The sequence below is a fragment of the uncultured Marivita sp. genome, from assembly GCF_947488135.1.
In the GTDB taxonomy this organism is placed as follows: Bacteria; Pseudomonadota; Alphaproteobacteria; order Rhodobacterales; family Rhodobacteraceae; genus Marivita.
Genome location: NZ_CANKYW010000008.1, coordinates 113,811 through 171,481 on the forward strand (window position 1 = coordinate 113,811; position 57,671 = coordinate 171,481).

At 57.0% G+C, this 57,671-nt stretch carries 50 protein-coding genes (2 of these 50 cut by a window edge); 26 read left to right on the plus strand and 24 right to left on the minus strand.

Annotation, left to right across the window (positions count from 1 at the left end; all coding sequences use genetic code 11):
- Positions 1–94, minus strand: the 5' portion of a protein-coding gene (locus tag Q1B16_RS18920; protein ID WP_299792696.1) for a heavy-metal-associated domain-containing protein. 107 nt of this gene lie to the left of the window's left edge; only the first 94 of its 201 coding nucleotides appear in the window; it begins with the start codon at positions 92–94; the stop codon falls past the left edge of the window.
- Positions 95–244: 150 nt separating this feature from the next.
- Here Q1B16_RS18920 and Q1B16_RS18925 point away from each other — a divergent pair, with 150 nt between their 5' ends.
- Both Q1B16_RS18925 and cueR read left to right on the plus strand, forming a co-directional pair.
- Positions 245–2,755: a heavy metal translocating P-type ATPase gene (locus Q1B16_RS18925; RefSeq protein WP_299792699.1), complete on the plus strand. Its 2,511-nt coding sequence runs from the start codon at positions 245–247 to the stop codon at positions 2,753–2,755.
- A 12-nt stretch (positions 2,756–2,767) separates the two neighbouring features.
- The gene (gene cueR / locus Q1B16_RS18930; protein WP_299792702.1) at positions 2,768–3,166 is read left to right on the plus strand and encodes a Cu(I)-responsive transcriptional regulator; all 399 of its coding nucleotides are present in this window, start codon (positions 2,768–2,770) and stop codon (positions 3,164–3,166) included.
- A gap of 20 nt (positions 3,167–3,186) precedes the next feature.
- On the opposite strand, the gene Q1B16_RS18935 is transcribed toward cueR, so the two are convergent.
- Positions 3,187–3,951 (minus strand): glutaredoxin, encoded by a 765-nt coding sequence (locus Q1B16_RS18935; RefSeq protein WP_299792705.1) that lies wholly within the window; start codon positions 3,949–3,951, stop codon positions 3,187–3,189.
- Positions 3,952–3,963: 12 nt separating this feature from the next.
- Positions 3,964–4,800, minus strand: a complete 837-nt coding sequence (locus tag Q1B16_RS18940) for a DUF6692 family protein (protein WP_299792708.1) — start codon at positions 4,798–4,800, stop codon at positions 3,964–3,966.
- Positions 4,801–4,866: 66 nt separating this feature from the next.
- Here Q1B16_RS18940 and Q1B16_RS18945 point away from each other — a divergent pair, with 66 nt between their 5' ends.
- The 10 genes from Q1B16_RS18945 to Q1B16_RS18985 all read left to right on the plus strand — a co-directional run bounded on the left by Q1B16_RS18945 (position 4,867) and on the right by Q1B16_RS18985 (position 13,329).
- Positions 4,867–5,556, plus strand: a complete 690-nt coding sequence (locus Q1B16_RS18945; RefSeq protein ID WP_299792711.1) for a L,D-transpeptidase — start codon at positions 4,867–4,869, stop codon at positions 5,554–5,556.
- A gap of 193 nt (positions 5,557–5,749) precedes the next feature.
- Entirely contained in the window at positions 5,750–6,331 is a 582-nt protein-coding gene (locus tag Q1B16_RS18950; protein ID WP_299792714.1) for an EF-hand domain-containing protein, read from the plus strand.
- Positions 6,332–6,472: 141 nt separating this feature from the next.
- Positions 6,473–6,859 carry a DUF302 domain-containing protein gene (locus tag Q1B16_RS18955; RefSeq protein ID WP_299792717.1) on the plus strand — a complete coding sequence of 129 codons (387 nt, stop codon included), beginning with the start codon at positions 6,473–6,475 and terminating at the stop codon, positions 6,857–6,859.
- Positions 6,860–7,101: 242 nt separating this feature from the next.
- On the plus strand, positions 7,102–7,329 hold the full coding sequence (locus tag Q1B16_RS22380; protein ID WP_366140173.1) for a helix-turn-helix domain-containing protein: 228 nt from the start codon (positions 7,102–7,104) through the stop codon (positions 7,327–7,329).
- 87 nt (positions 7,330–7,416) lie between these two features.
- A complete protein-coding gene (locus Q1B16_RS18960) occupies positions 7,417–10,278 on the plus strand; it encodes a monovalent cation/H+ antiporter subunit A (RefSeq protein ID WP_299792720.1) in 2,862 nt (953 codons plus the stop codon).
- Positions 10,278–10,631, plus strand: a complete 354-nt coding sequence (locus Q1B16_RS18965; protein ID WP_299792722.1) for a Na+/H+ antiporter subunit C — start codon at positions 10,278–10,280, stop codon at positions 10,629–10,631. The genes Q1B16_RS18960 and Q1B16_RS18965 overlap by 1 nt, the downstream gene beginning before the upstream one ends.
- Positions 10,628–12,184 carry a monovalent cation/H+ antiporter subunit D gene (locus Q1B16_RS18970; protein ID WP_299792725.1) on the plus strand — a complete coding sequence of 519 codons (1,557 nt, stop codon included), beginning with the start codon at positions 10,628–10,630 and terminating at the stop codon, positions 12,182–12,184. Before Q1B16_RS18965 ends, Q1B16_RS18970 begins: the two co-directional genes overlap by 4 nt.
- Positions 12,185–12,187: 3 nt before the next feature.
- The gene (locus tag Q1B16_RS18975; RefSeq protein WP_299792728.1) at positions 12,188–12,679 is read left to right on the plus strand and encodes a Na+/H+ antiporter subunit E; all 492 of its coding nucleotides are present in this window, start codon (positions 12,188–12,190) and stop codon (positions 12,677–12,679) included.
- On the plus strand, positions 12,676–12,945 hold the full coding sequence (locus tag Q1B16_RS18980) for a K+/H+ antiporter subunit F (RefSeq protein ID WP_299792732.1): 270 nt from the start codon (positions 12,676–12,678) through the stop codon (positions 12,943–12,945). The genes Q1B16_RS18975 and Q1B16_RS18980 overlap by 4 nt, the downstream gene beginning before the upstream one ends.
- Positions 12,946–12,954: 9 nt before the next feature.
- The gene (locus Q1B16_RS18985; RefSeq protein WP_299792734.1) at positions 12,955–13,329 is read left to right on the plus strand and encodes a Na+/H+ antiporter subunit G; all 375 of its coding nucleotides are present in this window, start codon (positions 12,955–12,957) and stop codon (positions 13,327–13,329) included.
- A 10-nt stretch (positions 13,330–13,339) separates the two neighbouring features.
- Here the strand turns inward: Q1B16_RS18985 and Q1B16_RS18990 are convergent, their stop codons facing one another.
- On the minus strand, positions 13,340–13,843 hold the full coding sequence (locus Q1B16_RS18990) for a MarR family transcriptional regulator (protein WP_299792737.1): 504 nt from the start codon (positions 13,841–13,843) through the stop codon (positions 13,340–13,342).
- Between the two features lie 232 nt (positions 13,844–14,075).
- On the opposite strand from Q1B16_RS18990, the gene ectA reads away from it, so the two are divergent.
- Genes ectA through Q1B16_RS19010 form a run of 4 tightly spaced genes read left to right on the plus strand, consistent with a single transcriptional unit; the run spans position 14,076 to position 17,794 of the window.
- Positions 14,076–14,609, plus strand: a complete 534-nt coding sequence (ectA, locus tag Q1B16_RS18995; protein ID WP_299792740.1) for a diaminobutyrate acetyltransferase — start codon at positions 14,076–14,078, stop codon at positions 14,607–14,609.
- A 56-nt stretch (positions 14,610–14,665) separates the two neighbouring features.
- Positions 14,666–15,961 carry a diaminobutyrate--2-oxoglutarate transaminase gene (gene ectB / locus Q1B16_RS19000; protein ID WP_299792743.1) on the plus strand — a complete coding sequence of 432 codons (1,296 nt, stop codon included), beginning with the start codon at positions 14,666–14,668 and terminating at the stop codon, positions 15,959–15,961.
- A 5-nt stretch (positions 15,962–15,966) separates the two neighbouring features.
- Complete coding sequence (locus Q1B16_RS19005) at positions 15,967–16,368, plus strand: ectoine synthase (RefSeq protein WP_299792746.1); 402 nt, start codon at positions 15,967–15,969, stop codon at positions 16,366–16,368.
- A 1-nt stretch (position 16,369) separates the two neighbouring features.
- Complete coding sequence (locus Q1B16_RS19010) at positions 16,370–17,794, plus strand: aspartate kinase (RefSeq protein WP_299792749.1); 1,425 nt, start codon at positions 16,370–16,372, stop codon at positions 17,792–17,794.
- Between the two features lie 21 nt (positions 17,795–17,815).
- Here the strand turns inward: Q1B16_RS19010 and Q1B16_RS19015 are convergent, their stop codons facing one another.
- Positions 17,816–18,442 (minus strand): glutathione S-transferase N-terminal domain-containing protein, encoded by a 627-nt coding sequence (locus Q1B16_RS19015; RefSeq protein WP_299792753.1) that lies wholly within the window; start codon positions 18,440–18,442, stop codon positions 17,816–17,818.
- A 434-nt stretch (positions 18,443–18,876) separates the two neighbouring features.
- On the opposite strand from Q1B16_RS19015, the gene Q1B16_RS19020 reads away from it, so the two are divergent.
- The 3 genes from Q1B16_RS19020 to Q1B16_RS19030 all read left to right on the plus strand — a co-directional run bounded on the left by Q1B16_RS19020 (position 18,877) and on the right by Q1B16_RS19030 (position 21,762).
- The gene (locus Q1B16_RS19020; RefSeq protein ID WP_299792756.1) at positions 18,877–20,649 is read left to right on the plus strand and encodes a PIG-L family deacetylase; all 1,773 of its coding nucleotides are present in this window, start codon (positions 18,877–18,879) and stop codon (positions 20,647–20,649) included.
- The gene (locus tag Q1B16_RS19025; RefSeq protein ID WP_299792762.1) at positions 20,646–21,215 is read left to right on the plus strand and encodes a hypothetical protein; all 570 of its coding nucleotides are present in this window, start codon (positions 20,646–20,648) and stop codon (positions 21,213–21,215) included. Before Q1B16_RS19020 ends, Q1B16_RS19025 begins: the two co-directional genes overlap by 4 nt.
- Positions 21,216–21,309: 94 nt before the next feature.
- On the plus strand, positions 21,310–21,762 hold the full coding sequence (locus Q1B16_RS19030) for a MarR family winged helix-turn-helix transcriptional regulator (protein WP_299792765.1): 453 nt from the start codon (positions 21,310–21,312) through the stop codon (positions 21,760–21,762).
- Between the two features lie 24 nt (positions 21,763–21,786).
- Here Q1B16_RS19030 and Q1B16_RS19035 read toward each other — a convergent pair whose 3' ends face one another.
- Positions 21,787–23,133, minus strand: coding sequence for a ferric reductase-like transmembrane domain-containing protein (locus Q1B16_RS19035; protein WP_299792768.1), 1,347 nt, complete (start codon positions 23,131–23,133; stop codon positions 21,787–21,789).
- Between the two features lie 890 nt (positions 23,134–24,023).
- Between Q1B16_RS19035 and Q1B16_RS19040 the strand changes: the two genes are divergently transcribed.
- The 3 genes from Q1B16_RS19040 to Q1B16_RS19050 all read left to right on the plus strand — a co-directional run bounded on the left by Q1B16_RS19040 (position 24,024) and on the right by Q1B16_RS19050 (position 27,848).
- Complete coding sequence (locus Q1B16_RS19040; protein WP_299792771.1) at positions 24,024–25,265, plus strand: hypothetical protein; 1,242 nt, start codon at positions 24,024–24,026, stop codon at positions 25,263–25,265.
- Positions 25,266–25,683: 418 nt separating this feature from the next.
- Positions 25,684–26,688 carry a glycosyltransferase family 2 protein gene (locus Q1B16_RS19045; protein ID WP_299792774.1) on the plus strand — a complete coding sequence of 335 codons (1,005 nt, stop codon included), beginning with the start codon at positions 25,684–25,686 and terminating at the stop codon, positions 26,686–26,688.
- An 80-nt stretch (positions 26,689–26,768) separates the two neighbouring features.
- Positions 26,769–27,848, plus strand: coding sequence for a sugar-transfer associated ATP-grasp domain-containing protein (locus Q1B16_RS19050; protein ID WP_299792777.1), 1,080 nt, complete (start codon positions 26,769–26,771; stop codon positions 27,846–27,848).
- A gap of 116 nt (positions 27,849–27,964) precedes the next feature.
- Here the strand turns inward: Q1B16_RS19050 and Q1B16_RS19055 are convergent, their stop codons facing one another.
- The 3 genes from Q1B16_RS19055 to Q1B16_RS19065 all read right to left on the minus strand — a co-directional run bounded on the left by Q1B16_RS19055 (position 27,965) and on the right by Q1B16_RS19065 (position 30,854).
- Positions 27,965–29,002 (minus strand): hypothetical protein, encoded by a 1,038-nt coding sequence (locus tag Q1B16_RS19055; protein ID WP_299792780.1) that lies wholly within the window; start codon positions 29,000–29,002, stop codon positions 27,965–27,967.
- Positions 29,003–29,418: 416 nt separating this feature from the next.
- The gene (locus Q1B16_RS19060; RefSeq protein ID WP_299792783.1) at positions 29,419–30,057 is read right to left on the minus strand and encodes a YdcF family protein; all 639 of its coding nucleotides are present in this window, start codon (positions 30,055–30,057) and stop codon (positions 29,419–29,421) included.
- Positions 30,058–30,227: 170 nt separating this feature from the next.
- The gene (locus tag Q1B16_RS19065) at positions 30,228–30,854 is read right to left on the minus strand and encodes a rhomboid family intramembrane serine protease (protein ID WP_299792786.1); all 627 of its coding nucleotides are present in this window, start codon (positions 30,852–30,854) and stop codon (positions 30,228–30,230) included.
- 277 nt (positions 30,855–31,131) lie between these two features.
- Here Q1B16_RS19065 and Q1B16_RS19070 point away from each other — a divergent pair, with 277 nt between their 5' ends.
- Both Q1B16_RS19070 and Q1B16_RS19075 read left to right on the plus strand, forming a co-directional pair.
- A complete protein-coding gene (locus Q1B16_RS19070; RefSeq protein WP_299792788.1) occupies positions 31,132–31,938 on the plus strand; it encodes a VPLPA-CTERM sorting domain-containing protein in 807 nt (268 codons plus the stop codon).
- A gap of 627 nt (positions 31,939–32,565) precedes the next feature.
- Complete coding sequence (locus tag Q1B16_RS19075) at positions 32,566–35,217, plus strand: aminotransferase class III-fold pyridoxal phosphate-dependent enzyme (protein ID WP_299792790.1); 2,652 nt, start codon at positions 32,566–32,568, stop codon at positions 35,215–35,217.
- 182 nt (positions 35,218–35,399) lie between these two features.
- Here the strand turns inward: Q1B16_RS19075 and Q1B16_RS19080 are convergent, their stop codons facing one another.
- Positions 35,400–36,506, minus strand: a complete 1,107-nt coding sequence (locus Q1B16_RS19080) for an EpsG family protein (RefSeq protein WP_299792792.1) — start codon at positions 36,504–36,506, stop codon at positions 35,400–35,402.
- Positions 36,507–37,213: 707 nt separating this feature from the next.
- Here Q1B16_RS19080 and Q1B16_RS19085 point away from each other — a divergent pair.
- A complete protein-coding gene (locus tag Q1B16_RS19085) occupies positions 37,214–39,634 on the plus strand; it encodes a tetratricopeptide repeat protein (protein WP_299792875.1) in 2,421 nt (806 codons plus the stop codon).
- Between the two features lie 308 nt (positions 39,635–39,942).
- Complete coding sequence (locus Q1B16_RS19090; RefSeq protein ID WP_299792794.1) at positions 39,943–41,085, plus strand: polysaccharide biosynthesis/export family protein; 1,143 nt, start codon at positions 39,943–39,945, stop codon at positions 41,083–41,085.
- A gap of 463 nt (positions 41,086–41,548) precedes the next feature.
- Here Q1B16_RS19090 and xrtD read toward each other — a convergent pair whose 3' ends face one another.
- The 14 genes from xrtD to Q1B16_RS19160 form a co-directional block, all read right to left on the minus strand.
- Complete coding sequence (gene xrtD / locus Q1B16_RS19095) at positions 41,549–43,156, minus strand: VPLPA-CTERM-specific exosortase XrtD (protein WP_299792797.1); 1,608 nt, start codon at positions 43,154–43,156, stop codon at positions 41,549–41,551.
- Between the two features lie 171 nt (positions 43,157–43,327).
- Positions 43,328–45,325 (minus strand): asparagine synthase (glutamine-hydrolyzing), encoded by a 1,998-nt coding sequence (gene asnB / locus Q1B16_RS19100; protein ID WP_299792800.1) that lies wholly within the window; start codon positions 45,323–45,325, stop codon positions 43,328–43,330.
- A complete protein-coding gene (locus Q1B16_RS19105; protein ID WP_299792803.1) occupies positions 45,313–46,290 on the minus strand; it encodes a glycosyltransferase family 4 protein in 978 nt (325 codons plus the stop codon). The genes asnB and Q1B16_RS19105 overlap by 13 nt, the downstream gene beginning before the upstream one ends.
- 122 nt (positions 46,291–46,412) lie before the next feature.
- Entirely contained in the window at positions 46,413–47,549 is a 1,137-nt protein-coding gene (locus Q1B16_RS19110; protein ID WP_299792807.1) for a glycosyltransferase family 4 protein, read from the minus strand.
- Positions 47,550–47,606: 57 nt separating this feature from the next.
- Positions 47,607–48,332, minus strand: a complete 726-nt coding sequence (locus Q1B16_RS19115; RefSeq protein ID WP_299792810.1) for a DUF2334 domain-containing protein — start codon at positions 48,330–48,332, stop codon at positions 47,607–47,609.
- A 13-nt stretch (positions 48,333–48,345) separates the two neighbouring features.
- Complete coding sequence (locus Q1B16_RS19120) at positions 48,346–50,037, minus strand: ATP-grasp domain-containing protein (protein ID WP_299792813.1); 1,692 nt, start codon at positions 50,035–50,037, stop codon at positions 48,346–48,348.
- A gap of 23 nt (positions 50,038–50,060) precedes the next feature.
- Positions 50,061–50,612, minus strand: a complete 552-nt coding sequence (locus tag Q1B16_RS19125) for a hypothetical protein (RefSeq protein ID WP_299792816.1) — start codon at positions 50,610–50,612, stop codon at positions 50,061–50,063.
- On the minus strand, positions 50,612–51,379 hold the full coding sequence (locus tag Q1B16_RS19130; protein ID WP_299792819.1) for a formyl transferase: 768 nt from the start codon (positions 51,377–51,379) through the stop codon (positions 50,612–50,614). The genes Q1B16_RS19125 and Q1B16_RS19130 overlap by 1 nt, the downstream gene beginning before the upstream one ends.
- Positions 51,376–52,332 carry a hypothetical protein gene (locus Q1B16_RS19135; protein ID WP_299792822.1) on the minus strand — a complete coding sequence of 319 codons (957 nt, stop codon included), beginning with the start codon at positions 52,330–52,332 and terminating at the stop codon, positions 51,376–51,378. The genes Q1B16_RS19130 and Q1B16_RS19135 overlap by 4 nt, the downstream gene beginning before the upstream one ends.
- Positions 52,329–53,489 carry a glycosyltransferase family 4 protein gene (locus tag Q1B16_RS19140; protein WP_299792825.1) on the minus strand — a complete coding sequence of 387 codons (1,161 nt, stop codon included), beginning with the start codon at positions 53,487–53,489 and terminating at the stop codon, positions 52,329–52,331. Before Q1B16_RS19140 ends, Q1B16_RS19135 begins: the two co-directional genes overlap by 4 nt.
- Positions 53,486–54,268: a putative nucleotide-diphospho-sugar transferase gene (locus Q1B16_RS19145; protein WP_299792828.1), complete on the minus strand. Its 783-nt coding sequence runs from the start codon at positions 54,266–54,268 to the stop codon at positions 53,486–53,488. The genes Q1B16_RS19140 and Q1B16_RS19145 overlap by 4 nt, the downstream gene beginning before the upstream one ends.
- On the minus strand, positions 54,268–55,002 hold the full coding sequence (locus Q1B16_RS19150) for a hypothetical protein (protein ID WP_299792831.1): 735 nt from the start codon (positions 55,000–55,002) through the stop codon (positions 54,268–54,270). The genes Q1B16_RS19145 and Q1B16_RS19150 overlap by 1 nt, the downstream gene beginning before the upstream one ends.
- Before the next feature lie 211 nt (positions 55,003–55,213).
- Entirely contained in the window at positions 55,214–57,025 is a 1,812-nt protein-coding gene (locus tag Q1B16_RS19155; protein WP_299792834.1) for an ABC transporter ATP-binding protein, read from the minus strand.
- 15 nt (positions 57,026–57,040) lie between these two features.
- Positions 57,041–57,671 carry the 3' portion of a YdcF family protein gene (locus Q1B16_RS19160; RefSeq protein WP_299792837.1) on the minus strand. 158 nt of this gene lie beyond the right edge of the window, so only the last 631 of its 789 coding nucleotides appear in the window; its start codon lies off the right edge, out of view; it ends in the stop codon at positions 57,041–57,043.

Genomic DNA, 57,671 nt, shown 5'->3' on the forward strand with positions numbered 1-57,671 from the left:
ATTCTACGGCTGCTTGCGGATCTGCGTTTTTCACCGCGCTTTCGATGGTAGCGGTGCAGTGCCCACAGCTCATGTTCGGAACGCTGAATTTCACCTGAATCACTCCTTGGTCTTGGTGTCTGTCACCGACTTGGGGATTCCCCCTACTGGAAGGTCAAGTCGGAAAAACTTGAATTGACCCGTTGACCTTCCAGTTGCTGGAAGGACCATATTCCGCTTAGAACGGAATTACAGGTGGTAAAACATGTCCTACCCGAAAGAGATCACCTTGCCGATCGACGGCATGACCTGTGCGTCATGTGTCGGTAGGGTCGACCGCGCATTGGCCGCTCTTGAAGGCGTGTCGGATTTATCGGTCAACCTCGCCACGGAAAACGCGCGGTTGCGCGTGGACGGACCCGAACGCATCTCCAAGATCATCGAGACAGTTTCAGCACTCGGATACCCGCCACGCACGGCAAAGGCCGATTTTACGGTCGAGGCGATGTCCTGCGCCTCCTGTGTCGGTCGCGTCGACAAGGCGCTGGCAGCGGTGCCGGGCGTTATCGACGTAAACGTCAACCTCGCCTCCGAAACGGCGACGGTGGTTTATGTCGAAGGTCTTGTCACGACATCTGATCTGATCGAAGCCAGTGGCGCGGCGGGGTATCCGGCGAAAATTGCAACGGCGCACTCGGGCGACGACAGGGTCGCGCGAAAGGAACAGGAAGCGCATGCCCTTTCCAGGCGTGTCATCCTTGCGGCCATCCTCGCCCTGCCGGTCTTTCTGATCGAGATGGGCGGTCACATGATCCCGGCCGTTCACATGCTGATCGAAACCACGATTGGCCAGCAGACAAGTTGGCTGCTTCAATTCGTGCTGACGACCGTCGTTCTGATCGGCCCGGGCCGGACGTTTTACACCAAGGGGTTCCCGGCTCTTTTCCGCGGCGCCCCCGACATGAACAGCCTTGTCGCGGTCGGCACCGGGGCTGCCTATCTCTATTCCGTTGTCGCCACGTTCCTGCCCTCTGTTCTGCCGGACACATTGCGCGCCGTCTATTTCGAGGCGGCAGCGGTCATCGTCGTTCTGATTTTGCTGGGCCGGTTTCTTGAAGCCCGCGCAAAAGGGCGAACGGGTGCTGCAATCCAGAAGTTGCTGGGGCTTCAGGCCCGCACGGCCCGCGTGATGCGGGATGGTGAAAGCATTGAGATCGACATCGACGCCTTGGTTCAGGGGGACATCGTGATCGTGCGTCCCGGTGAACGCATCGCTGTCGATGGTGTCGTGACCGAAGGCAGCAGCCATGTCGATGAAAGCATGCTGACGGGCGAACCGATCCCGGCTGAAAAGGCCGTTGGTGATCCGGTGACGGGCGGAACCGTCAATGGTGCCGGAAGCCTGCACTTCCGCGCCACCCGCGTGGGCGCCGACACGACCCTTGCCCAGATCATCCGGATGGTCGAAGAGGCTCAAGGCGCCAAGCTGCCGATCCAGGGTCTGGTCGACCGGATAACTCTGTGGTTCGTCCCGGCGGTCATGGCGATTGCGACTGCGACGGTCCTGGTCTGGCTCGTCGTCGGGCCCGATCCGGCGCTGACGATGGCGCTCATTGCCGGAGTTTCGGTGCTGATCATCGCGTGTCCCTGCGCGATGGGGCTTGCGACGCCGACCTCGATCATGGTGGGCACCGGGCGGGCGGCGGAGATGGGCGTCCTGTTCCGCAAGGGCGATGCGTTGCAGCAACTTGGCACTGTCGATGTCGTCGCGCTGGACAAGACCGGAACGGTGACCGAAGGACGACCCGCCCTGACCGACCTTGTGCTTGCCGAAGGCTGCGATCGCGAAACGACGCTTGCAAAGATCGCCGCAGTGGAAGCTCTTTCAGAGCATCCCGTCGCCGATGCCATCGTCCGTGCCGCCCGCGCCGAAGGCGCGCCGTCGCTCGACGCCGAGGGATTTCAATCGGTGACAGGCTACGGCGTCCGTGCCGTGGTGAACGGTGCGACGGTTCTGGTCGGTGCCGATCGTTACATGACGCGCGAAGATGTCGACATCTCGGCATTGGCGCATGAGGAGACGCAGATCGCCAGCAAGGGCAGGACCGCGCTTTACGCGGCCATCGACGGGCGACTTGCCGCCGTCATCGGTGTCGCCGACCCGGTCAAACCCGCAAGCCGCGCGGCCATTGCAGCGCTGCATGAAAAGGGCTTTTCGGTTGCGATGATCACCGGAGACAAACGCGAAACCGCCGAAGCCATCGCCCGCGAAACCGGGATCGATCACGTGGTCGCTGGCGTGTTGCCTGACGGAAAAGTCGCGGCACTGGACGCGTTGCGCGAGGGTGGCAAGCGCATTGCGTTTGTCGGGGACGGGATCAACGACGCCCCTGCGCTTGCCCATGCGGATGTCGGCATTGCCATCGGAACCGGTACCGACGTGGCCATCGAATCCGCAGATGTTGTCCTGATGTCGGGCGATCTGCGCGGCGTGGTCAATGCCTTCGAGGTATCGCGCCGGACCATGCGCAATATTCGGCAAAACCTGTTCTGGGCCTTTGCCTACAACGTGGCGCTTATCCCGGTGGCGGCCGGGGTGCTTTACCCTGCGTTCGGGCTGCTTCTGTCACCCATCCTCGCGGCAGGTGCGATGGCACTGTCTTCGGTGTTCGTGCTGACCAACGCCCTGCGCCTGCGAAGCATCGCCCCGGCAATGGACGAACAACGCGCGGTTCCCAAAGCTCGCGCTGCCGCAACGCCCGCCCCAGCCGAATAAAGGAGGTTCGACATGAATATCGGAGACGTCGCGCGCAATTCGGGCGTGCCCGCCAAGACAATCCGCTACTACGAGGAAATCGGGCTGATCCACCCCAACCGGAGCGAAAACGGCTATCGTGACTTCACCGAGACCCACATGCACAAGTTGGCTTTTCTGGGCCGTGCGCGCGCCCTGGGCTTCTCGATCGAGGATTGCAGGACGCTGTTGGCGCTCTACGAAAATGAGAACCGGGAAAGCATGCAGGTCAAGGCGGTCGCGGAGGAGCATCTCCGCCAGATCGACGAGAAGATCGCAAAGCTTCAATCCATGCGCGCGACGCTTTCCGAACTTGTGGACAAATGTGCCGGAGATCACCGACCTGATTGCCCAATACTCGCGGATCTCTCGCCGGTGGGGATGTCCGAATAAACGGGCCGGTTCGGTGCGCCTCAGAACCAGATCGCCCGGATCGGCATCCACAGCCCCATGAAGATCATCATCAGGTTCTCTGTGAGGGAGATGAAGCCAAGCGGAACCGAGCTATCCCCGCCAACGCAGGCGCATTTCAGTTCTCTTTTGTCGATATACACCGCCTTGAACACGCTGATCGCGCCGACCGTTCCGATGAACAGGGCGACGGGTGCGGAAATCCAGAGCAGCGCGCCAGCGGTCATGAGCACGCCAGCCACGGCTTCGCCGAACGGATAGATCTTGCCATACCGCACCCATCTGCGCGCCAGCAGGTCATAATTCAGGAACATCGTCGAAAACCCTTCGACATCCTGCAACTTCTGGATCGCGAGTATGGCCATCGACAACGAGATGAACCATTCAAATGCGCGCAGTGTGAGGAGCGAGCCGTACTGGTGCCAGGACAGGCCCAGAGCCAAAAACGCCGCAACGGCAAAAATCGCGATGACGGGTTGATAGGTCGTGTCGCTTTGTTCGTCCTTGGGCGGATCGAGTTCGAAAAACACCCTGAGGTCTTCATACCCGCCGATCCGTTCGCCGCCGATAAAGGTCTGCGGTGTTGTGTCGACACCGTGCTTTTTCATGAAAGCATCGGTTTCTTCGCGAGTTTCAAGCGGGTGATCTTCCACCTCAAAGCCCTGCCGCTCCAACAGGTCCTTCGATTTCAAACCAAACGGGCAAAGATGGCCGGGCATGACCATCCGGTAGAGTTTTGCCGTCTTACTGTCAGTGTCACGGGGCATGAGTGTTCTCCTTTATCCGGCGCATGTGTAACTGCCGCGGAATCCCGCCTCGTAGCTGGGTCCGGCGCTGACGATGAGGTCGGTGAGGTCTTCGTCCGTTTGTGCGATTTCTGCGGAGAGCGGACCTTGAGCGAACGCGTTTTCGCCCTGCGCTGTGAGGCGCACCAAGTCACCGCTGATCTTCATCGCGGCCACCGCCCCTTCATCGGTTTCACCCGTTACAAAGACGGCCGGGCTGTCCGACGTATAGGCAAAGCGACAGTTTCCTCCATTCGGGAAAACCGCTGCAATTTCGTCTTCGGTCATGAACTCTGGATCGACCTTCGACACAACCTCGGATTCGAGCGCCTGTTGTGCGTCCACGATCTGGGCTTGCGTCTCACTCGGCGCGCGTGTCGCTTCACCGTTCGCGCTGATGTCAGCGATGAGGTAGCGCATTTCGGCGATTTCCTTGTCCTGCGCGTAGATGATGTCATCCGCCAGGCCGCGCACGCGCGGGTCGGTGATTTCGGCGCGCGTTGACGTCATGATGGCGATCGAATGGTGCGGGATCATGGCGCGCATATACGACCGGTCCTGAACGGTGAACTGGCCGCGCACCAACCAGAGGCTTGCCGCGAAAACCAGGATCGCGCCGACAAAGATGGCGATGTTGGCCTTGGTGTTCGTGTACATGGACAACATGAAGGACAGCATGACCACCGCCATCGTCGCGCCCATCAGGAGAGCCATGTAAAGACGGGTCTCCGAAAAGAAGATATGGCCCCAAAGGTAGGTGTTCAGGTACATCAGACCGAACATGATCACGGTCGACGTTCCGATCATCATGAAAAATCTTGAGTAGTGCATTGTTCATTCCTCCAGCTACCAATCTGGAAATTAACGAGATTCCAGCGCTGGAGGGTTCCATCGGCAATGCTTTTCGTAGCGATCGAGCAACATTTCAGCGCAATTGCCGCTCCTCACCACTTCGTTTCTTTGCCCCACGCGCGGGCTGATTTCCCATGGGACCGAGGAGACCGAGCAATGCAAAATCTCACAAGACGAGAGCTGATGTTCGCCACGACCATGGGGCTTTTGCTGCCCACGGCAGCATCAGCCCACCAAAGGTTGCCGGACCGGTTTGAACCGCAATTGGTCAACACCCGTCGCAGACACTGGATGACCGGAGACATCCATGTCGTTCCCGACAGTTTCTTCCTTTATTTCATGCTCGAGAACGGCATGGCGATCCGGTACGGGGTCGGGGTAGGGCGCAAAGGCTTGTACGAACCCGGTGAGTTCACGGTGGCCCGCAAGGCCGAATGGCCCTGGTGGCGACCAACAAACGCGATGATCCGCCGCGAGCCCGAAAAATACGCGAAGTACAAGGACGGGATGAAAGGCGGCCCGGATAACCCACTCGGTGCCCGGGCGCTGTATCTCTATGACGATGAGGGGCGAGATACCTATCTGCGTATTCATGGAACCAACGCTCCGGAAACCATCGGATCGGCCGTGTCGAATGGATGCGCGCGGTTGACGAATGAGCACGTAAAAGATCTGTACGATCGCGTGGAAATCGGCGCCCGCGTTTTCCTGTATCCAAAAGTGACAACGGCGTGAGCACCGTCCTGTCGGCTTGAAGTCACCCGTCGGTCAATCGAATAAGGGCGGCCGGCCCGGATAGATTTGTCGCAAATTGTAACAGGCACCCCCTGTGCGACCTGGCGATACAAAACATGCGTGCTCCCGCGTTTCGCGCCACCGAACACTCCCCATATGATGTGTATCGCAACACCGACACGAGGAGATCGAGATGAAACGCAACACACTGCTCGCTGCAATGGCCATCGCCGCAACCGCACTTGGCACTGCCGCTTCGGCGCAATCCCATCACGGGCATGGGGGTCAACCGGGTGCCCAGGGCGGACCGGGCATGATGCAGAACGGGGGTCCGGGCATGATGGGGAACATGGGAGGCATGATGGACATGATGGCGCGCATGCACGGAAACATGATGGGTGGCGGCATGATGGGTGCAGGCATGGGTGGCGGCATGATGCAAATGTTCGACGCCGATGGAGACGGCACAACCACGCCAGAAGAGATGCGCACGCAGCTTCAGACCAAGCTTACAGAATATGACAGCGACGGGGATGGAAGCCTTTCGATTGCTGAATTCGAAGCCCTCCACAGCGCGATGATCCGCGAGATGATGGTGGATCGCTTCCAACATCTCGATGCTGACGGAGATGGCGCGGTGACGCCGGAAGAAATGGCGGCTCCGGCGGATAGGATGGAACGGATGCAGAATATGCGCTCGAACATGACGGAGGCTCCCGCTCGGCCTGGCAATGGTCAGGGTATGGGCGACGGTTCCATGATGCAGGACAATTGATCCATTGGGTGCCGGGGTCTTGCTCCGGCACCTGACGTCGAAACGCCAGAACCAAGCGCGGCTGACACATTGAACCGAACCGTGGGCTGAATCGTTTGGCCTCGGTACGGCAACAGATTGAGACGAGGAAAGGAAAGTCCCATGGCGTATACCTATGATCGTATCCTGAAAGACGCCAACATTGATGAAGCTGAGACGCGTGTTCGAGAAGCGCTGGCAGACACAGGTTTCGGCGTTTTGACTGAGATTGATGTCAAAGCGACGATGAAAAAGAAGCTCGATGCAGATATTTCTCCGTACCGCATCTTGGGCGCCTGCAATCCGGGCATGGCACACAAGGCGATTGAGATCGAACCGCGCATCGGCGCGATGCTTCCCTGCAACGTCATCCTGCGCGAGGTGGACGGCGGTACCGAAGTCAGCGCAGTTGATCCGGTCGCTTCGATGCAAGCGGTGCAGAACGAAGACCTGCACGCTGTCGCAGGCGAAGTCCGCGATCTCCTGAAAAATGCTCTCGATGCCGCGTGACCGCGGTGTGTTATTGTCGAGATGCCCTGTAGCATGTCGAGCGCCTCAACTGGTGCTCGACATATGTTCACGTGATCAAAAAGAGCTTTTGGATATGAGCAGGTTGGCATGTCGGGAGGTGACAGTCGACTATCTCTTACGTTATCCTTTGGTTACATAATTATCATTACGCGCGCATCTGGTCCGAACGGGTCCGCGCTACCCTGACGTGCGACTTCTATTAGAAAACAAAAAGTTATCTAATGGGAGTTTATGGCATTGGCGCTGTTTACACGCAACTTTCGCTGCAAGAACGCCGTAAGATTGAGAACTGGTGGCATGCAAAGGTGCCTGTCAGTGAGGTGGCACGCGTCCTCAAGCGCCACAAATCGATGATCTTCCGGGAGATCAAGCGCAAGTTCTGGACCTATGATGGAAAAACAACCCAACGATATCTGCACTTCACCGTGAGTTCACCCCTATCCCCGTGACCCCCGAATAACGAACCGAGGCTTTTACATCGCCCGCGTTTAACGATATTGCGCTCCGAGGCAATTCGGGTTGGACTAGCGGGTAACATGAGCACATCGGGCAACCTTCTTTTTCTTATCGCTTTGCTGCCGTTCATCGGCGCGCTTGTTCCCGGGCTCATGATTCGAGCCGGGCGGAATGCCACGGCGACCTTCACGGCGGTTCCGACGGCACTGGCTCTGATCCTGCTTCTGACGATGGCGCCCGCGGTTCTGAACGGCGAAACGATCCAGGCCGAGATCGAATGGTTGCCGCAGCTTGGGCTGTCGGTGTCGTTCTTCCTTGATGGGCTGGGTCTTCTGTTTGCCTGCATGATCCTTGGTGTCGGGCTTCTGATCACGCTCTACGCGCGGTTCTACCTGTCGGGCGAGGATCCGGTCGGGCAGTTCTACACCTACCTGTTGCTGTTCCAGGGCGCGATGCTGGGCATCGTCATTTCCGACAACATCCTGCTTTTGCTTGTGTTTTGGGAGCTGACATCGCTGTCGTCCTTCCTGTTGATCGGCTATTGGAAACACCTGCCCGAAGGCCGTCAGGGCGCGCGGATGGCGCTGGCTGTGACCGGCGCGGGCGGGTTGGCGATGATCGGCGGGATGCTGATCCTCGGCAATATCGCGGGCAGCTTCAACCTGACCGACATTCTGCAAGCGGGCGACGCGATCCGTGCGTCCGAGTGGTATCTGCCCGCGCTCATCCTGATCCTTTTGGGCGCGTTCACCAAATCGGCGCAGTTCCCGTTCCACTTCTGGCTGCCGCACGCGATGGCCGCCCCTACCCCGGTGTCGGCTTATCTGCACTCGGCCACGATGGTGAAGGCGGGCGTGTTCCTGATGGCGCGCATGTGGCCGGTCCTTTCGGGCACGGATGCGTGGTTCTACATCGTGGCGACCACCGGTCTGGTCACGATGGTTCTGGGCGCGCTGATTGCGCTCTTCAAGGACGACCTCAAGGCGCTCCTGGCGTTCTCGACCGTCAGCCATCTGGGCTTGCTGACCATGCTGCTGGGCTTCGGGACCGAGGCGGCGGCGATTGCGGCGGTGTTTCACATCATCAACCACCTGACCTTCAAGGCGGCGCTCTTCATGACCGCCGGGATCATCGACCACGAAACCCACACGCGCGACATCAAGCGATTGGGCGGGTTGCGGCACGTCATGCCGCTGACCTTCCTGATCGGGACGGTCGCGGCGCTGTCGATGGCGGGGATACCGCTGTTCAACGGGTTCTTGTCGAAAGAGATGATGCTGGAGGAAGCGTCACATACCTATTGGGCGGGCAGCGCCTATGCGGTGCCGGTGCTCGCGACCATCGGTGCGCTTCTGTCGGTCGCGTATTCCTTCCGCTTCATCGGACACGTCTTCCTTGGCCCGGTGCGCGACGATTACCCGGCGAAACCGCATGATCCGCCCTTTGGGCTTTGGGCCGCGCCTGCGCTGCTGGTGATCCTTGTGGTGCTGATCGGTGTGATGCCGTTCTTGGCGGACGGGATCGTGGCCGCCGCCGCAAGTGCCGTGACAGGGGCCGAGCTCGATCCGCATCTCAAAATCTGGCACGGCGTCACGCCCGCGCTCTTCATGTCGATCATCGCGGTGGTCGGAGGTGCGGCGCTGCTGGCCCTGCATGCACCGTTGGACCGCGCCTGGATCAAGGCACGCCGACCCGAGGCCAAGGCGATCTTCGACGGGCTTGTCGCGTCCATCGTCGGGCTGGCGCAACGTTTCACCGCCGGTTCCCATAATGGCGCGATCAGCCGGTATCTTGCGATCTTCACCGTAACGTCCGTGGTGCTTGGGGCCATTGCCTTCATGGGCGGCGGCCTGTCCGCGCCGACGCGCGACATGCTTCCCATTCCGGCGGTGATCGCGGTGGGGTGGATCATGCTGATCGTCGCCACGATTTCGGTCGTGACGATGCACCATCACCGCTTTCGTGCGCTGGTGCTGATCGGGATCATCGGCCTGACCATCTCGGCGGGCTTTGTCTATATGTCCGCGCCGGACCTCGCGCTCACCCAGATCTCGGTCGAGACGGTGACGATCATGTTGCTGCTGCTGGCGCTGCACTTCCTGCCCAAGGAAACCCCGAGGGAGAGCCCCATGGGCCTCAAGATCCGCGACGGTCTGATTGCTGTTGCGGCAGGCGCCGGTGTCGGCGGTCTGTCTTTCGCCTTCATGCAGCGCGACATCCCGACGATTTCGGATTTCCACATCGCCAACAGCTATGAGGGCGGCGGCGGCACCAATGTGGTGAACGTGATCCTCGTGGATTTCCGAGGCTACGACACCTATGGCGAGATCATCGTTCTGGGGATCGCGGGGCTTTTGATCTACGCGCTGATGCACGCGCTGCTCGAAGGGCCTGCGGCGCGGCGTCTGCGCAACCGGGATTACGCGCAAGACAGGTCGCGCGACCGTCACCCGCTGATGATGGTGGTCGTCACCCGCGTTCTGATGCCGATTGCGCTCCTGGTGGGGATCTACATCTTCCTGCGCGGTCACAACCAACCCGGCGGCGGGTTCGTGGCGGGGCTTGTGGTGGCGATCGCGCTGCTCATGCAATACATGGCGTCGGGTTTTGCCTGGACGCAGGACAGACAGCGGATCGAGTATCACACTCTGATCGGGTTCGGCGTGATCATCGCCGGGCTGACAGGTGTCGGCGCCTGGGTGTTCGGCGCGCCGTTCCTCACCAGTTCATACACTTATGTCAACCTGCCCCCGATCGAGGAATTCGAGCTGGCAACCGCCATGCTGTTCGATCTGGGCGTGTTCCTGACGGTGTTGGGCGCGGTGATGCTGATGCTCTATAGCCTGTCGCGGATTGCGCGCTATGCGGGCAGCACGGTGAACGTCACACCAATGGATTACGATCCGGGCAGTCGGGTCGATGATGGTTCGGAGTCGACCTGATGGAGTTTCTCGTAGCAAGCGCAGTCGGAACGATGACGGCAGGCGGGGTGTACCTGCTACTGCGGCTCCGAACGTTTCCGGTCATCCTCGGGTTGGCACTCCTGTCCTACGCGGTCAACGTCTTCCTGTTTTCGAGCGGTCGTCTGGCCATTGATATGTCACCGATCCTGTCGAAATACGGAGAGGCCAGCTACACCGATCCCCTGCCCCAGGCGCTGGTTCTGACGGCCATCGTGATTTCGTTCGGCATGACGGCGGTTCTGGTGATGATCTCGCTCGGCGCATTCCTCGAAGCGGATAGCGACAAGATCGACATCGACGAGACCGACGCGAATGAGGACGTCGCGAAATGAGCCATTGGATCATTCTTCCCGTTGTCCTGCCGGCGATGCTTGCGCCGATCATCGGCTTCGTCATGCGCTACGACATCGTTCTGGCGCGGGTCACATCGACTGTGGGCACCGTGCTCTTGCTCGCCATTTCGCTGGGCCTTGTCATGATGGCGGCCGATGGTACCACGCATATCTACCGGCTGGGCGATTGGCCCGCGCCCTTCGGTATCGTTCTGGTGCTCGACCGTTTGTCCGCGCTCATGGTTCTGCTGACATCGGCGCTGGCGCTGATGGTGCTGCTGCACGCGATGGCGAGCGGATGGGACAACCGCGGGCGGCACTTCCACGCGCTGTTCCAGTTCCAGCTCATGGGGATTTGCGGCGCGTTCCTGACGGGCGACGTGTTCAACCTGTTCGTGTTCTTCGAAATCCTGCTCATCGCGTCCTACGGCCTGATGATCCATTCCGGCGGGCGCGACCGGATGCGCGCCGGTTTGCAATATGTGGTGATGAACCTCGCCGGATCGACGCTGTTCCTCTTCGCGCTTGGCACGCTTTACGCCAGCACCGGGACACTCAACATCGCCGATTTGGCCGCCAAGATACCGCTGATCCCGGCCGAGGAAGCCGGTCTCGTGCGGGTGGCGGCGATGCTTTTGATGATTGTCTTCGCCGTGAAGGCGGCACTTTTCCCGGTGCAGTTCTGGCTGCCTGCCACCTATTCCAACGCCCCTGCCCCGGTTGCGGCGCTGTTTGCGATCATGACCAAGGTCGGCGCCTATGCCATCCTGCGCGTGCATACGGTGGTCTTTGGCCCCGGTGTTGCGGGCACGGACGGGATGATCGATGCGTGGCTTTTCCCCGCTGCCATCGTGACCATCGCGCTTGGAGCGTTCGGTGTGCTGGGGGCGAAACGCCTGATGCCGCTGATCAGCTTTTCGGTGGTTGGCTCCATGGGCACGCTTCTGGTGGCTGTGGCCGTGTTTTCGCCGGTCGCGACAACGGCGGCGCTCTATTACATGGTGCATTCCACCTTTGCCGCCGCCTGCCTGTTCCTGATCGCCGATCTGGTCGTGTCGCGCCGGGACGGGGATGCGCTGACGGCGGCCCATCCCACCGTTCAGAATGGGCTCTTCGCCGCGATCTTCTTTGCCGCGGCGATCGCGATGGCCGGGATGCCGCCGCTCAGCGGGTTCCTGGGCAAGTTGCTGGTGTTGGACGCGTTGCGCGAACCGGGGCTGATGGGCTGGGCCTGGACCGCGATCCTTGCGGGGTCTTTGCTCACCATCGTCGGGTTCGCGCGGGCGGGCAGCACGCTGTTCTGGAAATCCACCGCCATCCCCGTGCTCGCACCCGAGGAAACCGCCGACGACGCGGACGGCTCTGACGATACCCCTCCCCCGAACCGCGCCACACCGGCGGAAGTCGCACCGGTGATGCTGACGCTTGCGGCCTTGGTAGGGTTGGCGGTGTTCGCGGGGCCGGTCGCGTCCTATCTTGAACAGACATCGACGCAGTTGTTCGACCGCGCGGGATATATCTCTGCCGTTCTGGCCCCCGGTGAGGAAACCTGAGACATGCTGACACGTCTTATCCCACACCCGCTTCTGAGCCTCACGCTGGTCTTCGTCTGGCTGGGGCTGGTCAATACCTTTACGCTTGGCAATCTGCTCTTGGGTGGGTTTCTTGCCATCGTCATCCCGATGCTGACCGCGCCCTATTGGCCGAACCGTCCGAAGATCGGCAAGCCGCTCAAAGGGCTGGAATATGTGCTGATCGTGCTGTGGGACATTGTTGTCGCCAATGTGCAGGTGGCGGCGATCATTCTGTTCAAGCGGCAAAAGAACATCCGCTCGCAATGGGTTGTGATGCCGCTCGAACTGCACTCGGCCGAGGCGATCACGGTTCTTGCGGGGACGATCACCATGACCCCCGGCACGGTTTCTGCGACGCTTGCCGCCGATGGGGGGAGCATCCTTGTCCACTGCCTGCACACCGACGACACCGACGCCGTGCGCGACGAGATCAAGACGCGGTACGAGCGGCGCCTGAAGGAGATTTTCGAATGATCGAAGCAGCAATCCTGTTCGCAGCCGGGTGTTACGGTCTCGCGCTCCTGCTCGACCTGTGGCGCATCGCGCTTGGACCGAACGCGGCGGACCGTATCCTCGCGCTTGATACGATGGTCATCAACGTGATCGCGCTCTTGGTGCTCTACGGCGTCTGGCGCGGCACCGCGATCTATTTCGAGGCCGCGATGCTGGTCGCGATGGTCGGGTTCGTGTCAACCGTCGCCTACTGCCGCTTCCTGCTGCGCGGCGACATCATCGAGTGAGGTCGGACCATGAGTTTCATCGCTGAACTTCTTATCGCCATCTCGCTTGTCGTCAGCGGCATTTTCGGGTTCGTGGGATCATACGGGCTGGTCAAGCTGACGGACTCGTTGCAACGGCTCCACGCGCCGACCAAGGCAACGACGCTTGGGGTCGGGGGCGTTCTGATCGCCTCCATGATCTTCTTTTACGCGGAGACTGGCTATCTCTCGATCCACGAGCTTCTGATCTCGGTCTTCCTGTTGCTGACCGCGCCGATCACGGCGAACTTCATCGCCAAGACCTATATCGCGCGCAACCTGAAGAAGACCGATCTGCCCGACAGCCAGAGCACCTGCGGATGGTCGATCTACGACGACCCGCCCGAAAGCCGCCCCGGCAACTGAGCCGCGCGTCTCAGGTGGGTTTCTTGCCCGTCTTGGTGATTTCGCCCGTGGTCAGAACCGGCGACGCATCGAGCCCGCGTGCGTCCAGCATGTCCGCCACCCGTTCGAGCACTGCAACGATCTGGGCTTGTTCCCAATCAGCCATGTCGAGGAACGCGCGCACGTAGCGCTGTTGCAGGGCGTCGGGGGCGTTTTCCATCCGGTTGTGCCCGTCGGCGGTGATCGTCACATTGGTCTGGCGGCGGTCCTGCTCGGAGGGCACACGTTCGACCAATCCCTGCGCCACGAGCTTGTCGACCAGGGCGGACACCGTGGCCTGGCTGACGCCCATCTGCGTCGCAAGAGTTTTAGGCGTGGCGCTGTCGCGTTCGTCCACGATCTGCAAGACACGCAACTGAGCGGGTGTCAGGCCAACCGAGTGGGCCAGATCGCGGGCATACAGTTCGGTCGCCCGAAGAATGCGCCGAAGCGCGATCAGGCTGTCATCCATCCGGGCATTTGCATCACTTGTCATGGCGGGACTCATGCCATGAAACGCGAGATAGCTTCAATCTGTGATCGCTGAGACACATGCTTCGCAAGGCTAATTATCTTAAAAATTTAAGGGGGTCTTAACCCTCGTCCCGTCAAGATCACACCACAATATATGCGATCTTTTGCCCTTTTATGCATTATTTTTCATAAGTGTTGAAACCAAACCGTCCCTATACTAGTTAGATAGGCGAACTAAAGAAAGGTCAGGACCTATGCCCAAAAACAGTGACATCTCTCGAACGCGATCGCCCCGTCTGCGCAAACCGGACGCCACCGACGGGGCCGCTATCTGGGAGCTTGTGAAAAGCTGCAAGCCGCTCGACGAGAATTCGATGTACTGTAACCTGGTGCAAGCCGACCACTTCCGCGACACATGCGTCGTCGCCGAACTTGATGGGGACATCGTTGGCTGGATTTCCGGCCATATGATTCCCGATCAAAACGCCATCTTCGTGTGGCAGGTTGCGGTCAGTGACAAGGCACGCGGCATGGGTCTTGGCAAGAAGATGCTGCTTGAACTGATCGAACGCGACGCGTGCGATGACGCGACGCAACTGAAAACGACTATCACCCGTGACAACGCCGCATCCTGGGGTCTCTTCCGCAGCTTTGCGCGCGCCATCGGTGGCGATCTGAGCGATACACCGCACTTCACGCGCGATACCCATTTCGAGGGCCGCCACGACACCGAACACATGGTGTCGATCACGCTTCCGGCGACGGGCGATCTCAAGCGCGCAGCCTGACCGGCGGTCACGCCTCTACCTCACATTCTGATTCCAATGCCTTGAAAGGACATCCAATGCCCAAGGACATGAACGATATTGTCTCGATCTTTGAACGCCGCGAAAGCGAAGCGCGGTCTTATTGCCGGGGAATGCCGGCCACCTTTACGTCCGCCAGCGGTTCCGAGATCACCGACGACACCGGCAAGACCTATATCGACTTTCTCGCCGGGTGTTCGTCGCTCAACTACGGTCACAACGATCCCGACATGAAATCAGCGTTGATTGACCACATCGCGAATGATGGCATCACGCATGGGTTGGATATGTATACCGACACTAAGGCCGCATTCTTGGAGACATTTGAGGAAAAGATCCTCGAACCGCGCGGGCTTGACTACAAGGTCATGATGACCGGCCCCACCGGCACCAACGCAGTCGAAGCCGCGATGAAGCTTGCTCGCAAAGTCACGAGACGGCGCAACATCGTTGCTTTTACCAACGGCTTCCACGGAATGACGATGGGCGCGCTGTCCTGCACCGGCAATGCCGGCAAGCGTGCGGGCGCAGGTGCTGGACCGCTATGTGGCGTGTCACGGATGCCGTTCGAGGGTGCATTTGGCGAAGACGTCGACACGCTCGCACAGATCGAAATGATGCTCGACAACCCCTCCAGTGGCATCGACGCGCCCGCCGCATTTATCCTTGAGCCTGTTCAGGGCGAAGGCGGGCTTAATGCTGCGTCAACCGAATGGATGCAGGGCATTGCGCGGCTGGCCAAAAAGCACGGCGCGCTTCTTATCGTCGATGACATCCAAGCGGGCTGCGGTCGCACCGGGCCATTCTTTTCGTTCGAAAAGATGGGGATCGAACCGGATCTCGTGCCCTTGGCGAAAAGCCTGTCGGGAATGGGACTTCCCTTTGCCGCGCTGCTGGTCAAGCCGGAACACGACATCTGGAAACCAGCTGAACACAACGGCACCTTCCGAGGCAACACCCATGCTTTCGTGACCGCACGCGTCGCGATCGAAAAGTTCTGGTCCGATGATCGGTTCGAGAAGGAGATCGGCGAAAAGGCCGAGATGCTGACCGGGGCGCTAAACGACATTGCCGCACTGGTCCCCGGTGCCAAGCTCAAAGGGCGCGGCATGATGCAGGGAGTCGATGTCGGATCGGGCGATCTTGCGGGCGATATCTGCGCTCGGGCCTTCGAAAAGGGGCTCATCATCGAAACCTCGGGTGCCCATGACGAGGTGGTCAAAGTGCTCGCGCCGTTGACCACGCCAAAAGACACGCTGCGCAAGGGCTTCAACATCCTGTTGGATGCCGCAAACGATGTTCTGAGCGCCCATAACAAAATCGCTGCGGAGTAATTGATATGATTGTCAGAGACTTCAACAAGATCATCGAAAACGAAAAGGACCGCGTCGTGTCGGACGCCAACTGGACAAGCGTCCGGATGCTTCTGGCCGACGACAACATGGGTTTTTCCTTCCACATCACGTTTCTCGAGGAAGGGTCCGAACACACGTTCGAATACAAGAACCACTTTGAGAGCGTGTATTGCATGAAGGGCAAAGGGTCGATCACCGACCTTGCCACCGGTGAGACGCACGAGATCACACCCGGCGTCATGTATGCGCTCGACAAGCACGACCGCCACGTCTTGCGGGCCGAGGAAGAGCTGGTCATGGCCTGCTGCTTCAACCCGCCCGTGACCGGCACCGAAGTGCACCGCGAAGACGGCTCCTACGCAGCGCCAGAGTCAGAAGATGCCTGATATGGCACATACGGTAGAGAAAATCGGCGGGACGTCCATGTCCCGCCTCTGCGAATTGCGCGACACGCTGTTTATCGGCGACCGCAAGGACAGAGACATCTACAACCGCGTTTTCGTGGTCTCGGCCTTTGGTGGGATCACGAACCTGCTGTTGGAGCACAAGAAATCCGGTGAACCGGGTGTCTATGCGCTCTTTGCCCATGACGACAGCAATCACAAATGGCAGGACGCGCTTGACCGCTTGGCCGATGCGATGAAAGCGGCCCACAAGGAAATCCTGTCGCACAAGGGCGATGTCCAACAGGCAAATATGTTCGTTGACGAGCGCATCCTTGGCGCGCGCAATTGCCTGATCGACCTGCAACGCCTGTGTTCCTACGGTCACTTCCGCTTGCCGGAACACATGGGCCATATTCGCGAGTTGCTTTCAGGGCTGGGTGAGGCGCATTCCGCTTTCGTCACCACGTTGATGCTCCAGCGCAGCAATATCGCGGCCCGGTTTGTCGATCTGTCGGGCTGGCGCGATGAGGGGGATGTCTGTCTCGAACAGCGCATCACCGACGCCTTTCAGGACCTTGATCCGGCGACGGAAATGCCCATTGTCACAGGGTATGCGCAATGCGTCGAAGGTCTGATGAACGAATTTGACCGTGGTTATTCCGAGGTCACGTTCTCGCATCTGGCCGCGCTGACCGGCGCGCGCGAGGCGATCATCCACAAGGAATTCCACCTGTCCTCGGCCGATCCAAAGCTGGTGGGCGAAGAAGCCGTGCGCAAGCTGGGCCGCACCAATTATGACGTGGCGGATCAGCTGTCCAACATGGGGATGGAGGCGATCCACCCCAAGGCGGCCAAGACGCTGCGCCAAGCAGGTGTGCCGTTGCGCGTGACCAATGCCTTCGATCCCGGCGATCCGGGGACGTTGATCGACGATCAGCCCGCCGACACGGCGGCGGCCGAGATCGTGACGGGCCTCGACATCGTCACGCTGGAAGTGTTCGAACAGGACATGGTGGGCGTCAAAGGCTACGATTCCGGCATTTTGGACGTGCTCAAGCGGCACAATGTGCGGATCGTGTCGAAAGTGTCGAACGCCAACACGATCACGCACTATCTTGATGCCTCGCTCAAGACGATGCGTCGGGTGGAGCGTGACATCGCCAAGATGTTTCCGGCGGCGGAAATCACCAGTCGCCGTCTTGCGATGGTGTCGGTGATCGGGCGTGACCTGAACGGTCTTTCGGTTCTGACCCGTGGCCTTCAGGCCATCGCCAACATCGGCCGCGAGGCCATCGGCGCAAGCCAGGGCCCGCGCAATGTGGATGTGCAGTTCGTGATGGATCGCGACTCGATGGAGCCTGTCATCAAGGCCCTGCACGAAGAGCTGATCGAAACCGCACCGACGCAGTTGTCCCGCGCGGCGTAAAACTAAATCCCGGTGCCCGCTTCAGGGCATCGGAATATCCGTGACGAATTTCGGCACCTGATAGCCCTTCTGCACCGCCGGACGGTCGGCAATGCGCAGATACCAGTCTCTGACATTGGGAAAGTCGTTCAGGTCAATCTCCTGCCATTCGAACCGCGCTGCCCAGGGAAAGATCGCCATATCGGCAATGGTGTAATCCCCGGCCACGAAATCCCGTCCCTCAAGCCGCGTGTTCAGCACGGAATACAGACGCTGCGCCTCTTTCCCGTAGCGCGCTTCGGCGTAGTCCGATGTGCCCTTGTTGAACTTCAGGAAATGATGCGCCTGCCCCAGCATCGGGCCAAAGCCGCCCATTTGCCACATGAGCCACTCCATCATCTGCCAATAGGCGTCGCCCTCCGCCAGAAAGCGCCCGTGCTTCTGCGCGAGATAGAGCAGGATCGCCCCGCTTTCCATCAGCGACAGCCCCGTGTCCTGATCGACGATGGCGGGGATCTTGTTGTTCGGCGAAATCTTGAGGAACTCCGGCGTAAACTGTTCGTCCTTCGTGATGTCGATGGAATGCACAGTGTAGGGCACGCCCAGCTCTTCCAGCAGGATAGACACCTTGCGCCCGTTTGGCGTTGTCCATGTGTATAGGTCGATCATATCCCGCCTCTTGTCTTGTGTTTACCGCAGCGCCTCACCGGTCGCCGTGTCAAAGATGTGCAGCGTGTCCAGGGCCGCCGTCAAGGTCATCTCTTCCCCTACTTTGGGCGGCGGGTGACGATCAGCGGCCAGATAAACGCGGCCCGGTTGCCGCCATCCATCGGATCTGCAATTCGTTGACCACGTCGATGCGCGCCGCCATATGCCGGTACTGGTCAGCTGCACGGACACGGAACTGGAAAGCGCCGCCAGCCGTTTATTGGCGCAGACTTATCTTTCCGCACCGGGACTGGATGTGACGAATACGGACGATCTGACCAGTCGCTATTCCGGCCAAAACCCGCATCTGTTACGCTGGCTGAGCGGCGCGGCAGAGGCGCTGTTACCGGCGCAGACGATCATTGATCCCCACCATCGCCGAAGCGAGGTAGACCATGCCCACTCCAGACCAAACCCGCCTTCAGGACACACGGATGCGCCCGCGCGTGCTCGATCTCTGGTGGGCGCTGCGCCCGCTGCAATCGGTGGTGCGGCTGATGAACACCGGCGCGCATCCCGACGATGAAACCACCGCGTTTCTGGCTGCCATCGGCCTGCGGGACGGCATCAACCTCAGCTATGCCTGTTCCACGCGCGGCGAGGGCGGGCAAAACGATATCGGCACCGAAAGCGGCGCGGCGCTTGGTGCGCTGCGCACCCGCGAGATGGAGCGCGCCTGCGATCTGCTCAACATGCGGCTCTACTGGCATGGCATCTCCCCCGATGATCCGATCCGCGATTTCCGGTTTTCCAAAAGCGGCGAGGAAACGATGGGCATCTGGGGCCACGACCACCTGCTGCACCGCTTTGTCGAGATCGTGCGCACCGACCGCCCCGATATCATCCTGCCGACTTTCCTCGATGTGCCGGGCCAGCACGGCCACCACCGCGCCATGACGCAGGCGGCGCACGAGGTGATGAGTGCCGCCGCCGATCCCGACTTCGCGTCGAACCTTCCGCCCTGGCAGGTGTCCAAGATGTACCTGCCCGCCTGGTCTGGCGCGGGGCAAGCCTATGACGACGATCAGCCGCCACCGGACCCAACGCTCACGATCAGTGGCGCAGGCAAGGACCCGGTGTCGGGATGGAGCTTTGCGCGCATCGGCCAGATGTCCCGCGCGTTTCATCGTACGCAGGGCATGGGGCGCTGGGTGCCCGCCGGTCCCGGACAGGACTGGCCGCTGCACCTTGCCGTCAGCCATGTCGAAGGCCCCGACGACAGCCTGACCGCCGGTCTCCCGCAAACATTGGCGGACCTCGTGGACAATGCGCCCGCGATCAAGGATCACCTGCTGTCCGCTCACGGCTATATCACCGAGACAATGTCGGCTTTCCCGCATTTCACCCATGTGGCGGCCACCGCCCGCACTGCGCTGAAACACGTTCAACTGGCCGAGGCCGACGCGCCCGCCCACATCGCGCATCGTCTTGCGGACAAGCATCGACAACTGGCGCATGTCCTGCGTCTGGCCCTCGGGGTCGAGGCCAGCGCGCGTACCGAGCAGATCTGGCTCCGCCCCGGCGACGTGACGCGGCTCACTGTCGAGTTTGACGCGGGCGATGCCGACCATGCTGCGCATAGCATTGCCCTGCCCTATGGTTGGTCGCTTGACGACGACACGATCACCATAACGACCGACGCGCACCAGACCGATCCCTACCGCGCTGAATACGATCCGCTTGATCCACCCCTGCCGCGGATCGAGATCCAGCTCGATGCGGCAACCGTCGCCGTACCGTTCGACACACCGCCGGTCATCTTGCCGGACCGTGCGGCACTGATCGTGCCGACAGCGGCTCTGATCAACCTCAACACACCGAAACGCGCGCTTCCCGTGGCGGTCGCCGATGTCAGCCCCGCTGGCAGCGCGGTCAGTTTCGACCTTCCCGATGGCTGGACTGCCGGGGCGCATGATGGCGGGTTGCACCTGATGCTGCCAGAGGATGCCGACCCCGGCCTTTACACCCTGCCGCTCTATGTCGGCCCAGCCCCCGCGATGACCGAACGGCGTATCGCCTACGACCACATTGATCCCACCGTTCACACACGGCCTGCGTCGCTTGACGTGCGTGTGCTTGACGTCACGGTCCCTGACGCAAAGGTCGGTTATATCGGCAGCGGCATGATGCCGTCGCCACGTGGCTCCGCGCGCTTGGCGCGGACGTGACCGAGCTTACCGATGACCAGATCAACCATGAAACCGCGCTGGCGGCTTTCGACACCATCGTGATCGGCATTTTCGCCCTGCAGTTCCGCGACGGGCTGTTGGACGAGATGCCCCGCATTCGTGACTGGGTCGAAGACGGCGGGACGTTGCTGACGCTCTACCACCGCCCTTGGGACAACTGGGATCCAGAGACTGTCCCGCCTCGCAGGCTCGAAATCGGGCAACCTTCGCTGCGTTGGCGTATCACCGACGCACAGGCAGAGGTCACGCATCTGGAGCCCGATCAGCCGCTACTGACCACGCCCAACCGGATCACCGCCGAGGATTGGGACGGCTGGGTCAAGGAACGCGGGCTTTATTTCGCCAAAAGCTGGGACGCGGCCTATACGCCGCTTCTGTCGATGGCCGATCCCGGTGAAGACCCGCTGACCGGAGCACTGCTGACCGCCGAGATCGGCAAAGGGCGTCACACCCATTGCAGCCTCGTGCTGCACACCCAGATGGCGCATCTTGTGCCGGGCGCGTTCCGCCTGATGGCAAATCTCATCGCCCCCCGCAGTCATTGACGATGAAGCGCTGGCGCAGACCCGTCCGGGCGCCATGACGGTCTCATGCGAATAGCGCTTGTCAAACCTGAGGCCCGGCGACGACTATACCCAGATGACCGACGCCAAGCCGCCCCTGCCGGATTTCGACCTCAACGCGTTTACGCCTTACCGCCTCGCCGTCGCCGCCAAACGCACGAGCGAGGAATTGTCACGCCAGTACCGCGATCAGTTTGGCATCTCGATCCCCGAATGGCGGGTGCTGGTCCATCTTGCTCATGAGGGCGATGCCACCTCGGTCAAGGATATCGAAACCCGCGTCCAGCTCGAGAAATACGAAGTCAGCCGCACCGCAAAGCGACTTGTCGAGAAGGGCCTGATCGTTAAGGCCGCGCATCCATCGGACCGGCGGTTGGTCGAGCTTGCCTTGACCGACAAGGGACAGGCGCTGATGGCGGAATTGCTGCCAAGGGCCAAGGCCTATCAGGCGGAAATCGAACGCCGCCTCGGCACGGCGTTCGAAAGCCTGGAATCGGGTTTATCGGAGCTTTTGCGTAAAACGGACTGACCTTCGTTCGGTCTGGCCTGTCGTTCAGCGCATGTTGAACAACTCCTGATGAAAGTCTGCGGGCTTCAGCCCGTGTTCCGTCAGATCGTGGCGGAGCGCGTCGCCGAAGGCGGCGGGGCCGCAGAACCAGATGCTCGCGGATTTCCAGTCGGGCAGCATCTCGCGCAGACGCGCCCCGGTGAGCAACCCGTCCTCTTTGTCGCGCATCAAGTGTAGATCCACACCTGCCGCCGCGACATCGGCCTCAAGAAGCGCGCGGGGCTTCGGGTCGATTTCCGGCACGGTATGGAAGAGATCGACGGATTTGCCATCCGGGGCAGTTGCCAGATGTTTCATTCGGGCGATGAACGGTGTGATGCCGATACCCGCTCCGATCCAGATCTGGCGGCTTTTGCTGTCCTCGAAGGTAAAGCGGCCATAGGGCCCTTCGACAGTTACATCGTCGCCCACTTTCACGGTCTGGGGCAAGCGCTCGGTATAGTCGCCAAGTGCCTTGGAGACAAAGCGAATGGTTCGGGTTTTCGGGTCCCAGGCGGAGGCGATGGTGAACGGATGCGCGCCTTCCTTTCGGTCAAAGGTGACGAAGGCGAACTGGCCTGCCCAATGTCCGGGCCAGACGCGGTCGACTGTCACTTCGGCTTCCGTGATCTTCATCGACGGGAAGTGCTGAAGCTCGGTGATCTTGCCGGCGAACTTGCGACGACGGCCGATCTGCCGGGTCAGCGTCAAACACGCCGCTGCGACCCCGCCGACCATCAGCAGACCCGTGATCAGACCCACCGGCTGAGTCCAGGCATCGAACTCCATGAGAACCATCGAATGGAAGACGAGAACAAGATAGGCCACGGCGATCAGCGTGTGGGTCTTGGCGAACCAGCGATAGGGAATGCGCCGGATCAACGCCACGGCGATGAGCAGCACCGCTATGTAGAACGCCTTTTCGCCAAGCCCCTCTGCCGGGTCTCTGAGGGTGCGCAGCATGGTTTCGATTGTCGCGACATCCGCAGCCTCAACCCCGGTCGGACGCGGTCCACGCTCGGGTGCGGTCATCAGGCCCAGATCGATGGCCCAACCCGGCCCGCTGACGAAAATCCAGTGCGCGACAGCGGTCACGAGCGCCGAAATGCCGAGCCACTTGTGCAGCCGATAGGACTTGTCGAGCCCGTTCAGCCAGCGGTCCACCCAGGGCGACCGCACGGCCAGGATCATCGCGACGCTCATCGCGCCGATACTGAGGACACCTGAATACTGCACGAGCAGGTTGCGGGCGGCGATGAAGTTCAGGGTTTCGGGCAACGGCAGGTTGGCCGCAACCCACAGGAAACTGAGGCCCAGAAGCGTGGCCCAGAGAGTGATCCGAATGGTTTTCATTGTTATGTTCCGTTGTTCACACAAGCTCTCACGGGCGACGGCCCGGATTCCGTCGCGCGACCTGACGGGAATTTGCCTATTCTGCGCTTTGGCCATTGGTGTGTCGGGGCAATCCCGCTCATCGGTGCGATGCAGGACCATCTGCCGTTTTGCCACCGGCGTCCTTTCTGCCAAGATGACGGTTGGTACCGTTCATTTTCTGGTCAACGCGTCATTGCGGAAACAGGTGATAAGACGCAGATCGCGTGACCCGCATCCCTGAGGTGGCGCCGATCCCAAGATCGGTGGCAAGCAGCAGTACCTGTTTGGCCTCAATGATGCCGGATCGTGCATTTTTGAGCGGTCCCGATCGATCTGATCGACGAAGGGAGGAAGGGAGGAAGGGAGGAAGCGGGGCTGCCGAGTGCCTTGTCCACGATTGGTGCCAAAAGAGACGTAGTCAGGCGAACCCAAGCGACCTGCTTGTGCGAACCCACGGGTGTCGCTGAACGGAGGCGGCCAAAATCATGTTCGCAGATAGACATGTTCGACTGCATCTGCAAACCTAGCATATGCGATTTTTGTCGAACCTGCTGCGCATTACATTGGGGCTCGGGTTTCTGAGCTTGCCAGTCCACGCCAGTGAGATTCTTCTCAACAGGAGCGATCTCGTTCAGATCCAATCCATGGTCTGGGCGGCGACCGGGCTTGAGCTCCCTAGACCGGCTTCTGACGTCCCCGTTATCGGCCCACGCAATACTCAGGATGGCGTTCGACTGTTCAGGGTTCTCAGTGGTCAAGGTGATGTCAATGGGTTCACAGGCGTCCTTTACGACAATCGGGACCGTGGCCACTCCCTGCTGGACTCAGAGCTGTATCCGAGCCTCACATTTCTCAAATACGGGCCTGCTTTGATTGCCGAAGGACATGACTTCGGTCTCGCAGGTCGGATCTTTCTGCCCGGTGTCGTCTTCGGAAATTCATCCGCCGCGATGACGGGCGGACCCGCGCCGCGTAGCCTTCCCCGTCTGGCGATGACCACTGATTTCTGGCGTGCCGTGACACCGAAGCTTTATGTCAACAACCATATCTACGTCTATCCAGAGCACCGCGACCATGATGCCGAAGACCGTTTTCCGGTCAATTGGCCTTACATGATCATCAGCCAGGGGTCTTCGCGCTCGGACAGACGGTTTCTCAATGCCATCGCGCTGACGCTGGCGGCGCTGCCCCGTGATACTTTCGACTTTCTGGAAAAGAATGGTCTGGTCGCCCCGACCCTGCAAATGGTGCTACGCCGAAATCTCGAGCCTGTGTCGTCCCGTGAGGAGTATCTATCGGGGGCTGCGCACCCGGTCGTGTTCGATGGTAAGCTCGTGCGAACGGGCCGAATGGTGGCGCAAGCGGCTGAGTTACGTCCGGCGGACATCCCGCCCCTGGTTCAGTTGCGCGTGGTCAGCGAAGATTTTTCCAAATTCGCCGGGCTTGCCGAAATGGATGAACGCTTTCTCGACACGCCGTCCTCGATCGGGCGTCTATGGCGCGGCTTCGCATGGGACCGGGAAATGGAGATCACCGCTGAGGACACCTCGGCGCCGAACAATCGACCCCTTACCTTTGAATGGCGGTTGCTGCGCGGCGATCCAGAGCGGGTCTGGATCGAACCGCAGGCACCCAATGGTCGTACGGCCAGAATTCGCGTTGCCTGGCACGATCCCTGGACCGAGCCGATCCCCGGCTCCGACGACTCGGAGCGCCGCGTGTCGCGTGTGGATATCGGCGTTTTTGCGAATAATGGCGTTCACGACAGCGCCCCGGCGATCATCTCCATAGATTTCCCCAGGCACCAGACCCGCCGCTATTCGGCAGGACCTGACGGAGAACACCGTCTCGTATCCATCGACTACACCGCGAAAGAGCGCGGCATCTATTTCGACCCACTGCTCTACTGGTCGGCCCCTTGGACAGACACGGCGCGTTACGACGCAAGCGGCGCGTTGCTGGGCTGGGATCGGAAGGATGCGAACGAGAGCACATCGCGCTTCGTTGCGGAAAAAGGCGACACGCCGGGGCCGCGTTACGAGATTGACCTCGCCAGTCCGCGCGTCCCGGTTCTGCGCGAGGTTTCGGAGGGACCGGGCGCGATACCCTGAAGAGCGACTTTCTCAAGAGAACAATACATTTTCCTGTAGGTGTTCACCCCATCGAATCCCGTTTCATGTCGGCACAAATTGGCGATCCTTCGAGAGATCAAATACGCCTCTGAGGCCGATGACGCGTTCCCTGAGAGGAATGCTGTTTACCTTGGATATGCCGCACACTTGCGGACGAAAAAACACCGATCAGCTACACGGGATCTGATACGGCATCGGAATCGATGTAAAGCGGTCGTGGTCCGCCTCAAGCAGGAATGCCTTGCGCATGGAAGTCTGGAAAGGCAATCTGGCCAAAAGGCACGCCAAATAGGCGCCTAAAACAGCTCGGACTGCATGAAAGGCTGATTTATGCAATTTTGGAGGTCACGGGTACATGTCACCTAAGCCTAAGCTTGCAATGCATGATGCAAAAAATATGTTTCATGTTGACGTCGGGCAGGTGGATCAAAATAAGCTCACGCTGTTTTCGGTGATGAAAAATGAGATAGATTTTTTACCTGCATGGTTGGAGCATCATCGCGGAATTGGATTCGAACAGTTTCTGATCTTTGATGACGCCTCCAACGACGGAACCCATGACTATCTTGCGAACGAGCCGGACGTCGTCGTGATAACATCTGAACTTGGATATGGGGACGAAATTCTGTTCCTTGATCCAGATGGTTCCAGTAAGGAATTGCGATTTGGTGTTTATTCGAAAATTGCCGCGCCGCATCTATTTTTCGATGGTTCGTATGTCGCATACTTGGATGCTGATGAATTCCTTCTCCTACCACCAGGGGTTACTTCGATTTCTGACGTGATTTCCAGATTGCAATTGACTAAGGCGCCTGCGGCGATAGCCTCTGTCGTGGAATTCTTCCCGCGAGATACCGCCGCCTTTAGCAAGGTTATGCCGAAAAGCTTCCCAGACTTGCTTCTGGCTTATCCATGGTTCGAGCCCGATCCCTTATTGGAGTTGGAGCCCGGAAAGCATCCGGTCCTGATAGGACAATCAAAATCTGAGCAATTGTTCGAGAAGTTCAAAATTTATCCGAATGCCAACCGTGGTCGGTGGGATTGGCTTAAACTGTTGTTTAAAGCCAAGAGACAACCCAAGATGCCGTCATCCCCGCGCCGCAAGACCCCTGTGGTGCTGCGCGACTCTCGATCACGCATGATCGGTTCTCACCGCAGTAACCTTCCGCCCTCTTCTGACGTTATGCTGACCGTCGCGCATTTTGTCTTCACTGCCCAATTCGCTGCAAAGATCGAGCGCGCCAAAGAATGGGGAGCTCATGCCAACGGAGGACGGAAGTATCATTATTATGCGCGACTCCTTGAAGCGATGAAAGGGGTACCTGACGGATTTATGTCGGAAAGATCAGAGCGTTATCATGGTCCCGACCAGCTTTTGGCCTGCGGGTTGATGCGGTGGTGAGTTCTTGCGACAGTGCTTTTCTGCTTACCGTCTTCGCACGTTTGGATTATCGGAATCATTGCTTATTAAGGAGATAGGGTTTGTATAGCGCATCAATTAGAGAACTCAATCGAGTTCGCTCATTTCTTGTCTCAAAACGGTTTCACCGCAACCATCGTGTGAAAGCCTTTAAAGCTTTGAAGAATATCGAAAGTGAAAATGGAGAGCTTGGGAAAAAGCCGAAAGCGCTTTGCGATGAGTATTCGAGAGATATTTTCGGCAGTATGGTTTATTCGCCTTGGCTATATGTTTATTCAGCAGTGTCAGGAGGGTTTAAAGAAGGATGGATACCAGATAATTATTATGGAAAAATGGTGGTCCCAAATATAAAGGGGGCGTATGGCTCTATTTCGGAGCTTAAGCCTCTTAACGTTACATTTTTCGGAGAAACGTACTTCCCGGATATTGCGTCTCATATCAATGGTTTGTTTTTTGACGTCCATAGTAGAGTCATCACCAAAGACCAAGTGTCATCGATATTGTTCGCTACTAATGAGAAAGTCGTTTTTAAGATAGATCACTCGTCGAAGGGGAAAGGAATTTTTGTGTTTGGCAGGCATAATTTTGACGTTGATATTGTTTGTAAACTGGGAAACGGCGTGTTCCAAAGCTATATCGACCAAGACGAAACCTTGGCTGAATTTTCGAGTTCATCTGTTTCCACGCTGCGATTGACAACTACGACTGAAGCTGATGGGTCTGCACGGGTTCGTACAGCACGTTTGCGACTCGGCCGCGATGGAGACGCACATATGAGATCAGATAGGAACGTAAGAATTTCGGTTAATTTGAGTAATGGTCGGTTAGGAAGAAGTGGTTACAACGTAGATTGGACTGCTATGCCAATTCATCCAGACAGCAAGAAACCATTTTCGGATTTTTTCTATCCCAAATTTAATGAAGCCTGTGAGGTTGCTTTGAAGCTTCATGCAAAAGTTCCTTATGTGCAATGCATTGGATGGGACATTTGCGTCGATCGGATAGGTGAGGTGAAGGTCATGGAGTGGAACGGCACTCACAATGGCATTTCGTTCGACGAAGCCTTGCAAGGGCCATGCTTTAAAGGGCTTGACTGGGAGAGGTTCGCCAAATACGGCGGTTCTATGCGCAATAAATCGTAAATGAGCTTTTCGCTTTAGTCTACGCCTGTATATGGTGGCTTTAGCGAAACGAATGTGTGGGGTTACGCCTTGGGTCAATTGTGATTCTGTAGCTCTATCTATTCAAAGAAGTTCCCTCAATGTTTATCTTGTAGAATGGATGCACACTTGGTGACAAAAGCCTCTGCCGATTTTCGAGAAAATTCTTCAATAGGAAAAAGAGGCGCTTGGCTTGGAATTTTATTTGAAATGGGTCCGAGATGGTTTGAATAGTTTAAGTCATCGATCTTGAAACCGCTTTCGCAGACAAAAACATCCCGCCCCTCGATGAGAAGATCATGTGCGAAGAAGCCATGGCCCCAAGCAGAAAATAACTTTTGGGCGATAGACCTGAATTCCTCCTCAAATGGCGTAACCAGGGTTGTATGCAAATACTCAATGAGATCAGCATCCAAAGGCGTGTTTCCAGCGTGCACGTCTGGATTACCGTCGTCAACGTCGCGCGCTCGGGGATATGCATGTAGCACGATCTCATCTACGCAGATCAGCCTAATCGTGGTATAGTAAGACTTGCCGTTGAAGTTCACGCGGGTGTCGATGAACCGGGTTCTAATGAAGTTTTCTTCCTTTTCATTAGCAGGAACTTGTCCGCCGAGATCCGTGGATTTTTTGCTTCCCAGTCGCCTTCTGACGTGACCTGAATTTGTGGTTACGGGGGGAACATTTACACCTGCGTCTGATAAGATTTTCTGAGACGCGATTTTGTCGGCCAACAGCGGACCGGTCTCTGCGCGATTGAATGTTGCGACAGCCATTTTTTCAATCTGCTGAATGTCTTCGTCCAGGATCTGCACGTTGTCTTCACCATACAAATGTATAATGAACGCCGGTAGATTCCCAGCAAGGCGACGGGCCAGTTCCTTTTTTGACCAGGCCCATTCGATCTTGAACCCGTTCCGCCTTAACTCGTCGCAAAAGGGAGGAAAGAATAGGTCTGCCTTTACCTTGCCATTTGCGTTCGCGCCGCCTTCGGTCATTGCTGAGATAACCACTTTGGCCACGGGTTTTTTCGGTTGGGCAACTCTTGTATGCCGCATGAGCAAATATGTTCGTCCGATCGATGTTTTTTCGGCGATGCGCTCAAAGGCACGGTTTGCGAGATGCGTTGGCTTCATGTCATTCCCCAAAGGCATCAACAGACATAGAGAGTGTTCAGCTCATGGCTCTCGTGACCGTTAATTTGCCGACGGAAGCGGTTAGAGCCGCTTACCCTAGGGTTAATTTAATGCCCTTTTCCTCATTTTCGCGCAAGTCTCTGCGTGCGGAAACAAAAAGGCGAACTTAGCTCTGTTCTCCTCCATCTGGGATGCACGCATCAGACATCCCCGCATGATTGTTCGGATAACGACGCCAACCTGTCACCCAGTGCGACACTCAAACGGCCGGAAGACCGCACCGTCGCGTGGCACTATATAAATGTGGTGGGAAAAACCGATTTAGTATGGCTTGGTCGAGCGCATTCTGCGGTGCCGCTTTGATTTCGTTTCTTCTTTTTATGCAAGAGACTGGTCATCTCGCGGCGATGAAGGCTTTAACCATCCAGGCAGATCGTCGGCTCATTCCCCGGCCAAAGCGATCGAGGCAACAGGGTGGCAAACCAAGTGAGGGAGAATTTGCTGAACTCCGAAAGGTCGAGAAGGGATTCGTCATGCGCGTTGTATGGAGTTGAGGTCACGCGCACCACAGATGTGGGAAAGATCGCATGCTGGAGCGCGACGGATGCTCGTGCCATGTGCGGTTGTGATGTGATCAGCGCAACCCTGTTTGTGCCAGCCTGTTTGTCCAGCCAGCAAGACGTTTCCAGAGCGTTTTCGATTGTCGAATGCGCGTCCGGGAGGAGGACGATTTTTCCTTCGGCGATCCAGCTCGCCTGTTCCGGACTGAGGTCGAATTGTTTGGGAAAGCGGTCGACGTTCAAGCCGGCATCCCCGTTTACACCCGTGATGAAAAGCCGCTCCACGCGACCGGAGGACAGCAACTCAAGGCCAAGATCTATGCGATCGAAATCGCCGGTAAACACGATTGCGGTGCTCGGAAGGTCGTCGCGGATGTCGGAGATTTCTGTTCGGGACATGAAATCGTAGAGCAGATAAGCGACCATGATCGCAGCGATCCCGACAATCGAGAGCAGTCGGGAAATCAGACCGATAAGGCTCGAAATCAAGCGCAAAGGATACCACCTTTTGGATGCGTCCCAGTCGTTTCGTCGGATTTGACGTCTTGGCGCAAGCTACGCTGGATCGCGCAGACGTCTCGTACTTTTGTCGCCGTATTTGACTGACAGTGTTTGTCATCTCGACGATAATTTCTCAAGAGTCGCGGTCCAATCTGATCCATCTCTCAGCAGTCCTCCAGCGGCTTACGCTTTATAAGCAGTGCCACGACCCATCCGGCGAGGAACCCCCCGAGGTGAGTTTGCCAAGCAAGTTGCCCGTCCATCGCCCACCAAAGAACGAGGTTCAGGCCAACCAAAATCGCGACAACCCGCGCGGCGTCCCGGAGACCCTCGAGATTGCTGTAGCGGTCGAGATAGTCCCAGGCCACAATCGCCCCCAGTAAGCCGAACAAAGACCCCGATGCGCCCACCATGGGGCGCAGAGTGGGCGCCAGCATTGCAAAGACCGCACTGCCGCCAAGACTGGACCCGAAATATAGGAGGACGAAGCGCACCTGTCCGACCCGGTTCAAAACCGCGTTCCCCAGTGACCAAAGGCTGATCATATTCACGACAAGATGTACGATCCCGCCATGCAGGAAGCTGTAGGTAAGAAACATCGTGTAGGGCTGCGCGGCGTAGTTGGGTTTCCAATTGCCCAGCAGTCCGGGCCAGAAGGCACCGTAATCATAGGCGAGCTGACGTACGTGAAGGGGTACGATCACGGCGCGATCGCTCAGCACAAGAGCTAGCTCGATCGCGCAGCAGGTCGCGATCAGGGCATAGAGCGCAAAATGATTCGGCTTCAGCACCGCCTGCACCGCCTGATTGGTTGCCGCACAGTAGGTCCGGCGGTCCGATAAGACCCCGTATTCCCGCTAATTCGCGTTGCGCGCAACCTAAAGCTGCTGGATTCCTGGCCGGAAGCACGATTATTGCGCGATATCCACAAGAAAATTAGGGTTTGGACCGACTCATATTGACAATGCGGCTCACAAAACGTTAACGTTGAAGTGAGTTAACAATTGCTAGAATTGCTTGCAAGGATGTTCATCCCTTCGGCAGTTCCTAAAATGTGGGGTTAAAACAATGAAATTTGGAACAGTTCTTCTTGCAGCTGCCGGTGTGTTGGGACTTTCCGCACACGCGTCGATGGCGGCATCTATTTTGATCGATGACTTCTCCACGAATGGCACGGTCGTTGCGGCGCTCCAAGGCAATCCTGTCGAACAGGATTTTAATGGCGGTGGTATCTTGGGTAGCGTCAGGACGATGTGGGTTTCGACTGATGGATCAGACGACGTCGGTACGTCGCTGTCCGTTAGCGGTGGCAGCGGCGCCGTCAATTTCAATAACGGTACAAACGCAACCGGGCAAGCCGTCTTGCTTTACGATGGCGGTGGTATGGGCGCGGCCCAGACTTTCACATTCGCTTCAAGCCCGGCCACTCAGATTAATGTCGATGTTGGTGGCCTAGGCGGTCTTAATTTTGTTGTGGGCAGTTCACTTGGAGCGAGCACTTTCGAGTTTGACGTCCTCAGCTTTGATGCGTCCGATGGCGGCATCCCCGCAGAATTGGATTTCCGCGCTTACGCATGGGACACGTCCGGGAACGTCGCGACGTATTTCGAGAAATTGATTAACCCGTTTGACGTGCCAGTTATCACTTTCGACACGGCTCTCAGTCTCGATGAGTTCACATTTGACGCGTCGTTTGACTGGACCGATATCGGCGCATTGGCTTTCTCGGTGGAGTCGATTTCCGCTGAATTCGATGGTGCTTTGGGCACGATATCGGTCGTTCCACTTCCAGCTTCGGCATGGCTGCTTCTCGGCGGTCTGGGTGGATTGGCTGGAGTGTCTGCTGCGTCCAAGCGTCGGCGTCGGAAGTCCTAAATCCAAAGAAGTTTTAACGACTTCTTGAAGCAAATCGAAAGCCACGGTGGACACGGTCCACCGTGGTTTTTTTGTGGCCATGGACACATTAAAACCCGAAATGCCCGTATCCGTGAATACAGAATTTGGAACATAAGCCGGCGTCGAACATATAATCGTCGATCCCCCGCTCTCACACCAGCACACTCCAACCTCACATAAATCCACGATTTCTCTTCGATTGCGCAAGTTTTCGCCGCTGCTCTGACGCCCGACTTGCTCAAACGCCGCTGTAAGGGTATGCCCACACCAAGTTGGGGTAACACCAAGACAGGCAAGTAAATATGGTAGGAAACGACGCCCGGTTCGGGCGCTCAACTGTGTTTTTTATCTCGTCACACATTTCCCGAAATTTTAAAGAATACCAATGCCATGGGTGACCATTCGGTCATCCGGGATTGTTTCGTTCGCGGCTCGGGAAGGCCGAAAAATCATGCGTGGCACGTAAGTTCAGTCTTCAGTGATCCTGACCGGGGGACAGTCTCGGACAATATAACAAACCGTTTCCGCCCAAATGCTGCCCCACTTTCTAGTGAACGATGGTGCGTCGACCCTTGTTACGGGCATCGGAAATGAACGGAGAGCATGATGAACGGACTGAACCCCACGCGTGCGCGCCTCCTCGAGACATTTGGGTTGGATCTTGAACTGGCCCACGGCGTAGGCTGCGAACTCATTGACACTGCCGGGCGAAAATACCTGGATTTCCTGTCGCAGTACGGTGCACTGCCCTTCGGTCACAATCCGTCCCCGATTTGGCACGCGCTGCACAATCAACAAAATCTTCTGCGCCCCGCAATGGTGCAACCGTTGCGCGCGATCGAAGCTGAGCGGCTCGCCGACAGGCTGGCTGAAATCACGCCGCATGATCTGGGTGTTGTCTCCTTGGCGAATTCGGGCGCGGAGGCGGTTGAGGCCGCAATCAAGCTCGCTCGCGCCAGAAGTGGGCGCGATCTCATCCTCTCCACACATAACGGCTTTCACGGTAAGACGATGGGTGCGCTGTCCGCCACCGGGAAGCCGATGTACCAAAAAGACTTCGGGGGACCGGCCCGCAACTTTGAGTATGTCGCATTCGGCGATCTGCAAGCGCTCGAAGACAAGCTTGTGGCGGATGGCCACAAGATTGCAGCGTTTATCGTTGAACCGATCCAAGGTGAAGGCGGCGTGGTCAGCCCCGCCGATGACGGATATCTCGACGCTGTTATCTCGCTTTGCCGCAAACACGGTGTGCTGAGCATCGTTGACGAGATTCAGACGGGGCTTGGCCGTACCGGTCAGCTGTTCGCGTGCGATGACTGTGAGGAAGCGCCCGATATGCTGCTCCTCGGAAAAGCTTTGGGCGGAGGCCTTATGCCCATCTCGGCCGTGGTCGTCCGGCCCGAGATCTGGGATGATCGCTTCGGATTCCTGCACAGTTCGACTTTCGCGAACAATAACCTCGCCTGCGCAGCAGCCAATGCGACCCTTGATTTGCTAATGGAAGATGATTGCGCGCTCATTGATGAGGTCGCGCGGAACGGTCGCTATTTCCAGAAGCAACTGGAGGCTCTCAAAAAACGGTATCCCGGTGTGCTGAACGCGGTTCGCGGGCGCGGTTTCATGCGCGGCCTGGAGTTTCACAAGCCTTTCGAGCGCGCCGACTCCGCGACCATGGCGTTCTGTGGGCTAAATGGCGGTTTCATTGGGCTTTTGAGCTCTTACCTTCTGAATATCGAGGGTGTGTTGACGGCTCCCGTGTTCAACGATGCGCAAGTGATGCGGCTTCAGCCGCCGCTGATCGCCGGCCGCGCAGAGATCGATCGATGCGTTTCTGCACTGGATTCCGTTTGCGATGTGCTTGATCGCGGCGATTATCGCGCACTCATGCAGCAATTCGTAATGCCAGAAAATCGCGCGCGTCTTGCAGAAACCGTCGTACCCTTCGCGCCACAGCAGGGTCCTGCGCGAGCTGTGCCGAAATCCGAACCCGGACGCTTCTGTTTTCTCATCCACTACACGCAAGAAGAGGATCTTTTGCGATCCGACCCGTCGTTTGCCCAATTCACGCCGGAAGAGCGTTCGACCTGGATGGAATGGGTCAAGCGCGTCGGACCTGGCTTTGCATGGCCAGTGTCAGGGGGGACATCTCTTGCTGGGGCGAAAGCCGAAGGGATGATCATGTCTGTCCCGCTCCTGCCGAAGGATATGGTCGGAAAAGGTCGCAAAGAAGCGCGGACCATGATTCAGGCCTCCGCCGGAATGGCTGCGGAATACGGAGCCAGCCGGTTTGGCCTCGGCGCGTTTACGTCGATTGTTACGAACGGCGGTTCTGCGGTTTCTGGCCGGGGCGTACCGGTGACTAGCGGGAATACTCTGACGACCGTCTCTGGCGTGACAGCCTTGGAACGGGCGGCGCGGCGTGTCGGGATTGATCCGGCCAAGGCCCATGTTGTTGTCGTGGGTGCCACCGGTGCGATTGGGCGCCTCGCCAGCATGATGCTCGCCCGCCGAGCGAACCGGCTGACCTTGGTCGGGAATGCCGGTAACAGCAGAGCCCAGCAGTTCCTCGATCGCGTTGCCGACGAGGTCGTTCACACACTTTCCAACGAAGCGCAGACACCTAGAGCAGGTGGATTGAGTATCAGCGTGACGGATCTCATTCCTCCGCAAGGCGAAGAATTGTCCAAAGGTGTGGCAAAAGACTTTGCCCAAGCCTGTGTCGCTAAAGGCCAACCAGTGCCGATTGCTGCGACCACCGATCTGAAAAGCGCACTTGAGACCGCAGACCTGGTTCTTGTTGCGACAAGCGCCGAAGTGACGTTCCTCGATCCGACACAACTCCGTCCCGGAACAGTCGTGTGCGATGTGGCGCGGCCACCCAATGTGGCTCATGCCGATCTTTCGGACAAAGGTGTGCTCGTCTTTGATGGCGGTTTGGTCAGACCACCCTTCCCTGTCAATCTCGGGCCGTTCCAAAACCTCCCTGAAGACCTGTGCTGGGGCTGTCTCGGTGAGACGATGCTGTTGGCACTTGAGGGAGAAACCGACGACTACAGCCTTGGCCGGGATCTCAGCCTCGTGGATGCAGATCGCATATCCGAAATGGCGCGCCGACACGGATTCGAGCCTGCAGAACCACAGTGGTATGGGCAAATGTTGGACGACGCAGACTTCGAGCGCGTAGCTGAGGCTCTGCTGGCCCGACAGAAATCGGAAACACCGCCAAAGCGGGTCGCGAACATGTGGGCGGCAGAATAAATCGATTGTTCCGTCGCCGAAGTGCTTCCGCGCGTCGTGTTCAAAGCTGCACTATGCGAAGGAATACGTCACGGGCAAACAGCCTGATCGTTGTGTGCTCGTGACGGGTTAGCGCGGTTCTCAATCCTGACAAACTGCAAAGATCAGCAGAGGCGGGTTCCAGCAACAAACCGGCGGACATCCTACCTTCTCATCTGGACCGCTTCCTCAATGTCTAAGGGTGGGAACATGCGATAAGGTTGCCACCAATGCGAAAAGTTCGCGAAATTAAGCCAGACGAACAAAACCAGAGCGTAAAAGATCAAGATCGAAAAGATGACAAGTTGTTTCTGACCATTATAGCGGCCAAATGCGTCAGGAAGATTGGAGAAGACGAAAACCTGTAGCGGTATGATATATAAACTAATCCGATCAAGCGCCGTTGAGGGGAATATTCCAGTGACGAGAGCGAGGAAGGACGCGATCGCAAAGAGCGACATGACAAGATAAATCTTGCGTTCGTTTTTCGAAATGATGAAACGTTTTCGAAAAAGAACAAAAAGACCGGCCGGAACAACATTCATGAGAAGTCTCAAGAACGCCCCATCCGAATGCATCTTTTCCTCGATATATTGCTCTATGAATTGATCTGTCTTACCCTCGATGAGCGACGTATACATGAAGAAGATGATGATCAGCAGAATAGGTAGATTCTTGTAATTTCGAAAATTCAGAGTAAGCAGCGAGATGCTGATGAGCACGACTGCGGATCGATGAAACGTTGCCGCAAGAAATATCCAAAAAGCAAACCAAACCAGTCGACCTCGACCAAGCGCGACCAAGCCAATCAATGCGAGGCCCAATGCAACGCCTTGGCGTGTATATCCCATGGATACGACGATTGTCATATATGGAATTGAAACAGCCAAGGCCAACCAAGGCCGCGGCATTGATTTTGCGTATACCACCAGTCCAATAGCGAATACCAATCCACAGACGAGGTTGACGCCAACTATGCCCAATCCCAAATTAACGCTAAGAACGTTCAGCATTTTAAATGCAGGGTCGGGTTGCAGAAAGGCTTCTGTATATGTGAGCGTCTCGGCCTGAAACAAATATCTGAAGTAGTTGAACCAATCACCGCCCACTCGATCGCGAAACCCGATCAAAAACCCGATCGCGATCAGAACCAACATCCAAACTGCGTCGATTCTTATGCTACGCGTGCCATCCGGACGCAGATCGGTATTCGGCTTTGAAAGCGCCGCTGCCAGAGCTGGTATCAGAAAGAGAATCCAATAGGGCCACATTTACTTGTCTCTATTCTGCTCCGGTCAATATCACTGCGTCGTTCATCCAAAACTTAGGTTTATGATTCAATTGTTTTCGGTGAGTTTCAATTTTATCCAGGATACATAAATCAGGTTCCGATTTTCGAATATCGCATATTTGAAGGCAACACGGCGGGAAGCGAACTTTACTCGATCAATAGGTCTCAAGAAATCAAGGGCTCGGTTCTGTGCTCACTCCCACTCTGCGGAAGGCCCGCTCTGCGACCAAAGAAGCCCCAAGAGGTTGCTCGGATGCCTCGTCACCTATCATAATCTGCCCGTCTGTCGCATTACGCAATTTTGTGATTGGATGCATGGAGAATAACGGGTCATTGCGCGATCAACACCTCTTAAGCAAACGCGTGATGTGAGCGGTTTTTGAGCATACGAGGAACTGTCATTCTTACAGGATAGCTGTGTTGCTTCACGCTTAAACCTTCATGCGATGCACCATCGCTCTGTTGCCACCGCGAACGGTCGAATTTTGGTGTTCCGGTGGCCGCTGACGGAAACGATGAGTTTCCAGTAAAAACTGAAATAATCCTTGAAGATCAGAACCACACCCTTGCCGAGAGGCTTCGATTCAGCGACAAATAGCGTGGCAGCCAGAAGCCTACAATCTTTTCTTTTTGTGTCTTTTACCGAGGAACTTACCTGTGCGATTTCTTAGCCGTCTGACCCCCGCTGTGCTTCTGTTGAGCAGCGCCCTCGTTCTCTCTGCTTGCGAGTCGGCTGAGGAACGGGCCGAGGAGCACTACCAGAACGCGATAGCCTTGATCGCCGAGGGTGACGTTGATCGAGCTATGGTTGAGCTGAGAAACGTCTTCGAACTGAATAGCAGTCACGTTGGTGCGCGTCGCGCCATGGCCGATCTGCAATTGGAACGGGGTAACCGGCAAGGCGCGTACCGTCAGTATTTGCGCTTGGCTGAGGCGGATCCTGACGACTTTGAGAGCCGGATCATCCTCTCCGAGATCGCTTTTATCACCGGGAGTTGGGAAGAGCTGGATCGTCATAGCATTCGAGCCGAGGAGTTGGCCCCGGACGATCCGCGTGTGGAAATCGTCGCCCTGGTGCGCGACTACTGGACAGCAATCCGCGATGACGAACCCGCGGAACGCCGAAGCTTGGGCAGCCAGGCCGAGACGTTGGTCGAAGACCATCCAGAGAGCTTACTGCTGCGCAGCGTCCTTATGGACAACGCGATCCGGGAGCAGCAGTTCTCGCGAGCACTTGATGAAATTGACCGGATCATCGAATTGGAGCCGGCAAACAGCCGCTACTATCAAGAACGTCTTCGGATATTGGCGATGCTCGGCGACATTAGCGGCGTAGAGGCGCAGCTGCGTGAAATGATTGAGGTGTTCCCGGAGGACCCGGCGCACAAGGCGACGCTCATTCGCTTTTACGTCTCGCGCAACAACCTGGATGCAGCCGAAGCGGTGCTACGTGACCTTTCCAATAACGCGGCTGACGATGATCCAGACCCGACTGTCGACCTTATCAGGTTTCTTGCGACTTTCAGAGATGCCGAAGCTGTCAAGGCCGAGATAGAGAAAGCGATTTCTGAACGCTCTGATCCGGCACCTTTCCAAGTCTTGGCGGCGAGTTTCGATTTCTCGTTGGGAAATCGAAGTGAAGCCATCGCGACGCTTCAGGACGTTCTCGAAAATTCCGAGCCTTCGGAGCAAACCCGCGATATCAAAGTGACTCTTGCCAAAATGCTCCTCGCAACGGGCAATGAGGTTGGTGCCCGGACCCAAGTTGAGGAAGTCCTGGCAGAAGATTCAAGCCATCCGGATGCGCTCAAGATGCAAGCCGCCTGGCAGATTGAGGCTGACGACACCGATGCTGCGATTTCAGGTCTTCGGATCGCACTGGATCAGGAGCCACGGGACGCAGAGGCGATGACCTTGATCGCAAGCGCCTATGCGCGCGCGGGCCAAGTCGAACTTGCGCGCGATTTTTTGGCGCAAGCTGTTGAAGCGTCGGGAAATGCGCCGGCCGAGACACTGCGATACGCTCAACTTCTGATCGGAGAGGAGCGCTATCTTCCGGCCGAGGACATTTTGCTCGATGCTTTGCGGCTGGCTCCATCCAACACCGAAATCCTGATCACTTTGGGACAGCTTTATCTTCAGATGGACGATCTCAGTCGCACCCAAAGCGTTGTCGATACGTTGCGCCGGATTGGCGAAGACATGGCTGTCCAAGCCGCAAATGGCCTCGAGGCCGAGCGACTTAACAGGCAGAGTGGGACCGACGCGGCGATGTCCTACCTAGAGGACATCGCCAACGGTGCAGACGCAACTCTTGCCGAAAAGATCGCTCTGGTCCGCGCCAGACTCGGTACGGGCGATACTGCCGGTGCCTTGGCCCTCGCACAGGAGTTGAAACAGGAGAACCCTGATAATGAGGCCCTGGATACCGTTCTGGCCGTAGCCTATATCGCCAACGGCGATTTCGATGCGGCCGAAGAGCGCTACCGGGACCTGCTGTCTGCCAACCCCGTTCGGCCGAGATTGTGGCTCGAACTCTCAAGGTTGCACCTGAGGCAAGGAGACCGCGAGGCGGCAAAGTCGGCCGTCGACGAAGGCTTGAGTCATTCACCGGAAAGCGCGGATCTTCTCTGGGCGCAGGCCTCTTTCGAGGAACAGGACGGCAATGTCGACACTGCAATCGAGATCTACCAAACCCTCTATGAACAGAATTCCAATTCGGTTGTAGTGGCGAACAATCTTGCCAGCTTGTTGGCGACCTATCGCGATGACACGGACAGTTTGGATCGCGCTTGGACCGTAGCACGGCGTTTCAGCGACGCAAATGTTCCAGCATTGAACGACACCTATGGGTGGATTCTCCACCGACGCGGGAACAGTGCGGAAGCTCTGCCCTATCTCGAAGCCGCGGCTCAAGGGCTTCCCGGTGATCCAATCGTACAGTATCATCTTGGGCAGGTTTACAATGCTCTGGATCGGTCGCAGGACGCGCTTGACCAGTTTCGCAAGGCAATAGACGTCGCCGGTCCGGCCGATACGCGGCCTCAGCTCGAGGAAGCCAGAGAATTGGTGCGCACATTGCAGGAAACCGGCTCGACCGAGGATTGAGGTCGTTTCGAGCGAAACTGCATCAGGCCCACTTTTCGACGTAATCGGTTGGATAGATCGAGATGAGCTGTGTTGGAACAGGAGCGGAAAACGCCTCCTTGATGAGTTTCGACAATCTGCGGCGGCTCGGGCTTCGCTCCCGCGTCCCTGGAACTCATGTGCAACACATCAAAAGCACTGTGCGCTGCACAATTGCCAAATCTCCCTCGATCTGTCTTTAACTTAGGCTTACAAGTGGTTTTCTCTTGAAAGAAAAATTGCGGCCAAGCACGTCTGAGACGTCATCCGAAAGGAACGGAACCCCTCTTATGACTATTCTGTTTACTCGCATGACCAGAACAATGGTTCTCACGGTCCTAGTGTCGGCAGTCAGTGCTTGTGCCTTGCCGCGGCCGGGGCCCAATAAAGAAGAAATCCTGCAAATCCAATTCGACGAGACCACCGAAACGCAGATCGTTTTCGTGGACGAAAACGTGACCCGCGCGGTCGCTGTTGTACCTGAATCCGGCTTTCCCGAAAGCTTTATCAGGGGAGGTGCTGCGGCGTCCGATCGCATAAGCGCAGGCGACACCCTGTCATTCACGGTTTACGAAAACGTCGACGACGGCGTACTGACCCGTGGAAACGTCGGAGCGTCGGCCCTCAATTCGATTCAGGTCGATGAAGACGGTTTCATTTTTATCCCGTATGCAGGGCGCATTCGCGCTGCTGGAAATACTCCGGAGCGCCTGCGCCAGATCATCACCGAGAGGCTCGGCGCTCAGACACCCGAGCCGCAGGTTCTGGTTCAGCGCGCAACAGGTGACGGTGCAACCGTATCCATTCTTGGCGACGGGATTGCCGCACAAGGGGTTTACCCGATCCAGAGATCCAGCCGCAGGCTGATGGAAATGCTTGCGACCGCTGGCGGAATTACAGCTCCGTCTGAAGTGGCCCGCGTGATTGTTTTGCGGGACAAGACAAAGGGGCAGATCTGGTTCGAAGATGTCTACGACAACCCGCATCTCGACATAGCCCTTCGACCGGGCGACCGCGTCCTGGTCCAGCGCGATCCCCGCGTATTCACTGTCCTCGGGGCAACTGGTACCCAGGCAAATGTTCCATTCGGGATGCGTGATTTGTCGGCGCTGGAAGCGATTGCGCAAGCCGGCGGGTTGAATAGTTCAGTTGCTGATCCAACCGGTCTGTTCGTCATTCGTAAGCAGGATACCGAAACTGCGAGCAAAGTGCTGGGTCGTTATGATTTGGTGCGTGATCCGACAATCATCTACGTCCTCGACCTGACAAAACCGAACGGAATTCCCCTGGCCCGAGATTTCGACATCCGTGATGGAGATACAATCTACGTCACTGAAGCACCCTCGGTACAGTGGTCCAAGACATTCGACACAATTCGCGGCACTGTAAATACAGCGCAAACAGTCGGCTCAGTCGCGGCAGCAGCGAACTAGGTTGCTCGGCACGCTCAAAAACCCACTGGGTTCATTCTTGAGCGTGCGACGGCCAGACCTGAGGAGAGTCGTCAACTCTTGTCGCGTAAGACGCTGGGGCGTCTGACGGGCGTGTGTAAAGATCGCCCTGCTGAATGAGTTCAAAGGGGGTTTGACCGTCGGGCAGTGCTCAGCGTCACTCGTATTGCAGAAAGTTGCTTATAGAAGCAACAGCAATCAACCTCGGGAAAATGACGAACATCGTAAAGCGGCTCGCTTTCTGTACCGTGGCGGAATACTTTGATTTCGATGTTTTACATCAAGCGCCCGGACAAACGCGCACTCGTTCCGAAGCAGAGCTTTGTCTCCTCCCCACGCTTTACATTACTGTCTCTTTCGGCACCAGTCGCAAGGAAGATCAGCTTTTCCGATGTCAAAGTGGCCCAAGCTGGCCTGCGGCATCAAGATGAGTTTGAACCCTGATTCACGGTTCCGGAATGAAGCGCGGCAATCTGGGGAGAAGTTCTGTCAGCAGATCGCTCATCTGTTCCTCGACTTCCGCCTCGGACTGTCCCTCTGCGATAGGACTGATCAGCCGGATGATGGCGCCATCGAGGCGGCCTGCCATCACCCCTCGGGTCAGTACGCTGATTTTCGCAGCGGTATTCCTTGGCATCGCCCGGCCCATATGGGTGAACCAATAGTACACGAGCATTCGCTCCTGTTCCTTCTGGATGACGACGCGGTTGACGTTGAACGACTCGGTCAGGCCCAAATTCTCGGAGATGTCGACCCGTTCGACCTTCGCGATTTCCCAACCCGCACCTGGCAGGCAGATTTCGGGGGTATGCTGCACACCGTCCGCTGACAAGTCTTCGTACCACGCCGAGAAGAAATCGAGCCGGGGCTCGCTCGGCGATCGGCTGAACTGAACGGCGATGTAATCATCCGCGCCAAGGCTTCTTTCAATCTCCGGAGCGAACCTCCGCTCATCTCCGAGTTGCCGCCAATCGCCAACTTGTTTCGGAAATACCGAGAAACTGAAACGCTCCGGCGACGTAGGGGTGCGATCCGGCACCAGTGGCCAGGCGCTCGCGGCAAGGATCATCATGATCGCCGCCAAGATCAGAGCGCGGGACGGTTGGACCAGCTTGAGACGCGCCAATTGGGGGAACCATCCATGCGTGTCTAGATCCAGCGCTTCAGTCAAGCTCAGTTGACGGGGGTTCAGCTTGACCAAGACGAAGGCGAGCACGAAGAGCAGCAATACGCTGGACATGAAGATCACCCAACCCTCGAAGAAATGGGTGAAGCCTTCGAGCCACTCGGCTCCGAAGTGCTGCATCAAAATCCCGGCCATCGCAATGCGGACCGAGTTCATGAAGACGGCAATGGGCGCGGCCGCAAGGAGCAAGACAACCTTGTGCCACTTGGGGCCTTGGTAAAGGAACGCAAAGATGTAGGAAAAGCTGAGGATCGGGAAAAGGTAGCGCAGCCCCGAACAGGCTTCTGCGACATGAAGCTTCAGAACGCCCAGGTCGATGATGTTGCCATCAAGAAATACCGGAACGCCCGCCAGCCGCAAAAACCATACGCCCAGTTCGGACGATATGAGCTGAAGGAAGGTGGAGACCTCGTAGTAAAGCATGCCCGGCAACGGCAGCATGAAGACGAGATGGAGCACCGGCGGCCAGAAATGCTTACCGGTCTGCCAGCCGAAGCTGATCAGGAGAACACCGCCCACCCAGAGGATCATGGCGTATGCAACCAGACTGTCTGCGTGGAAAAGCTTGCCTGTGAGCGCAACCGTGATTGAAACCAGAACCAGAATTACGCCTTGCCACCGATCACTTTTCGGACCTGGTTGTGGTGGGTATTCCTTGAGTTCGCGCAAAAACATGATTGCCGAAAGCACGGGAATCAGCGGACCGTGGCTGTATTCCGGGCGGCTCCACGCATCAAGCAGTACGTCGAAGCCCGGGCTGAAAAACAGACCGGCGGCGAGAACCGTTATTGCCAGCCAGAAAAGACCCCAGGTCAACCAACCGCCTGCGGCTTTGGTGAGATAGTTGTGATCGGTCAATGTTGTCATGAGGCTAAAATCTTGAATGAGGGACTGTTATGATAATAATTGGCAATATGGCACTATAACGTGTTATCAGAAAACTCATTTTCTTCAAACTCACAGTCGCGTCAGTAACCGCGCTGTCGAATGCCGAGAGTGTCGCAGTGTTCACACTCTGCTCTTGCCAAGCCCGTGTGCTTACATTGGAGCGGAGGCCTCCGCGCCTTGAATGGCCATCCGTTTGTCAGCCGAGGTGCCGATCCCAATGTTTCGTGCCCATAGCAACAGCATCAGAAGCGTCCACAGCGCTTTTCCGGCATTGATATGCTTTGCCTGGTGCGCGCTCCAAATGTCTTCGACGCGATTTCTGTCGAGGCCCAGGCTTGTGACGAGCGCTTCATCTTTGATCAATCCCGACCCCCAGTCTCGCAAAGACTCTCTGAGCCAATCATCGAGCGGCATTGCAAACCCTTGCTTGGGGCGTTCGATCAGACTTTGCGGAACATAGCGATAGAGCAGTTCTCGGAGCAGTTTCTTGCCCGTACGCTGATCTACATGAAGCTCAATCGGGATTTGGCGAGCCACAGCTGCCACACGCGCATCCAGAAATGGCGCGCGAGTTTCCAATCCAACGCTCATCGCGGCGCGATCCACCTTGACCAGGATATCGCCAGGCAGATAGCCGGTCATGTCGCGCGCCATGATCCACTCCGCCATCATCATCCGTGATGGATCAACTGCCCTCGGGTCTGATTGAAACGGCGGCGCTGGGTCCAGCAGCGTATCGGCGAGGCTTTGCCCCGTTGATATGAATGTCTGGTAAAAATCTTCGGCATGTCCCGCCGTGCGAAGCGTTGCTGCAAGCTTCGGCAGGTTATCGAGAGTGGTCAGCGGTAAACCCAGTGCAGTCGTGGCGCGCCGAGATATCCTCTCGTTTCGCAAAGCCAGTTGCGCTGCGCCGTCAACTGCTCCGGCACCGAGATGGCGCAGTATCCGAGGCAACTGCACAACCTGGTTCCAGAGCTTCGGTCCGCGTATATGCCGGTTGTAACCGCCAAAAACCTCGTCACCGCCATCGCCGGTCAGTGCCACTGTCACGTGTTTCCGTGCAGAGCGGCAAAGCAGTGTTGTCGGAATTTGAGAGCTGTCCGCAAAAGGTTCGTCATATATGGACGGCAGATCCGGGATGATCGCCAGAGCATCGTCTTCTTTGAGTGTGAATTCAGTATGGCTCGTCTTCAGATGCGCAGCCACGGCGGCCGCATGCGGCGCCTCGTTGAACCATGCGTCTTCGAAGCCGATGGAAAACGTCTGGATTTGACGGTCAGACTTTGCCTGCATCAGGCTCGCAACGAGGGAGGAATCAACCCCTCCGGATAGAAAGCAGCCCAACGGGACATCGCTGACCATCTGCTCGCTCACGACCTCACCCAATGCGCGCTCCAGTCTCGTGACAGCCTCGTCACGGTCGGTAATCTTGGCGGGTTGACCGAACTGAGCCTCGACCGAAGCGTAGCAAAGCTGTTCGGGTTCCCCTCCTTCCCGAAGTTGGATGATGGTGCCGGGCATGATCTTTCCCACACCGGCAAGGATGCACATATGGTCGGGCACGTAGCCCAACTCCAGATACGAGACGAGTGCCCCACGGTCGACCGGCGCGGCCAGACCTCCTGCAAGCAATGCACGAAGCTCGGACCCGAAGACCCATCCGTGATCTTGGCGCGAAAAATAAAGCGGTTTCTCCCCCATACGGTCACGCGCAAGCGAAAGTACACGTTCTTGCCGGTCCCAAAGTGCGAGGGCGAACATTCCAAACGCCTTCTCAAGCGTTCGCGTCAGTCCCCATTCTGTTATGGCGACCAGCAAGGTTTCGGTGTCGGAATGGCCAGCCCATACCGAACCCGGAATATCGTTTTCCAAATCGAGGCGCAGCGATCCGTGATTGTAAATCTCACCATTGAACACAAGAATGTAGCGGCCGCACGGCGACTGCATTGGTTGAGCTCCGGCCGGACTCAGATCAAGGATAGACAGGCGCCGATGTCCAAGCGCAACGCCCTGCGTGTCATCCAGCCAATATCCTTCGGCATCGGGTCCCCGATGCTTTATCGCCCGTGTCATAGCCAATAAGGCGCGACGGGCCTTTTCCGGATCGGGAAAAGGGTCGAAAGCGACGAAACCTGCTAGCCCGCACATATTGGATCATTCCCGGATATTGGTCCCGCCAGAAGCGCGTTGCACGCTTCGCAATAGTCGTCTCGAAATAGATTGGCATCCGCCCATTTTTCGGACGCGCGCGCTGAGAGTTGGTGCCAAGAAGACGGCGCCTCAAGTATCGCAGCGATCCGTTTCGCGGTCTCCTCCGGCGTCGTTACGTGGATGCCATTGTGCCCGTCGATACAATACCGGGGGATTTCTCCAACGGGGGTTACGACCGGGACCAACCCCATGCCCATCGCTTCGATCACCGACATGGCCATTCCTTCGAACAAACTCGTCTGCAAGTAAAACCGGTAGTTTCGAGCGCGAGCCAGCAGCTCGTCTTGTGGAAGGGCTCCGGTAAAGCTCACGGCGCCGTCGAGGCCCAGATCGTTCACCCGGCGTTTCAGACCGTCAAGCGCGCCGCGGTCCGGGCCGATTATGTCGAATTCGGCATCGGGAAATTGCCTATGGACAGCCGCGAAAACATCGAGTGCTTGTTCGAGGTTCTTTTCCGATTGCAAGCGCCCCCAGAAGACAAAACTGGGCGATATTCCCTTTGTCTCGTCAGATGGTGGGGTCTGTTTCGCGGAAGGTGGAAGCTTGGTTAGAAAAGAAAGCACCCTCGTCCTTTCACGCAATGCCTCGGGAACTCGGGCTTCCAGTGTCGTCGTGGAATCCGCCCAGATCTCATCCACGACGTGCATCGCTGCGCGGTTCAGGACGCGGTCAAAAATATGAACATCCACCGCAGAATGAAGAAACAATACTGTTCTCGTCTTTGGGCGAAACGCTTTGAGCAGGAGCAGCGTGGGGCAACTGCGCCACAACGAGGCGATCACGAGATCAGCCTCGGCTTTGTAAACAAATCGCAACAATTTCAAATGCGCAACGGGATGATTGACGGATACAAATGGCCCATGCCAATCGTCTGGGAAAATCTCCACCGGTGAATGTGTCACCAAATATGCGCGTCTCAAGCTGACTGGACCCTTAGGACTGTCCCATTCCGCTGGGACAGATCGCAAGGCTGTCTCGACGCCACCAACGGTGTCGTAAGGCACCAAATGTAGGATTTCCGGCATCAATCGCCGTCCCGTTGCCGGATCAGTTTATAGGTCAGTTCTTCGTAGGCCCGAGCGGTCAGTTTTGCATCGTAATGACGCACCGCGTGTGCTCGGGCGGCCTTTCCGAGGCGTCGGGCTTCGTCAGGATTGTCCAGCAAGTCATTTAGTGTGGCGCGTAGAGAGGAAGAGTCGCCGGATGGATAGAGCAAGCCGACCTCTGGTGTGACCATATTGGTGACACCCGAAACGGCGCTTGCGACCACCGGAAGCCCTACTGCCATGGCCTGCATGATCGAATTGCTCATGGTCTCGCCAAAGGTTGCGTGAACATAGATATCAAGGCTGCGCAGCAGGTCACGCACGCCTTCAGCGCCAAGCGTTCCATGAAAAGTGACGCGGTCCTGTAGCCCCCGGCGCAAGATATCATCCTCAAGCATCTGGCGCGTCGATCCGTCGCCCGCGATCTCGAGCTTCAAATCGAGCGATGGTCGATCGGCGCAAAGATGGTCGAAGGCGTCGATGAGTGTTGAGTGATCTTTCTTTGGCTGAAGGCGCGCGACCATGCCCAAACGTACGACCGGTCTCGCCAAAAGTTTTTCTGCATCTTTGGATGCGGGACTGTAAAAATCTACATCAAGGCCGTTCCCTATGATCGAAACTTTGTCCTGCCGGTGGAGCACGCGCAGATGGTCCGCCGCTACCTTTGCTGCATCATCAGTCAAGTACACAATTGCATCAACGCTGGCATGGGCCACCGCAAGTGCACCCCAATCTTTGATGGATTTTGTTGATTGCGGCTCGGTTTCACGAACCAAAACCAAAGCAGGCGATTTGTTCCAGACAACCGACGGGATTGTTGCCAACCCGTGCACGAAAACCAAGTCGGGGCAGTTCTCAAATATTGCGTGTCGCAGATGTCGATAGAATTCGACGTAGCCGTGGCCTGGCTTTTTCGGAACATAACGCCAAACTATATTGTCGCGATCCAAACGATTTACGTAGTCTTTGACGGGCGGCTCAACCCCGGTCAAAAGAACAAGATGCTCAGCGCGCGAAAAGAACCCCGCGTCCAGCATTCCGAACATGACCGCGCCGTGTCCACCAAGCCCTGAGTAAAGAACGTGAACGACACGTCGGACATTTTCTTCGGTCATTTGTGTCGTCTCAATCTAGTGCAGTTCAAAAACATTAGCTTGTGCCAATTCTGGTCGTTATTGCAGCCGCCGCTTGACAGTCAACGCAAGCCTGAGCGCGACACCAATCGGATTTGTCAACGCAACGGGCGAGACGCGATCACTGGCGCGATCGAAGTCGAGGAAACGTCTGGAATTGGCTGTCACGAACTCACCAAGCGCTTCAATCTCTTCTATTCGCATGTTGTTCAAATGCAGGCACATTGTGTAAAGTCCAACGCCAAAGTTGACAGGACGTTCGAACAACTGCGGAACAAAGGTAAGTCCCTTGTCCTGCCAGGGATAGATCCCATAACCGTCGGTAACTCTTTTGAAACCCAAGGTTTTCAAGGCAGCCAAGGTAATTTCGTCATAACTGTGAAACGGCGCCATGAAAATATCTGTGCCGATTCCTTGCTCTTCCAGAATTGCTTGTCCCGCTGCCAGATCGGCCTTCTGTTCATCAAAGGACCGTCCCGCAAATTCGCTTCGTGGCGAAATCCCAAGTAACCCACGGTCGGCACTGTTGATCCGGTGCTGGTATCCGTGCTGCGAGATGCTCCACCCTTTTGCTTGGAGAGTTCGCATCGTTTCCCAAAAGGCAGGATCGGGTGTGTCGACAACCAAGTCGGGATCCTGATTGTCAGGGACAACGCCCAAGAGCGGCCGAACGCCCGCGGAATCGAAATATGTCTTGGCCAATGCAAATTTCGTATGATCCATCGTAGGGCATATATCATCCAACCTGATCACGAAGCGTGCCAATGACATCGTCCTTTCAACTGATCTGATCCTGCAAGGTTGCTTCGATGCGCCTGAAGCAATCCGCATACTGGTCTTCCGAAGCGCCATGTGGATCGGCTATCTCACCCGTTTTTCGCCTTCCAAGGTCATCGAAGAGAACGACGCGTGACTGCAATTCGGGATGTGTTGCCGACACCTCCGCCAAGGTGCGGAAGTCAAAGACAACGATATGTACGTCTTTGCGATGATCATGTTTCAAGGCTTTCAGGTTGCGCGACCTATGCCGGCTTCCGTCCAGACCCTTTTCTTCTAGAAAACGGGCAGCGGCTGGACTGATCCCCCTGCCCTGCAACGGGAGAACACCCGCGGAAAGCACCTTGCTGAAACCTGCGTGCCGGAACAGAATTTCTGCAACGGCACTGCGGTTGATGTTTCCCTGGCATAGGAACAACACCGGCTCGTCCGGATGCAAGCGGCGAAAGCGATGGCGACGGGCCAGCCGCGCCGTCGTCATGCGCAGGGCAAGCAAGCCCCGGCGCCATGTTTTTACAACAACTGGATTCAACTGGCCCAAGGCGGGCAGGAGATCGTCGCTTTGCTCGATGTCGAGATGCTCTCGTCCACCTAGAGCGCGTGGCAGGGCCGCAAACCAGTCAATCAGCGGTGAAGAGCGCGACAGCCAGCGATGGCGTTGTCCGACCACCCACCGCAGGTCATTCTTCAAGTTTCTCACTCGCACCGGTCGATCACTACGGACCAGAGCGTCTGGCAGATCCATACCGAGCGCCTGAGCGACTGCGAGCGCCGGAAAGTCCACGCCGGCGCGAATTGCAGTCTCTATCGACCCCCAAGGACGGCAATTCATTTCCATGATCGTCAATTTGCCGGCGTCGTCCTTCAATTCAACCATCATCAACCCTGACCAATTGAGCTTGGCGGCGATGTGGCGCGCTATGTCGACATTTTCTTCCGACACCGGGATATTGCAGCGGAAGCTGCTACCTCCGCCATCAACAGGTTCGTGCAACCGGCGGTTCATGGAAACCGCCACCAGTCGCCCTGCGTCGGCAAGCAGATTCAATCCCGTACCCCGTCCGTTCACGGGCCGCTGCACGAGGACTGGAAGCCTTGGCAGATCTTCGGCCAATTTGCGTTCAAGCTGCGCGGTTTCCAGACATTTTTTAACCTCGAATGTGTTGACGAAGTTGTCGCTGATCAGACAACTGCGAACCGGTTTGACAAACACCGGACCATTTTCAAGGAGTGCGAATGCAGGCGCCGTGTTATCGCCGGGCGCCAGAAGAACACCGTCAGGTGTGTGCAGACCTACTTGACGCGCCAGTTCCAGCGCCTTCGCTTTGTCCACCGCTTGTCGATAAGCTTCGGGATCGGGACCAACGATTACAGTATGCGATGCCAGCTTTGCATAATCCGCGTAGACCAGCTCACAGGCTACATCGTTGATCGGGAATACTGCATCGTAACGATTGTCTTTCAAATGGGTTTCCAGACGATACAAGAATGCGGCAACGTCTGTCACAGGGGACCCCAGGAAATGACGCCTCCGGCAGTATCGCGACAATTCAGCTGGCTGGCGGACAGGATCGAAGGCAATAATTTCAACGTCTGCTCCACGGCGACCCAAGGATCGGCAGACCGATAGAGCCGCGCGCTCGTTGCTGCCCAACAGAAGAATTCGCCTGCCCGCAAGAAACGTGTCAGACATTATTCGGGCTCAGCAACTGGCGTCTACTTTTCTTTTTGCCGGATCATTCGTGCGGGAACGCCGGCCAGAATTGCGTTATCAGGGAAGCTCCGATTGACCACGGCATTTGCACCAATACGTACACCGTTCCCCACCTGGATTCCGCCGAACAGCTTTGCTCCGGGTCCAATATAGACATCGTCCCCAAGTTGCGGAGCCTTGCCGTCCTTTAACCCGATATTGACGCAAATATTGAAGTGCGCTCTTGCTCCGATACGCGCCTCCGGGCTGATCACAATTGTCCCCCAGTGATTCAACCGCAATCCCGGCCCGCATGTATTGGGCGGGATCGTAAAACCGAGATAGATTGACAACAGGCGGAAATAAACCGCGATAAACAGTCTTTCGGCTCTTCCGATCGGATCTCGCCGACAATTGTTCAGATACTCAAATCTCCTGAGGACTCGCAAGAAATGTACGGTCGGATAGCGAAGCGCATTCCCAAACCGCCATTGGGTGAGTCCGGCACGCTGAAGATCCTCATCCCGCCAAGCCCGGTAGTCCTCCTTCGAACGGATTTTGTTTGCCGTTGCCACTACCGCACGCCTCTCAGCAAACCTTTGAAATACTGCCCCAGCGTCGGATGATACCATTGCTGACCAAACCCGCTCGTTGACACCGGGTGCGGTAGCGGTTCTCCCTGTTTGAGCCCATTGAGGATTTCGACCAAAGCCGGAAGGGCCGCAGCAAGTTGCAGCAGCGGGTAAGTCACAAAGTTGTCCTGAGGCCCGGGGATTGGCCGAACGTGCTTAAGAACCGCGCCGGTGTCGACACCGGCGTCAACCAAATGCACCGTCGCGCCAAATTCGTTTGGTCGGTCTATCCAAAGCGCCCAATAGCCACCGTGCACTCCACGGAACTCCGGAGTTATTCCTGCATGGATATTCAGCACTGGCCCATCGATGGCGCGCAGCGTGTCCGGTTTGACGACCCGTGTACCACTCAGCACCGCCGCGTCTGGCGCCAAACTGAAAAGTTGATCGCGGGTTTCGGCCGAATTGACAGAGCTGATGGCGATCATCCGATCCGCCGGGATCGGATCGGTGCGCAAACCATTGGCTTCACGTATGGATTCGAGGCGCGCTGCTGCTCGCCTACGTAGAAGCGGCAAAGCCAGTATCATGAAAAGCACCTGTCCGATTGCCGCGCCCCAGCCGAGTTTTCGAGCCCGCCCGCGCAATAACGTCCAGCGGGATTGAGGAGGTTCCACCAGAACAGCTACTGGGGGAATGCCAGCATCTTCCAAAAAATTGAAAAGGATATTTGTCGGTGGACCTGCGGATGCAAGAACGACCAACCTCATGGCTTTGCTCCACTTTTGGCCATCGGGCGCGAGACCATGCCGTATTCATCCCGCAATCTGAGAAAATGCGCGATGATCCTGTCTAATCCGACCAGGTTCGCGGGTGTATCATGGCCAAAATTGTGTGGATGCCACCAAAGATGAAATCCCGAACCCTCTTGCGCCGCCTTGGTCATTGCGCGTTCGATCACCGAAAGATGCCGTGGATGAAACACGGCCATCCTCCCGGAACAGGGCCGCAGGAAGTGGCTGGCCGGCACGTTGTCGCTTTCAGGACGATATAGATGGGGCCCGAGCAGACCGGTGTGGGCATCGACCAAGCGCAACAAACGGCGAGCTAGAGTTTGGTCCCGCCCCGGTGTTGGTCGGTATGCCCAAGTATCCGGAGTGCCGCGATAGCGGCTGAAGCCCTTTCGTCGAACTACCTCAAGATGCGACGCAGCAAACTGATTACGCGGGAAAACGATTGATCGCATCGTAATCCCCCGCGTAGCCGCCAATTCGCAGGCAGCGTCGAGATCCGCTGCAAAGCTTTCGATGCTCGCACCGGCCTCAAGGCAATAAAAATGAGACATCGTGTGGGTCGCGATTTCCTGCCCCGGACACGCGGCAATAGTTTCGACCAGCGAGGCACCGAAATAATACGGATCCTGGAATTCGTCGGGGCCGATCTCGTCAAGGTAGCTATAGTTTGATAGGGCCGGATTGCTGTATTGCGGGCGCAGCTCCTCCGGCGGAAGTGCATCAAACAACTCATCGCGCGAACCGCAAAAGACCGCGCCAACCGTCGCCCAGGTCGCTTCGATGCCGTGACGTTCAAATCGCTCCAACATCAACGGTATGGCCGCTCTGCCGCCGAGAATGTTCTTCCCGTAGCTGTCACGCGTCGCATGGTCGCGCACCCCCCAAAGCAGTTCGAAATCCAGCGACAGTACGAATTCGCCTTCTTTCATTTATGCTGCTCGATATCCGGTAGATCGAGAACTCGACACCACGCGCCCAAAACTGAGCTCGGGTCATACCGCTGCGATACCCGCGGCGCTGTTTCTGCGAGACGGGACCTGGTTTGTGGATCACTCATCACCAAATCCAATGCTGAGGCGAGCGCCTCGGCCGTGAGGTCTCGAACAAGAATGCCGTCAACATTGTCCTCGATGATTTCTTTCGGTCCGGTATCACAGTCAAATGCAACACAGGCGCAACCGGCACTCATTGCCTCGACCAAAACGTTTGGGAAACCCTCAAACCGCGAGCTAAGGACGAAGAGATCAGCAGCAGTGTACCAATCTGATACATTACCAAGATGCCCCGGCAGAAAAACCCTTTCAGTCAGCCCAGACTTAGCAGCAACAGATCGAATGTTGCGGCCGGATATCCCCTCTTCGACTCGATCTGGCAAAAGGCCAAGAATAGCCAGATCCCACTCCGGGTGATCACCGGCAACAAGGGCGAAGGCTTCAATTAGAATATCAAAGCCCTTCTGATAGGGTTTGGTTCCAACTGCGAGCAAAAGTTTGCGACCCGACTTAACGTGCTCTTTTGGGCGCACGATTGGCGGCCCCGAAGGTAGACTGCTCTGAACCGCATTGGGAATGATGGCCACATTCCGGCTACCGGTCTCGCGTTGAAGCCAATCTGAAATTGGCTGCGTTTGAGCGACCTGGCAATCCGAGAACCGGTAAACGAGACGCCGCAAGATGGTCCAGATTTGGTCTTGCTTCCGATGCCAGGGTGCATTGCGTTCCGAGACGACAACACGCGTCGGCGTACCAAAGGAAGACACAACTGCCATAACCGACTCGTGTGGCATCATCGCCAGCATTGCGCTCACCCGATGCCGACGCAGCACTTTACGAACCTGTAGGCAGCGACGCAGGTTGATAATCAGTTTCCCAAGAAGACTGCTTCGTCCTTCGTCAAATCCGACAGTCTCGCGCTTGATTCCCGCGGGCAACGAGAAAAAATCCGTTTCGGGTGTGGAATGTGTGAGGACAACCACTTCATGGCCTAGACGGTTGAGTTCGCTCGCCAGCCAGACTGTCACCCGCTCGGCTCCGCCAGCTTTGAGAGTGCCAATGAACAGGCAAATGCTGCTGCGTATATCGGTCAAGTGAAATCGCCCTTGCGCAGGAATTGACGAACACTCGCTCCCACTTGACGAAGTGAAGCGATCCTGCGTTTGGCGAGGTGCATCAACCATTCACTTCGGTGAGGGAAAGAGTAACGACGAAAATGACAGATCCGAGGGCAGGCTTCGCGTCGGCTCCAAAGATACAAGTATTTCGGATACCGGATATTGTACTCGGGCGGGAGTGTGGCGAGACGTAGATCCGAATGCCAAAGCAGTTCGCGCAATGTGACTTGATCCTTGCGAAAGCCAGCAGCCTTGTAAGACTCCGACCAAGCTTCCAGCAACGCCAAAGTCTTTGCATTCTTCCGCACCGCGATAACACCGGTGTTGAACTGCGGAAAGGCGTCCGGCAGCTGTTTGGTCCAGACAGCGCGTGTCGCGCCCCGGTTCCGGGCATGTGCGTGCGCCATGGCAATGTCGAACTGATCAAGCACTTTGAACAGGTCGCTCACATCTTCCAACACGCGGATATCGGCATCGAGAAACAGCGTTCGATCGAACGGGGACCGCATGAGGCAGTCAACTTTCGAACGATGGTGGACTGTTTCAAGCGTGATCACCCGGTCGAACACATCGCTTACCGTGATCCCGAGCCGCGGCGCGTCGGTGAACAGAGCTATGGCAACATTGGGCATGTGACGCTTGACCGACAGAGCGGCCGCTTCCGCGCAGGCGATGAAGCGTGCGCCCGTGGCAACAAAGACGACTCCTGTCGTCGATTGGGTCTGCCCTGTTTCGTCCGGATGTGCGGAAGTCATCAAGATGCCGCTTCAATCAACTGGCGATGAATTCGATCCGAATCCAGACCGTCGCGCACACGAACGATGACACGCGCCAATTTGTAATCAGCGGACGGTTTCGCTTGAGCCCGCCGCATCGCCGGTTTGCGGCAATCCACCAACTCGCGCCCCACATGGGATGACAAACGCTGCATGCCCACATCCGATGTCATAAATGCCGCGTAGTCGAGTAACAGCATATCTGGGTGCTCACGTTTAAGGTCCAGCAATTTCCGATTGTAGACGCACCAGGCCCGGAGGGCATCGGGCAGAAAGGTCGGATCACGGCTGATCCACCGCCGGCCTGCCCGACGCAGGTAGTGTCCGAAAACCTCGACCGGGTCTCGGAAAACGCCGACCAAGATCGGTGCGTCGAGGACCTCACACCAAAAGTCGAAAGTCAGTAATGTCCGCGGGTCTTTGAAACCCCAAAGTGATTTCCCAAGAGCCTCAACGAGGGTCCGTGCTTCGTCAACGTGATCACCTGTTGCAGCACCCGGCGCAAGAGGGCCGATCAACCGCAGGCTTTCGACACCTGTGTCACCGAGCAGGTCCATATTGAGGTCACGGGTCTCAGCCCGCTCCATTTTGTTGCCGTCGTCATACCCGCCCGCCACCTCCGCGCCAATCATCGCAATACCGCTGCGGTGAAGCGTATCGGCAATCAGGGTGGTGCCGGATTTGTGCATGCCTAGGACGACAACTACGGACATCGGCGCTTACACCAAAAACTGTTTGGTATGGAAAATTTCAATTTTAAATATCGCTGTTTCGTCATGGGATATAGGTGTCGTTTTCTCTACGAGCGACGCGTGGGCTTCACGCCACGTTGGTCGAGCAATTCCCACAAAAGAGAATGCGGTTTGGCCCAAGATTTCTTAATTCGCCGATACAATCGCCGTTTACTAGTTATGAGGCTTGGCTCTAGGCCTCTGCAATTCGCTGGAATGTTGAGTTGCTTTCTATTAGCGCCGCCCATGTATCGCAACCGACCACGCGACCTCCCTCTACGACGACAATACGATCGCAGCGCTGCACAGTACTGAGGCGATGCGCGATCATCACTACGGTTTTTTCTTCGGGCAACGCGTCAATGGCGGCGATTGCCTCGCGTTCGGTCAAGTTATCCAGTGCGCTTGTGGCCTCGTCAAAAACTATGAGGTCAGCATTATGGTACAATGCACGGGCTATTCCGATACGCTGACGCTGTCCCCCGGAAAGCCGGACACCTCGCTCACCGATTGCCGTGTCGTAACCATCCGGCAACTCATCGCGTATAAATTGATCAAGCTGGGCGATCCGAGCCGCTACCTGCACGCGTTCCTTGCTAATCTGTCGGGGGTGAATACCGAGCGCGATATTCTCTGAAACGCTCGCATCCGTCAGGAAGATGTCCTGCGGAACGTAGCCAACGCTTTGCTGCCAAGCCCGGACATTTGTTTTTGAGATAGGAACCCCGTCAACAATCAGGCGTCCTTCTGTCGGCGACAGCAACCCCAGCATAAGGTCCGCCAAAGTTGTCTTGCCTGCTCCGGTTCCACCGACAATTCCGATTTTTTCGCCCGCACGAATTTCCAACGAAATGTTGCGAACTCCGGCATGGGAAGAATTGGGGTAGTGATAGGCAACGTCCTCAAGCACCAATCGATCGCGCAGGCCCAAGCCTTCCGGTATGGTTTCCGGCAGCGCATCCCCAACGGTTCGTGTAAACAGATCCTCATGGATGATTTCGACAGCCCTCGTTCCCGCTTGAAGACTGGCAAGCGACTGGTAAAGCTTGGAAAATTCTGGCATCAGCCTTTGCCCTGCAAAAGCAAACAGCCCAAGAGTCGGCAGTATGTTCGCCAAGACCGCACCTGAGGCAAGGCCCTCAGCATCCATCATCAGAAGGCAAATCAGTATGATGCCACCAAAAACCAAAGGTTGCAGCACGAATTGCGGTACCTGGGATATCACCTGAATCCTGACGAGCGTGCGCGCCATCCTCTGCGACGGCGCGCTGTAGCGCGCCACATAAGCGCTCTCCCGTCCCAAGATCTTAATGCCCTTGATACCGCCCAATGCCTCGTTTGCGACCCGGAAACGCTCACTGTTGGCATCTGCTCGATGACGGCCAAGTTGCTTCAATACACGCCGATTTAGCGCATAGATCCCGCCGTATATACCGCCGAGTAAACAGAACGCGACAATCGCTATCAGCGGTTCCACAAAAAGAAGTAGGCCCAAGATAGCGAGAGTAGTCAGTGAGGAGGCGACGAGTTCTGCCGCAGGCCTGAAGAATTGAGCTATTACCTGTTGAGTTTCTGCTAGGATCCGCGTGCTCATCTCCCCCGAATGGCGATTCAGGTAGAATTCGTAGGGTTGTCTTAGATAACCTGCGATTAGCTTCCGACTGATGGAGTGTATACGCATGGTCGAAAATCGCGCGATAGTCCACGTCTTTAGAATCTGGATGCTGCTTGTGAGCATGATTATTCCAAGAGAGGCCAGTCCCAACCCGACCAAAAAGGCATAGTCGCTCTGAAATCCAAAATTTTCGTAAGCCCAAGACAGTGCCGGCACTGTATCAATGCGCCGAGGATCGGAAAGCACAGATAGGAACGGCAAGACCGAACCCACCATAAGCGCAGAGGAGAACGCGCCGAGGATCACAACCGCTAGCACGATCCAGGCATTTCTCCGTTCACGTGCATCCAGCAGTTCCCAAGCTTTTCCCCACGTCTGGCGATCGATCATTCTAGTTCCCGTTTTTCAATTGTGAGAGTCGCTTAATTTTAGTACGAGACGCCCTATCCATTCCCGAATTGCCATATTGGTCAGTCTTAGATTGCGTTGAAAATTCCATCCAAGGCCACTGGACCAGCTTCGAGTTTGGAAATCCACAGGGAACGGTATGATCTCCTGCCAGCCTGCAGCTTTAAAACTCATCATGGCGCGTGGCATATGGAAAGCACTGGTCACCAGGACCCATTGTTCGCCTTCCTCGGGTTTTGCTTGGGCATAGCTCAACCTGGCATTCTCGGTTGTGTTCCTCGACCGACTTTCAAACAACGTTCGGTGCGACGCAATTCCCTGTGACTGAAAAATTTGCTCCGCAATTGCAGCTTCGGTTACCTCGCTTCGGCTCAGGTCACGTAGGCGGCCACTGCCACCGGAAAAAAGCAATTGCGCGTCCGGGAATTTCCGAGCGAGCGCGAACGCGGCAAGGTATCTGTCGCCACCCTCTCCAATCTGTGGTTGTCCAGAGTGCAAACTGGCCGGAACATCCTCCCCACCGCCGAGTACAATAATACCGTCTACTTCCTGAAGCTCCATCTGAACGGGGAATTCCGTTTCAAGAGGACGCATAAGGATATCTCCGATTGGGAATGCACCTATTCCC

Excerpts from the sequence above, each read along its gene's own strand:
- Q1B16_RS19055 (WP_299792780.1), bottom strand. The coding sequence starts at position 29,002 with ATGAAGCCAACGCATCTCGCAAACCGTGCCTTTGAGCGCATCGCCGAA.
- cueR (WP_299792702.1), top strand. The coding sequence starts at position 2,768 with ATGAATATCGGAGACGTCGCGCGCAATTCGGGCGTGCCCGCCAAGACA.
- Q1B16_RS19020 (WP_299792756.1), top strand. The coding sequence starts at position 18,877 with ATGCCCACTCCAGACCAAACCCGCCTTCAGGACACACGGATGCGCCCG.
- asnB (WP_299792800.1), bottom strand. The coding sequence starts at position 45,325 with ATGTGCGGGCTAGCAGGTTTCGTCGCTTTCGACCCTTTTCCCGATCCG.
- Q1B16_RS19120 (WP_299792813.1), bottom strand. The coding sequence starts at position 50,037 with ATGTCTGACACGTTTCTTGCGGGCAGGCGAATTCTTCTGTTGGGCAGC.
- Q1B16_RS18975 (WP_299792728.1), top strand. The coding sequence starts at position 12,188 with ATGCTGACACGTCTTATCCCACACCCGCTTCTGAGCCTCACGCTGGTC.
- Q1B16_RS22380 (WP_366140173.1), top strand. The coding sequence starts at position 7,102 with ATGGGAGTTTATGGCATTGGCGCTGTTTACACGCAACTTTCGCTGCAA.
- Q1B16_RS19145 (WP_299792828.1), bottom strand. The coding sequence starts at position 54,268 with ATGACTTCCGCACATCCGGACGAAACAGGGCAGACCCAATCGACGACA.
- Q1B16_RS19155 (WP_299792834.1), bottom strand. The coding sequence starts at position 57,025 with ATGATCGATCGCCAGACGTGGGGAAAAGCTTGGGAACTGCTGGATGCA.
- Q1B16_RS19015 (WP_299792753.1), bottom strand. The coding sequence starts at position 18,442 with ATGATCGACCTATACACATGGACAACGCCAAACGGGCGCAAGGTGTCT.
- Q1B16_RS19150 (WP_299792831.1), bottom strand. The coding sequence starts at position 55,002 with ATGTCCGTAGTTGTCGTCCTAGGCATGCACAAATCCGGCACCACCCTG.
- Q1B16_RS18960 (WP_299792720.1), top strand. The coding sequence starts at position 7,417 with ATGAGCACATCGGGCAACCTTCTTTTTCTTATCGCTTTGCTGCCGTTC.
- Q1B16_RS19045 (WP_299792774.1), top strand. The coding sequence starts at position 25,684 with ATGTTTCATGTTGACGTCGGGCAGGTGGATCAAAATAAGCTCACGCTG.
- Q1B16_RS19110 (WP_299792807.1), bottom strand. The coding sequence starts at position 47,549 with ATGACCGAAGAAAATGTCCGACGTGTCGTTCACGTTCTTTACTCAGGG.
- Q1B16_RS18955 (WP_299792717.1), top strand. The coding sequence starts at position 6,473 with ATGGCGTATACCTATGATCGTATCCTGAAAGACGCCAACATTGATGAA.
- Q1B16_RS19070 (WP_299792788.1), top strand. The coding sequence starts at position 31,132 with ATGAAATTTGGAACAGTTCTTCTTGCAGCTGCCGGTGTGTTGGGACTT.
- Q1B16_RS18940 (WP_299792708.1), bottom strand. The coding sequence starts at position 4,800 with ATGCACTACTCAAGATTTTTCATGATGATCGGAACGTCGACCGTGATC.
- Q1B16_RS19130 (WP_299792819.1), bottom strand. The coding sequence starts at position 51,379 with ATGAGGTTGGTCGTTCTTGCATCCGCAGGTCCACCGACAAATATCCTT.
- ectB (WP_299792743.1), top strand. The coding sequence starts at position 14,666 with ATGCCCAAGGACATGAACGATATTGTCTCGATCTTTGAACGCCGCGAA.
- Q1B16_RS19080 (WP_299792792.1), bottom strand. The coding sequence starts at position 36,506 with ATGTGGCCCTATTGGATTCTCTTTCTGATACCAGCTCTGGCAGCGGCG.
- Q1B16_RS19030 (WP_299792765.1), top strand. The coding sequence starts at position 21,310 with ATGACCGACGCCAAGCCGCCCCTGCCGGATTTCGACCTCAACGCGTTT.
- Q1B16_RS18980 (WP_299792732.1), top strand. The coding sequence starts at position 12,676 with ATGATCGAAGCAGCAATCCTGTTCGCAGCCGGGTGTTACGGTCTCGCG.
- Q1B16_RS18965 (WP_299792722.1), top strand. The coding sequence starts at position 10,278 with ATGGAGTTTCTCGTAGCAAGCGCAGTCGGAACGATGACGGCAGGCGGG.
- Q1B16_RS19010 (WP_299792749.1), top strand. The coding sequence starts at position 16,370 with ATGGCACATACGGTAGAGAAAATCGGCGGGACGTCCATGTCCCGCCTC.
- Q1B16_RS19090 (WP_299792794.1), top strand. The coding sequence starts at position 39,943 with ATGACTATTCTGTTTACTCGCATGACCAGAACAATGGTTCTCACGGTC.
- Q1B16_RS19035 (WP_299792768.1), bottom strand. The coding sequence starts at position 23,133 with ATGAAAACCATTCGGATCACTCTCTGGGCCACGCTTCTGGGCCTCAGT.
- Q1B16_RS18990 (WP_299792737.1), bottom strand. The coding sequence starts at position 13,843 with ATGACAAGTGATGCAAATGCCCGGATGGATGACAGCCTGATCGCGCTT.
- Q1B16_RS18970 (WP_299792725.1), top strand. The coding sequence starts at position 10,628 with ATGAGCCATTGGATCATTCTTCCCGTTGTCCTGCCGGCGATGCTTGCG.
- Q1B16_RS18935 (WP_299792705.1), bottom strand. The coding sequence starts at position 3,951 with ATGCCCCGTGACACTGACAGTAAGACGGCAAAACTCTACCGGATGGTC.
- Q1B16_RS18945 (WP_299792711.1), top strand. The coding sequence starts at position 4,867 with ATGCTTTTCGTAGCGATCGAGCAACATTTCAGCGCAATTGCCGCTCCT.
- Q1B16_RS18925 (WP_299792699.1), top strand. The coding sequence starts at position 245 with ATGTCCTACCCGAAAGAGATCACCTTGCCGATCGACGGCATGACCTGT.
- Q1B16_RS18950 (WP_299792714.1), top strand. The coding sequence starts at position 5,750 with ATGAAACGCAACACACTGCTCGCTGCAATGGCCATCGCCGCAACCGCA.
- Q1B16_RS19005 (WP_299792746.1), top strand. The coding sequence starts at position 15,967 with ATGATTGTCAGAGACTTCAACAAGATCATCGAAAACGAAAAGGACCGC.
- Q1B16_RS19135 (WP_299792822.1), bottom strand. The coding sequence starts at position 52,332 with ATGAAAGAAGGCGAATTCGTACTGTCGCTGGATTTCGAACTGCTTTGG.
- ectA (WP_299792740.1), top strand. The coding sequence starts at position 14,076 with ATGCCCAAAAACAGTGACATCTCTCGAACGCGATCGCCCCGTCTGCGC.
- xrtD (WP_299792797.1), bottom strand. The coding sequence starts at position 43,156 with ATGACAACATTGACCGATCACAACTATCTCACCAAAGCCGCAGGCGGT.
- Q1B16_RS19075 (WP_299792790.1), top strand. The coding sequence starts at position 32,566 with ATGAACGGACTGAACCCCACGCGTGCGCGCCTCCTCGAGACATTTGGG.
- Q1B16_RS18985 (WP_299792734.1), top strand. The coding sequence starts at position 12,955 with ATGAGTTTCATCGCTGAACTTCTTATCGCCATCTCGCTTGTCGTCAGC.